The organism is Mycobacterium sp., assembly GCF_035633495.1.
In the GTDB taxonomy this organism is placed as follows: Bacteria; Actinomycetota; Actinomycetes; order Mycobacteriales; family Mycobacteriaceae; genus Mycobacterium.
Map to the genome: position 1 here is coordinate 1 of NZ_DASQEU010000131.1, position 55,417 is coordinate 55,417.

The following is a 55,417-nucleotide window of genomic DNA, read 5'->3' on the forward strand; positions in this document are numbered from 1 at the left end:
AAGACCGCGCCGCCGCCATCACCGCCGAACGCCAACACAACCACGACATGCGCACCACCGCAGCCACACCCGAGTTCCGACGCGACGAAGACATCGAATACGAGGACACCCTCACGAAGGAGCCGGAACCGCCGCCCTTCTGACTGGCTGGACACACCGGGGCTCGATACCTGACAGAGACCTGATCGCGCGCTGGACGAGTCCTGGGATCCCTACAGTCGCGTTGTGCGAAGACTGTTCGCGGCGACGGCGCTCGCCCTCGGCACGGCGCTGACCGCGACCGCCGCACCCGTCGCACCCGTCGCCGTGGCGCAACCCGCGATCGAACCCGCAGGCGCGGTCGTCGCCCCGCCGGACGGTCCGGCGGAGGCGTGGCTGGTGGCCGATCTGGACAGCGGGCGCGTCCTCGCGGCGAAGGATGCCAACGGCTCACATGCGCCCGCAAGCACCATCAAGACACTGTTGGCTCTCGTGGTCGTCGACAACCTCAACCCGAATTCCTTCGCGCGGGCGAACGAATCGCACGAACGAGTCGAATGCTCGTGCGTGGGATTGACACCCGGCCAGCCCTACACGACCCGCCAACTGCTCGAGGGACTGCTGATGGTGTCGGGCAACGACGCCGCGAACATGCTGGCCGACATGCTCGGAGGTCAACGCGTCGCCGTTGCGAGGATGAACGCCAAGGCCCAGCAACTCGGCGCGCGCAGCACCCGCGCGGGTTCGCCGTCGGGGTTGGACGGGCCCGGTTGGGAGTCCGTCACCACACCCCACGACTTGGCGGTGATCTTCCGCGCGGCGCTGGCCAACCCGCTGATCGCCTACATCCTGCGGCAGCCGTCGGCCCAGTTCCCCGGCAAGACCCTCACTGCGCAGAACGAACTGCTGTCCCGCTATCCCGGTGATCTGGGCGGCAAGACGGGCTTCACCAATCTGGCGCGCAAGACCTATGTCGGCGCCGCGCAGCGGGGCAACCGGCGCCTCGTCGTCGTGCAGATGTACGGGACGGGTGATCTCTACGATCAGGCGATCGGCCTGTTCGACTGGGGTTTCAACCAGTAGTGCCGATCGGTAGCTCCGCGAACGCGCGGACGGGAAACGTGCCGAAACCCTCGACGGCCGGCGGAGCGGCGGTGAACCGTGCCCCGCGCGGTGGCAGCGCACCCAGATTGGTGAGGTGCTCGACGACGTGCACCCCCGCGCCGAGCAGCAGGGAGTGAGCGGGCCGCTCGCCCCCGGATTCCGTGTCGTCGATGTTCACCGAGTCGATCCCGACGAGCGCTGCCCCTGCGTCGATGAGGTGGCGGGCGCCGTCGGCGGTCAGGAACGGCGCGCCGACACCGTATTCTGGCGTCCCGAAGAATCGGTCCCAGCCGGTGTGTAGCAGTACCGCGGCACCGCGGACGTCGCGGTCGGCAAGGGTCTCCGCACGGATGCCGCGCCGATTGGGGTCCCACGCGTCGGTGAGGTGAAACACCTCGGCAGGCAGCCCGACCAACGTCGCGAGGTCGAGAGCGGCGAGGTCGGCTCCGTCGGCGTAGCGGTGAAAAGGTGAGTCCAGGTAGGTGCCGGTGTTGCCGATCATCGTGATCACGTCCATCGCGAACTCGGTGCCGGGTGCGTAGATGGCCCTCGAGCGCTCCCGCGTGAGATGTGGCTCGATGACGGGAGCGGGTAGCCCGGGGTAGGTGACGAGTCCCGCCCGGATTGGGTGGCTGAGGTCGACGACGTGGGTCGATGCCGTCGGGTCGGCCGGATCGGCGACGCCTCGGCTGCCGCGGTGCGGTTCCTCGACGATTCGCAGCCCGCGCAGTTCGACGCTGTCGACGAGGGCGAGCCCCAGATGGCGCACCAGGAGCTTGCCGATCGCATCAACGTCGAGGTCTGCCGCGGGCAGGTCCAGGCGGAAGCCCGTGCCCTTCAGGTCTCCCCCGTTCGCGAATCGGATGTCGAAGTCGAAGTGGGCGCGATGATCCGGCATGGGAGTGAGCGTACGGAGGGCGGCGCGCCCGCCGGATCGGCGTCAGCGGAAGACGCGGCCGCGCAGGACGACGAGCTCCGGATGATTCAGGACGTTGCCATTGCGGGGATCGTCTGTGTAGCAGAGCAGGTCGGCCGACGCGCCATGCTGCAGCGCGGGCCTGCCCAGCCACGCCCTGGCATCCCAGCACGCCGCGCCGAGCGCGTCCGTCGGGTTCATGCCGACGGTCTTGAGCGCGTGCACCTCGTCGGCGATCCGGCCGTGGGCGATCATGCCGCCCGCGTCGGTCCCCGCATAGATGGGGACGCCGGCGTCGTGCGCGGCGCCGACCCGCTGCTTGCAGGAGGCATGGAGGTCCCGCATGTGCTTGGCGTAGGTCGGATACTTGGCCGCCGCTTCGGCGATGCCGGGGAAGTTCTCGATGTTGATCAGCGTCGGCACCAGTGCCGTTCCGTGCTCCAGCATCAGCGCGATGACGTCGTCGGTGATGCCGGTGCCGTGCTCGATGCAGTCGATCCCCGCGTTGATGAGACCGGGCAGGGCGTCCTCGCCGAACACGTGCGCAGTCACCCGGGCACCCTCGGCGTGCGCGGCGGCGATGGCCTCGACCAGGACGTCGTCAGACCACAGTGGCGTGAGATCGCCGACGCCCCTGTCGATCCAATCCCCCACCAACTTCACCCAGCCGTCACCCCAACGGGCCTGCTCGGCGACCGCGGCGGGCAGTTGCGACTCGTCCTCGACGTCGATCGGCAGCTTTGACATGTAGCGCTTGGGGCGGGCCAGGTGACGGCCGGCGCGGATGATGCGCGGCAGGTCCTCGCGATCGTCGAAGCTGCGGGTGTCGACGGGCGAACCGGCATCACGCAGCAGCAGCGCGCCGGCGTCCCGTTCGGTCTCGGCCTGCGTGATGGCTTCATCGAAGTCGGTGGGCCCGCCTGGCCCGAGGCCGACGTGACAGTGCGCGTCGACCAGGCCGGGGATGATCCAGCCGCCAGCCCCATCGGCACCGAACACGGTCTCGGCGTCGGCGACGGGTTCGGCGCTGAGTCGCCCGTCGATCACCCACCACTCGACCGGTTCACCGTCGGGCAGACCCCTGCCCCGCAGGTGCAACGTCAACTTACTTCTGGCCGGGGAACTTCAGCTTGGACAGGTCGATGTTGGCCAGGCCCGGCGGTAGTTCGTCCAGGCCCTTCGGCATGTTCGACAGGTCGGGGAATCCCGCGGGGAGCCCGCCCCCGCCCACGCCGAGCGGGTTGTTCACCTTCGGCGGCGTCGGCCCCCGACCGCCCTTCTTGTTCTTCTGCTTGTTCTTGCCCTTGACGGCCTTGCGCGAAGAACTCTTGCGGGCGAACGGCATTCCCATCTGGCCGGCCATCGACGACATCATCTTGCGGGCGTCGAAGAACCGGTCGACGAGCTGGTTGACCTCCGAGACGTTGACACCGGAACCGTTCGCGATGCGCAACCGCCGCGACGCGTTGATGATCTTCGGGTCCGCGCGCTCGGCGGGCGTCATGCCACGGATGATGGCCTGGACGCGGTCGAGTTGGGTGTCGTCGACTGCCGCCAGCGCATCCTTCATCTGGCCGGCGCCGGGCAGCATGCCGAGCAGGTTGCCGATCGGACCCATCTTCCGGATCATCAACATCTGCTCGAGGAAGTCCTCCAGCGTGAGCTCGCCGCTGCCGATCTTGGCCGCAGCCTCCTCGGCCTTCTGCGCATCGAAGACCTGCTCGGCCTGCTCGATGAGGGTGAGCACGTCGCCCATGCCGAGGATGCGGCCGGCCATCCGGTCGGGATGGAAGACGTCGAAGTCCTCGAGCTTCTCGCCGTCCGACGCGAACAGGATCGGTACGCCGGTGATCTCTCGCACCGACAGCGCGGCGCCGCCGCGGGCATCGCCGTCCAGCTTGGTCAGGACCACGCCCGTGAACCCGACACCCTCGCGGAACGCCTCCGCGGTCATCACGGCGTCCTGGCCGATCATCGAGTCGAGGACGAACAGCACCTCGTCGGGGTCGACCGCGTCCCGGATCGCGGCCGCCTGGTTCATCAACTCCTCGTCGATGCCGAGGCGGCCCGCGGTGTCGACGATCACGACGTCGAAGTGCTTGGTCTTGGCCTCCGCGAGTCCGGCGGCGGCGACCGCGACGGGATCGCCCGCCTTCATCGCCTCCAAGTCGGCGCCACTGGGAGAGACGCCCGGATGCGGCGCGAACACCTGCACGCCCGCACGCTCACCGACGATCTGCAGCTGGTTGACCGCCCCGGGTCGCTGCAGGTCGCAGGCCACCAGCAGCGGCGTATGGCCTTGGTCCCTGAACCACTTGGCGAGCTTGCCCGCCAGCGTCGTCTTACCGGAACCCTGCAGGCCCGCGAGCATGACGACCGTCGGCGGCGTCTTGGCGTACGCCAGCTGCCGGGTCTCGCCACCGAGGATGCCGACCAGCTCGTCGTTGACGATCTTGACGACCTGTTGGGCCGGGTTCAGGGCGCCGGATACCTCCGCGCCCTTGGCACGGTCCTTGACCCGGGTGATGAAGGCACGCACGACGGCCAGCGAGACGTCTGCCTCGAGCAGGGCCAGCCGGATCTCGCGCGCCGTGGCGTCGATGTCGGCGTCGGTGAGCCGACCCTTGCCGCGGAGGCCCGAGAGGGCGCCGGTCAATCGGTCGGACAGGGATTCGAACACGTGGTTAGCCTAGCCGCCCACCTACTAACTGGCCTCCGGCACCGCCTTCGCCGGTGTCGGCGTGGGAAGCACGGTGAAGAGGTCACGCTCGAGTTCCTTGCGCGCCTCCGAATGGTCCTGCGTCGCGTCGCCGGCGGCCAGCGCGGGCACCACGATGCCGAAGGCATCTACCACCGACGATCCCAGAGTGGTGACCTTCGCCCAGGCGATGTCGATCCCGTCCCGCTCGATGACGGCAGTCAGTCGTGCCAGCAGCCCCGCACGGTCCGTGCTGCGGATCTGCAGGACGAACTCGCCGGGAGACGTGCCGTCGAACCAGAGGATGCGTGGCGGCGGGGGGGCGTTGATCGGCACGGCGTCCGGGATGTCCCCCGCACGCGTCGTGTTGGTGGCGGCGGCGTCGCGGTCCCGGCGTTCGAGCGAACCGATGACGTCGAGGTCGCCCGCCAACGCCAGCACGAACTGTTCACGCAGCAGCTCGGCGGCCGGCGGCGAGCCGAAGTGTGGCGACACCACGAACGTGTTGATCGCGACGCCGTCGTGACTGTTGACCGACGCCGAATGCACCCGCAAAGAGTTCAGCGCCATCACCCCCGCCGCCTTGGACAGCAGGCCCCTACGGTCGGGGGCGATCATCGCGACGTTGAAGATGTGCGGGCTGTCGCCGGCCACCAGCTCGACGTGCACTCCACGGTCGGCAGCCAGCGAAAGATGCCGTGGCTCAATCGGATCGGGTTTCGGCAACGGATCGCCAGCCATCACCAGCCTGCAGCGGCGGACCAGATCACCGATGAGAGAGGCCTTCCAGTCACCCCACACTCCCGGCCCGGTGGCCAGGGAATCGGCCTCCGCGAGCGCATGCAGCAGTTCGAGCAGCACCGGGTCGCCGTCCAGTGCATCCACGACGGACGCGATGATCTTGGGGTCCTGCAGGTCGCGGCGCGTTGCGGTGTCGGGGAGCAGCAGGTGGTAGCGCACGATCTTGGACAGCAGTGCGACGTCCGACGGCCACAGGCCCAGCCTGGTGCCGATCTGGGTCGCCAGATCGGCGCCGATCACGCTGTGGTCACCGCCGCGTCCCTTGCCGATGTCGTGTGCCAGAGCACCGAGCACGAGCAGATCTGGTCGCGATACCCGCGTGGTGAACGCGCTTGCGCGCGAGATGGTTTCGACGAGATGCCGGTCGACGGTCCAGATGTGGACGATGTCACGGGGCGGTAGGTCTCGGACGGCACCCCATTCGGGGAAGAGCCTGCCCCACAAGCCGGTTCGGTCTAGGGCCTCGACGGTGGCCACGGTGGCGGGACCGGCGGCCAGCATCACCAACAGGTCCTTGAGCGCCTGACGAGGCCACGGCGTGCGCAGTTCCGGCGCCGTCTCGGCCAATCGACTCAGGGTCGACGCCGACATCGGTAATCCGGTCGTGGCCGACGCGGCCGCGACCCGCAGAATGAGGCCCGGATCGCGTTCGGGGCGGGCGTCGCGGGCCAGCATGACCTCGCCGCCGTACTCGATGACGCCTTCGCCGACGGGTCGGCGCACGGGCCGCCGCAGTGCGGACAATCCACGGCGCGGCAACGCATTCGACGCAGTCCGGATGCCGGCGTCCACGTAGTAGCTGATGGTGCGCGCCGCGTCACTGAGCATGCGCGCGAGATCGAAGCGGTCGCCGATGTGCAGGGCCGCGCCGATCTCGTCGGCGAACTGGGCCAACAGCATCTCCCGGCCACGGCGCGAGACCCGGTGCAGCTCGGTGCGCACGTTCAACAGGGCCAGGTGCGCATCGCCCAGCGAACCGGTGGGTGAGGCCAGCGAACGGCTCGGGTACGCGTCCGCCAATTGCGCGATGGCCAGCGCATTGAGCAGCTGCACGTCGCGCAGGCCACCCCGTCCGTTCTTCAGATCGGGTTCGGCACGGTGAGCGATCTGGCCGCTGCGAACCCAACGCGCGCGCGTGTGATCGACGAGTTCTTCGAAGCGGGGCGCGATACCGGTTCGCCACTGGCGACGGGCGCCGCCGACGAGGAGCGCCGTCAGATCGGCGTCACCCGCGATGTGCCGGGCATCGAGCATGGCGAGGCCCGCCGAGATGTCCTCGCCGGCCACCTTGAGCGCCTCCGGCACCGTGCGAACGCTGTGGTCGATGTGAATGTTGGCGTCCCACAACGGATACCAGAGCAGCTCGGCCACCTGCGACACCACGTCGCGGGGCATCTCGTCGTGGACCAGGGTCAGATCCAGATCTGAGTACGGCAGCAGTTCGCCTCGACCGAGGCCACCGGTCGCGACGATGGCGAATCCACTGGTGGACGTGATGCCGATCTCGGCAGCCTTGGTGGTGAGCCAGAATTCGTTCAGATCGAGCAGCGCTTCACGCAGCGCTGCGGAGTCGAGGCGCGACCCGCCGGTGAGCAGTTGTTCGGCGGCGGTAGCCAGATCGTTCGCCGGACGCGACGAACCCGCCGCCGGCGCCTCCCATCGAGAGGCCCCGGCGGCGGGATCTGGTGTCTGCTTTGTCATCTCGGTCCTCCCCGGACGTGCTGTTGATCTTGCCTTCGATGCGCGTCCGGGAGACGACGCTCAGATCACTCCTCCATCAAATGGCGTCGGTCCCCCGTTCACCGGTCCGCACGCGGACGACGGTGTCGACGGGGCTGACCCACACCTTGCCGTCACCGATCTTGCCGGTGCGCGCGGCTTGAACGACGACGTCCACCACCTTGTCGACGGCGGAGTCGTCCACCAGGACCTCGACCCGCACCTTCGGCACGAAGTCGACGGAGTACTCCGCACCACGGTAGACCTCGGTGTGGCCCTTCTGCCTGCCATAGCCCTGCACCTCGCTGACGGTCATCCCCAGGATGCCCGCCTGCTCGAGACCCGTCTTGACGTCCTCCAGTGTGAACGGCTTGACGATCGCAGTGATCAGCTTCATTTGGTCAGTTCCTTCCAAGTCACCGTCAATTGTTCCCGATCACGCGAGTTCATAAGCCGTTTCCGCATGTTCGGCTTCGTCGATGCCGTTGGCCTCTTCCTCTTCGTCAAGTCGCAACCCGATGGTGAACTTGACGATGAGGGCGACCACGGCGGTACCGATTGCCGAGTACAGCAGGACCGCACCGGCTCCGACTCCCTGCCTCCACAGCTGGTCGAATCCACCGCCGTAGAACAGTCCTGCCACACCGGCGCCCGCCTCGGGTGCGGCGACCAGGCCGACCAGCAGGGTGCCGATGAGGCCACCGACGAGGTGGACGCCGACGACGTCGAGCGAGTCGTCGAAGCCGAGCTTGAACTTCAGCCCGACGGCAAGGGCGCAGAGTACGCCTGCCACGACGCCGATCACCAGTGCGCCAACGACATTCACCGAGGAGCAGGACGGGGTGATGGCGACCAGACCGGCCACGATGCCCGACGCGGCGCCGAGCGACGTGGCGTGGCCGTCCCGGATCTTTTCGGTGAGCAGCCATGCCAGCATCGCGGCGGCGGTGGCGACCGTCGTGGTGAGGAAGGTCGCACCGGCCAAACCGCCTGAGCCGACGGCCGATCCGGCGTTGAACCCGTACCAGCCGAACCACAGCAGACCGGCGCCGAGCATCACGAACGGCAGGTTGTGCGGGCGCATCGGCGCTCCGGGCCAGCCACGGCGCTTGCCGAGCATGATGGCCAGCACCAGGCCCGCGGTACCGGCGTTGATGTGCACGGCGGTACCACCCGCGAAGTCGACCGCGGCGAGTTTGTTGGCGATCCAGCCGCCCGTCTCACCGGTGAAGCCGTCGAAGGCGAACACCCAGTGCGCCACCGGGAAGTAGACGACCGTGACCCACAGGCCCGAGAACAGCAGCCAGCCGCCGAACTTCAGGCGATCGGCCACCGCACCCGAGATCAGCGCCACGGTGATGATCGCGAACATGAGCTGAAAGGCCACGAACACCGACATCGGGATGGTCCCGGCAAGTGGAATGGTGATGGCGTCAGCAGCTTCCACGCCCAGGCTGGGATCTGCGACGACCGCTTCCGCGGCATTACCGCCGATGATTCCCTTGAGTCCGAAGTACTGCGTCGGGTCGCCGAAGAGGTTGAACTTGTCGTTGCCGAACGCCATCGAGTAGCCGTAGAGCACCCACAACACCGTGACGACACCCATGGAGCTGATGCTCATCATCAGCATGTTCAGGACGCCCTTGGCGCGAACCATGCCGCCGTAGAAGAAGGCCAGTCCAGGGGTCATCAGCAGCACGAGTGCGGCGCTGGCCAACATCCATGCCGTGTCGCCGGTGTCCGGCGCACCCATTATCGGAAATCCGTCCACTCCCAGTTTCCTCCTTCGCCCATGCCACGGTTAGTCACCGATGACCTAGGCCAAGACAATGCGCACTGGTTGTTTCGCCAATGAGCCGCCCGTGTTTCGCCCATGTGAACGGATCGGCCTATTGCGTTTCGACGGTGTTAATCGCCTCGTCAGGCACCGATGTTCCCCGCGCAAGCGCTCGTCAGGCACCGATGTTCCTCGCGCAAGCGCTCGTCAGCCGAGCAGGGCGTCGACGAACGCGGCGGGCTCGAACGGCGCGAGGTCGTCGGGTCCCTCCCCGAGTCCGACGAGCTTCACCGGTACGCCCAGCTCCTGCTGCACGCGGAACACGATGCCGCCCTTGGCCGTACCGTCGAGCTTCGTCAGGACGACACCGGTGATGTCGACCACCTCCGCGAAGACCCTCGCCTGTGGCAGGCTGTTCTGGCCGATCGTGGCGTCTAGCACCAGGAGGACCTCGTCGACCACGGCGCGCTTCGTCACGACCCGTTTGACCTTGCCGAGCTCGTCCATCAGGCCCGTCTTGGTGTGCAGCCGGCCCGCGGTGTCGATGACCACGACGTCGGCGCCGGTGGCGATGCCCTGATCGACGGCGTCGAACGCCACCGACGCCGGATCGGCGCCCTCCGGGCCACACACGACCTCGGCTCCGACCCTGGCCGCCCAGCTCTGCAACTGGTCGGCCGCCGCGGCGCGGAACGTGTCGGCCGCTCCGAGAACGACGCGTCGGCCGTCGGCGACGAGGACCCGGGCGAGCTTGCCGACGGTCGTCGTCTTGCCCGTTCCGTTGACGCCGACGACGAGCAATACCGAGGGCTTGTCGGCATGTGGCAGCGCCCTGATCGAGCGGTCCAGGTCAGGGCGGAGCTCGTTGATGAGGACGTCGCGGAGCACCGCTCGAGCATCGGCCTCGGACCGGACACTGGTTGCGGCCATCCGGGCTCGCAGAGCGGTGACCACGTTCTCGGTGACGACGGGACCGAGATCGGCGACGAGCAGGGTGTCCTCGATGGCCTCCCAGGAGTCCTCGTCGAGATCCCCGCCGCCGAGCAGGCCGAGCATGCTGCGGCCAAGGGCGTTCTGTGACTTCGAGAGCCGCCCGCGAAGACGTTCCAGCCTGCCATCCGGCGGGGCGATCGGCTCGATCTCCGGCGCCGCGGGAGGAGGTTCGGGTTCGGGTTCGACCTCGGGGCGTTCCGGCGCCGGCGGTTCGGGCAGTTGCACGTCGGAGATGGACCGCTTGGGCGCATCGCGCGGGATGGTGGCGTCGTCCCCGACGGCCGGAAGGCCGAGGGTGTCCAGCCTCGCCACAGGTGGTGCGGCCGTATCCGTCGCCTGGGTGAACGAGATCGTCGAGGACGCCGTGTACCCGCCGGACTTGTCCACGGGTTTCTCGAGGGAAGTGGCATCCTCCGGCGCCGACAAGCTGATCCGTCGCCGCCGGTAGCGCACCAGTCCGACGACCAGCGCTGCTACGACGAGAACGGCGATGACCGCTAGGGCGATCCAGAGACCTTCAGACACCACATCATTGTCTCAGGGTGGGTTCCGCCGGCGGGCTCAGGTGGTCGCGGTGACGAGTTCCTGGCCCCGCATCCGCTGCGAGATCACGGTGGTGATGCCGTCGTCGCGCATGGTGACGCCGTACAACGCGTCGGCCACCTCCATGGTCGGCTTCTGGTGCGTGATGACGATCAGCTGGGAGCGTTCACGGAGCTGCTCGAAGAGGCTGATCAGGCGGCGCAGGTTGACGTCGTCGAGCGCGGCCTCGACCTCGTCCATGACGTAGAAGGGTGACGGGCGGGCCCGGAAGATGGCGACGAGCATCGCGACCGCCGTCAGCGACTTCTCGCCACCGGACAGCAGGGACAGCCGCTTGATCTTCTTGCCGGGCGGTCTGGCCTCGACTTCGATGCCGGTGGTCAGCATGTCGTCGGGGTTGGTCAGAAGAAGACGACCCTCGCCGCCGGGAAACAGCGTGGCGAACACCTGAGTGAACTCGCGCTCCACGTCGGCGTACGCCTCGGCGAAGACCTGCAGGATGCGCTCGTCCACGTCGGTGATCACGTCGAGCAGATCCTTGCGCGCCGCCTTGACGTCCTCGAGCTGTGTGGACAGGAAGTTGTAGCGCTCCTCCAGCGCTGCAAACTCTTCCAGCGCAAGAGGATTCACCCGTCCGATTTCGGCGAGCTCACGGTCGGCCTTCTTTGCTCGACGTTCCTGCGTGGCCCGGTCGAACGGCATCGGCGCGGGCGCCGTGACCTGCTCTCCACGCTCCCTGGCCTGCTCGTACTCGGCCATCTCCAACTCCGACGGCGGCAGCGGCACGTGCGGGCCGTATTCCTCGATGAGGTCGTCGGTCGCCATGCCGAACTGTTCGAGCGCGTGTTGCTCGAGTTGTTCGATGCGGAGCGCCGCCTGAGCTTTCGCGACCTCGTCGCGATGCAGCGAGTCGGTGAGCGCGGTGAGCCTGGCGTTGAGTTCGTCGACCTCCTGGCGCACTCTGCTCAGCGCCTCGGCGCGGTGGCTGCGCTCGGCGGCCAGGCCATCCCTGGTGCGACCCGCCACCGCCACCGCGGTGGCCAACCGAGCGGCGACCAGACGGCCCGACTCCGCGACCGCTGCCGCCACCGTGGCGGCATGCTCGCGCGCCTCGCGAGCCCGCTGCGTGCGCAGCCGCGCCTCACGCTCGGCGGCCGCCGCACGGCGGAGCGAGTCCGCCCGTCCGCGAACGGCATTCGCACGTTCCTCCGCGGTGCGAACTGCCAGCCGCGCCTCGAACTCGGCGGCCCGCGACGCCTCGGCAGCCGCGACGGATTCCTGGCGATCGACTGGTTCCGCATCGAAGGTAGGTAGCTCCTGCGCATTACGCAGTCGTTCCTCGAGGGCTGGCAGCTCCTCGACGGTCTTCACCCGGCCCGCCTCGAGCTCGTTGCGCTGGCCGTTGAGGCGCTGCCACTCCTCCTCTGCGGCACGGGCTTCGTGCCCCAGCCTGCCGAGCTGTTCGTAGATCGCCGAGATCGCTGCATCGGATTCGTTGAGCGCCGCGAGGGCGTCCTCGGCAGCGTCCTGGCGAGATACCTGCTCGGCTAGGGCACCCGACAACGCCGCCGTCAGTTCGGAGACCTGTCGCTCGGCGGACTCCAATTCCGCACGGGCCTTGTCGATTTCGGAGGTGATCTCCAACGTGCTCGGCTTGCGATCGGAGCCGCCGGTGAGCCAGCCGGCACCCACCAGGTCTCCGTCGGTGGTGACCGCGCGCAGCCGGGGATGGGACGCGACGAGGTCCAGCGCCGCGGTCAGATCGGGGACCACCACCACACCGGCGAGCATCGCCTCGATGGCGCCGCGAAGACGCGGGGCCGGCTCGACCAGATCGACTGCCCACAGTGCACCATCGGGCAGCACCTCCCCCGAATCTCGTTGCGGCGACTCGGTTTCGGGCCAGTCACCAAGCACGATCGCGGCGCGGCCACCGTCGGCCCGCTTGAGTGCCGCGACGGCTGAGTGCGCAGCTCCGAAACTCTCGGCGGCCACTGCATCGGCCGCCGAGCCGAGTACGGCCGCGACCGCAGCTTCGTGTCCGGCGCGCACCCGCAGCATCTTGGCCACCGAACCGAAGAGTCCCGAGCCGTCGTGGTTATTCTGCAGCCAGGCGGCGCCGTCCCTGCGGTCCAACCCGACTGCCAGCGCGTCGATGCGCGCTCGCAACGACGCAACCTGGCGTTCGGCGTCACGCTCGGCAGCCTGTAGTTCCGCGACCCGCGCGTCGGCAAGACGCAGCGCGGTCACCGTCCGGTCGTGTTGATCGTCGAGACCGACCTCACCGGCGTCGAGTTCACCGACGCGCGTCTGGACGGTCTCGAAGTCGACCCTGGACTGCTGAACCCGCATCGCGGACTCTTCGATGCTGACCGTGAGACGTGCCACGCCTTCGTCGATCGACTCGACGCGGGTGCGGATGGTGTCGACCTGACCGGAGAGCCGGGCCAGCCCCTCGCGGCGGTCGGCCTCCGCCCGGGCTGCCGCGAGATGCGCGCGTTCGGCCTCGGCGGCGATGCGTTCGCGCTCACTCAGTTCCGCGCGCGCCGCCTCCTGCCGCTCTCGGCACCGTGCAAGCTCGACGAGCAGCTGCTGTTCGTGTGCGGCGACCTCGTCTGCCTGCGCCTCGAGGGCGTCCGGATCGGCGCCCTGGGACACCTCGGCGTCGGCGTCGAGAAGTTGTGTTCGCTCGCTGGCGATGCGCACGGTGGCGCTGACCCGTTCCGCGAGCGCGGACAGCCGGAACCACGTCTGTTGTGCCGCCTCCGCGCGCCCGCTCAGACCGGCCACCGCGGTTTCGTGGGTCGTCAGCTCGATGGTCGCGGTTTCCAGGCGGGTGCTGATCTCGTCGTGCTCGCGCCGCAGCGTCGTCTCGGCCTGGTTGGTGTCGTTGAACTCGGCGCGCCGGATTACGAGGTCGTCGGCAGCCAACCGCAGCCGGGCGTCGCGCAGGTCGGCCTGGATGGTCTGCGCCCGCCGCGCCATCTCGGCCTGGCGTCCCAGCGGCTTGAGCTGACGGCGCAACTCGCTCGTCAGGTCGGTGAGCCGGTTGAGGTTCGCCAACATCGAGTCGAGCTTGCGGACCGCCTTCTCCTTGCGCTTGCGGTGCTTGAGCACGCCGGCGGCTTCCTCGATGAACGCGCGACGGTCCTCCGGCCGCGACTCGAGGATCTCGGACAGCTTGCCCTGGCCGACGATGACGTGCATCTCGCGGCCGATACCCGAGTCCGACAGCAGTTCCTGAACGTCCATCAGCCGGCAGCTGGTGCCGTTGATCTCGTATTCGCCTGCACCGTCGCGGAACATCCGTCGGGTGATCGACACCTCGGAGTACTCGATCGGCAGCGCATTGTCGGAGTTGTCGATCGTCAACGTCACCTCGGCGCGGCCCAGCGGCGCCCGTGACGACGTACCGGCGAAGATGACGTCCTCCATCTTGCCGCCACGCAACGTCTTGGCGCCCTGCTCGCCCATCACCCACGTCAAGGCGTCGACCACGTTCGACTTGCCCGATCCGTTGGGTCCGACGACGCACGTGATGCCCGGCTCGAAGCGCAGAGTCGTCGGCGAAGCGAAGGACTTGAAGCCCTTCAACGTCAGACTCTTGAGATGCATGACGTGCGAGCTTACCTGCGCAGTTGCTATCGCTCGGCGAAGCCCTCGGTCGGGTCGCCGGGCCCCGACCATTCGTAGACGACGGTGTCGACGCGCCCCGGTGTGGCCCCACCCTGCAGCAGGTCGAGCAGCCGCTGACATGCAGCGCGCGATCCGCGGGCGACGACGTGCACGCGGCCGTCATCCTTGTTTGCCGCGAACCCGGTGAGCCCGAGTTCCAACGCCCTCGAGCGCGTCCACCAGCGGAACCCGACACCCTGAACGCGGCCGTGCACCCACGCGGTGAGGCGGACGTCCTCGCCTGCCGGCGGAATCACTTCTGGGTGACCTCGAACGTCACCTCGGCGCCGGTCTTGAGGGTGCGGCCGACGGTGCACACCTTGTCGATCGAACGCTCGACGATGACGAGAAGCTTCCTGATCTCCTCCTCCGACAGTGCCGACAGGTCGACCTCGAGGTTCTCCTCGATCAGCGGGTAGCGCTCCTGCTCGCGGTCGGCGGGACCGGAGACCCTGACTGTGGCCTCGTAGTCGTCACCCAGCCGACTGCGCAGTGCGTGGTCGCTGCTCATGCCGCTGCACGCCGCGAGCGCGATCTTGAGCAGCTCGCCCGGGGTGAACACGCCGTCGACGTCTTCGGAGCCGACCAGCACCTCCGCTCCCCGCGTGCTGCGACCGGTATAGCGGCGCACGCCCGTGCGCTCGACCCAGAGATCAGTCATCAGTCCTCTTTCCCCATGTCACGTAGAACCATCAACGCCTCGGCCGCGGTTGACATTTCGGGCAGTAGTACGACGACCGGTTCATGAACTTGTCGCGCTGCACGAGCGCACCGCAGCGTCGGCACGGCTCGCCCTCGCGGCCGTAGGCGTCCAGCGACCGGTCGAAGTATCCCGACTCGCCGTTGACGTTGACGTACAGCGAGTCGAACGACGTGCCGCCCTGACCGAGGGCGTCGCGCATGACGTCGGCGGTGTGGCCGAGGATCGCGGCCAGCGTCGGTTTGGTCAGCGATTCCGCGATGCGCGCCCCGTTGACCTTGGCGCGCCACAGCGACTCGTCGGCGTAGATGTTGCCGATGCCCGACACCACCGTCTGGTCCAGCAGTTGACGCTTGATCTCGGAGTGCTTGCGCCGCAACACCTTTACCACGGCCGCCCCATCGAACAACGGATCCAGCGGGTCGCGCGCCACGTGCGCGACGGGGACGGGGACCTCGGTGCCGTCGACGGTGACGAGGTCGGCCATCATCCAGCCGCCGAACGTGCGCTGATCGACGAAGCTCATCGCCGTACCGTCGTCGAGCAGGGTGGCCACGCGTAGGTGCTCGGTCTTCGCGACGGGTCCCAGTAGCATCTGGCCACTCATCCCGAGGTGGACCACCAGGGCGTCGCCGCTGCTGAGCGTCAGCCACAGGTACTTCCCGCGCCTGCCCGTCCCGGTCACCACGTTGTCGAGCAGTCGCGCCGTCAGATCGGCAGCGCCCTCCTCGTGCCGTCGGACCGCGCGGGGATGGTTCACCCGGACGGCGGTGATCGTCCTTCCGACGACGTGCGCGGCGAGCCCGCGCCGGACGACCTCGACCTCGGGAAGTTCAGGCATCCCGCTCGGGCTCGGTGTCGGTGTGGAGGTCCCCAGCCGCGCCGAGCGCCTCGAGCGCCTCGTGCGCCGCCGCGGCGGCCTGCTGTTCGGCCTCCTTCTTGGTCCGGCCCTCGCCCACGCCGTAGTCCTCGGCGTTGACGACCGCCCGCGCCGTGAAGTGCTTGTCGTGCTCGGGGCCGGTGGAGGAGACGACGTAACTTGGGACGCCCAGCCGGCGGGCCGCCGCGAGCTCCTGCAGGCTGGTCTTCCAGTCGAGACCCGCGCCCAGGTTCGCGGCGGTTTCGAGCGCGCCGGAGAACATGCGGATGACGACGTCGTGGGCCACCTCGTGTCCGTGCTGGACGTACGTCGCGCCCAGCAGTGACTCCACCGCGTCCGCAAGCAGGTTGGCCTTGTGGGCACCACCGCTCGCCACCTCGCCGCGGCCGAGCAGAAGGTACGCGCCGAGCCCGTCGTCGGTGAGGTTCCTGGCGATCCGCGCCAGCGCCTGGGTGTTGACGACGGCGGACTTCAGCTTGGCCAGTTCGCCTTCGCTGCGGTCCGGGTACTTGGCGAAGATCTCCGCGGTGATCACCAGACCCAGTACGGCGTCGCCGAGGAACTCGAGCCGCTCGTTGGTGGGCAGACCCCCCGCCTCGTAGGCGTAGCTGCGGTGGGTCAGGGCCAGGGTGAGTAGATCGTCGGGCAGGTCGACGCCGAGCGCTTCCAGCAGCGGTGTCCGGTCGACCGTCACTCGCGATCCCCCGCCGCCTGATCCGGCGGCTCCTCCTCGACGGGCTTCATGGCCGCCAGCTTGGCCCACCTCGGATCGATGACGTCGTGGTGGTGCGGGTCGGCATCGTTCTCGTAGTCGGCCAGCTGGGCACCGCACTCCGGGCAGAGGCCCGGGCAGTCGTCCCGGCACACCGGTGAGAACGGCAATTCCATCCCGACGGCGTCGATGATCGGCTGTTCGAGGTCGACGGTGTCACCCGATGAGTCGGAGGTGACGCGCCCGACCTCGTCCTCGTCGGTCGTGGCCTCGGTCGTGCTGTCCGGGTAGGCGTACAGCTCGGTGAGGGTGATCTCGACGTCGCCGGCGACGGGGGTCAGACAGCGGGCGCACTCGCCTTCGGTGGGTGCCGAAACCGTGCCGCTGACCAGCACTCCCTCGGATACCGATTCGAGGCGTAGATCGAGTTCGACGGGCGCACCCTTCGGGATGGCGATGAGCTCGATCCCGATGCGGAACGGTGCGGGCACGGTCTCCTCGACGGTCACCATCGAGCCGGGCCGACGACCTAGTCGGGAAATGTTCAGCGCGAAGGGCGATCGAGGGCCGCGGCGCGCAGCGTGCTTCGACTTCCCGGCCATCCGCTGATCCTACGACCGTGGTCCGGCCCGACCCGAATCCGTCGGACCGTGGCGTCTCTCTCTACCGTTGCGCGTAGTCGTGCGTGCCCGCGGCGGTCCGCAACTGGTGGCGACCACGCCCGACCGAGCGAAGAGTGCCGTTGAGGTAGTCCTCGAACTCGGCGAGCTTGCTGTCCACGTAGATGTCGCATTCGCCCCGCAGGCGATCCGCCTCGGCATGGGCGGTGTCGATCAGGCGGGTGGCCTCCGACGTCGCGGTCTGCACGATCTCGGTCTGCGACACCAGCCGCTGCTGTTCCTTGATCCCCTCCTGCACGGCCTTCTCGTAGGAGAGGTTGCCGTTCTCGATCAGGCGGTCGGCTTCGGCCTTGGCGCGTCCGGTGCTGGCCTCGTACTCACGCTTGGCGGTGGCCATGATGCGGTTGGCCTCCTCGCGGGCCTCGCCGACCATCCGTTCGCTGTGCTGCCGCGCCTCGGCGACCATGCGGTCGGCCTGGCTCTTGGCGTCGGCGAGAATCCGGTCCGCTTCGCCGCGGGAGTGGTTGATCAGCGAGTCGGCCTCGGCGGTCGCCGTCGAGACCATCGAATCGGCGTGATCCTTTGCCTCGCGCAGCATCCCGTCGCGAGCGTCGAGAACGTCCTGGGCGTCGTCGAGTTCGCCGGGGATGGCGTCCTTGACGTCGTCCAGCAATTCGAGCACGTCGCCGCGGGGCACCATGCAGCCGGCCGTCATCGGCACACCGCGGGCTTCCTCGACGATCGCTCCGAGCTCGTCGAGCGCCTCAAATACTCGGTACACGGCAACACCCTCCCGGCCTAGTTGGTCGTTACCAGTGTGCCTGGTGTTACCCGTGTGACTAGGCACGCCACGCCGGTTGATTCGCGGTTATCGCGTCGGTACCGACCCGTAGGGTTGCCAGGATGGGTCATCGTCCAACGTGCGACCAGGGCGACTTTCCCTCGGATTTCCCGCCATGGCCGCACACTCGGCGAGGTCGTCAGCGCTCGGCCAGCTTTGCCCGCAGACGCACGTTGACGGGCTCTGGCAGCAACTCCGAGACGTCACCACCGAGGATCGCGACCTCCATGGCGAGCGACGACGACACGAAGGAGTACCGGGGTGCCGTCGCGACGAAGAAGGTGTCCACACCCGCGACGTGCTTGTTCATCTGCGCCATCTGCAGCTCGTAGTCGAAGTCGGTGCCGCTACGCAGCCCCTTGACGATCGCGGTCAGGCCTCGGGACTTCACGAAGTCGACCACCAGGCCGCTGCCCCTCTCCACCCGCAGATTCGGCAGGTGCGCCGTCGACTCGCGGATCAACTCGATGCGCTCCTCGGCAGTGAACATGCCCGACTTGCTCGGGTTCACCAGCACAGCGACCACGACCTCGTCGAACTGTGCTGCCGCCCGTTCGAAGACGTCGACGTGGCCGAGGGTCACGGGGTCGAACGAACCTGGGCATACGGCGCCACTCATGTCCGACGACGCTACGCGATCTCCCCGAACTCGAGGCGCGTGTCACCGTAGCGGCGGTCCCGCCCCGACGCCCACCCGGCGGGCCAGGCCAGTACGGGCGCCGACGTGGGTCGCTCGACCACGGCGATCGCACCCGGACTCACCCAGCCACCATCGGTCAGGGCGCGGAGCACCGCCTCCACGTCGGCCGACGGCACCTCGTAGGGCGGGTCGGCGAACACCAGGTCTGCGGGACGGTCGGTTCCCGTCGCCAGCACCGAGGCGACGCTGCCGCAGCGCACCACCGCGCCGGCGGCGCCCAGCGTCGCAACGTTGTCTTCGATGACGGCCGCTGCGCGCCGGTCAGCCTCCACGAACACAGCCGACGCGGCGCCACGCGAAAGCGCTTCCAGCCCAAGGGCTCCCGAACCGGCGTACAGGTCGAGAACCGCGAGACCGGCCAGATCAACTCGTGCGGTCAACACGTTGAACAGCGACTCGCGGACCCGGTCCGTCGTGGGACGGGTACCCCGCCCGGAACGACCCTGCGGCACCGAGATTCGGCGGCCGCCGAACCGACCGCCGACGATCCGGGTCAGCGGATCACCGCCAGAAGGTCGCCACCCTCTACCTGCGCGGTAGCCGAGACGGCGACACGGTCGACGGTGCCCTGCTTGGGAGCCGTGATGGCCGCCTCCATCTTCATGGCCTCGATGGTGGCGATGGTCTGGCCCGCGCTGACCTGATTGCCCGCGACGACGTTGACGGTGACGACGCCGGCGAACGGCGCGGCGACGTGGTCGGCGTTGGCCCGGTCCGCCTTCTCCGAGGCGGGCACGGTGTCGGCGATGCTCTCGTCGCGCACCACCACCGGTCGAAGTTGCCCGTTCAGAATGCACATCACGGTGCGCATGCCGCGCTCGTCGGCATCGGAGATCGCCTCGAGCCCGATGATCAGGTCGACGCCACGGTCGATCTGGATGCGATGTTCGTCGCCGTGGCGCAGCCCGTACCAGAACTGGTTGGCGGACAGGCGCGAGGTGTCCCCGTACGTCTCCCGGTGGGCCTCGAATTCCTTCGTCGGCCCGGGGAACAGCAACCGGTTCAACGTCCGCTGTCGCACGGTGCCGGGCTGGCGGAGCAGCGCTTCGTCCTGCGCGTCGAGCTTCTCGGTCGGCCTGGCGGGCGGGCGTCCCGCCAGCGCCTTGGAGCGCAGCGGCTCCGGCCATCCGCCGGGCGGGTCGCCGAGTTCGCCACGCAGGAAACCGATCACGGAGTCGGGAATGTCGAAGCGGGCCGGATCGGCCGCGAAGTCGTCGGCCGTGATCCCGGCGCCGACGAGCGCAAGGGCGAGGTCTCCGACGACCTTCGAGGACGGCGTGACCTTGACCAGATGTCCGAGCACCCGGTCCGCGCCGGCATAGGCGTTCTCGACGTCCTCGAACCGATTGCCGAGACCGAGCGCAATCGCCTGCTGACGCAGATTGGACAGCTGACCGCCGGGGATCTCGTGCGAATACACCCGGCCGGTGGGGGCAGGAAGCCCGGACTCGAAGGGCGCGTACACCTTTCGCAAGGCTTCCCAGTAGGGCTCCAGATCACACACGGCGCGCAGCGACAAACCGGTGTCGTAGCGGGTGTGCATGGCCGCGGCGACGATCGAGGACAGCGACGGCTGACTGGTGGTCCCCGCCAACGGCGCGGCGGCGCCGTCTACGGCGCTTGCACCTGCCTGCCAGGCCGCGGTGTAGGTGGCCAACTGACCACCGGGCGTGTCGTGGGTGTGTACGTGCACCGGCAGATCGAACCGGCTGCGCAGCGCCGAGACCAAGGTGGTGGCCGCCGGTGCCCGCAGCAGGCCCGCCATGTCCTTGATGGCCAACACGTGTGCGCCTGCCTCGACGATCTGCTCGGCCAGCTTGAGGTAGTAGTCCAACGTGTAGAGCGTCTCGGCCGGATCCGACAGGTCGCCGGTGTAGCTCATGGCGACTTCAGCGACCGCCGAACCGGTTTCACGGACGGCATCGATCGCCGGGCGCATCGACTCGACGTTGTTGAGCGCGTCGAAGATCCGGTAGATGTCGATGCCGGTGGCCGTGGCCTCCTCGACGAAGGCCGAGGTGACGACCTCGGGGTACGGGGTGTATCCGACGGTGTTGCGGCCCCGCAGCAGCATCTGCAGACAAATGTTGGGCACCACCTCGCGCAGCGCCGCCAGCCGTTCCCACGGGTCTTCCTTCAGAAACCGAAGCGCCACATCGTAAGTCGCGCCGCCCCAGCACTCCAGCGACAACAGCTCGGGGGTCATCCTCGCGATGTACGGCGCGACGGCCACCAGACCGGAGGTCCGCACCCGGGTGGCGAGCAGCGACTGATGCGCGTCGCGGAAGGTGGTGTCGGTGACACCCACCGCAGGAGAGTCCCGCAGCCACACCGCGAAGGCCTGGGGCCCCAGCTCGATCAACCGTTGCCTGCTGCCCGGTGGCGGGGTCGCCTCGAGGTCCGCCACATTGGCGTCGGGCAGCTTGTCCTGCGGGTACACCCGCGTCCGGTCGCCGTACGGCGAGTTGACGGTGACCTCGGCGAGGTAGTTGATGATCTTGGTGCCCCGGTCGGCCGACGCGTGAGCGGTGAGCAGTTGCGGGCGTTCGTCGATGAACGAGGTCGTGACCCGGCCGGCGCGGAAGTCGGGGTCGTCGACGACCGACAGCAGGAACGGGATGTTGGTCGAGACCCCGCGGACCCGAAACTCTGCGAGCGCGCGACGGGCGCGTGCCACCGCGGTCGAGAAGTCCCGGCCCCGGCAGGTCAGCTTGACCAGCATCGAGTCGAAGTGCGCACCGATCTCCGCACCCAGCGTCGTGCCGCCGTCCAACCGGATGCCCGCACCGCCCGGCGACCGGTAACCGGTGATCCGCCCGGTGTCGGGCCGGAAGCCCTTCGCCGGGTCCTCGGTGGTGATCCGGCACTGCATCGCGGCGCCCCGCACCTGAATCGAATCCTGGCTCAGCGCAAGGTCGGCCAGCGTCTCCCCCGCGGCGATGCGTAGCTGGCTCGCCACCAGGTCTACGTCGGTGATCTCCTCGGTGACCGTGTGCTCGACCTGGATGCGCGGGTTCATCTCGATGAAGACGTGGTTGCCGCGTTCGTCGAGCAGGAACTCGACGGTGCCCGCGCAGGAGTAGCCGATCTGACGCGCGAAGGCGACGGCGTCCCCGCAGAGCTTGGCGCGCAACTCATCTGACAGGTTGGGGGCGGGGGCGAGCTCGATCACCTTCTGGTGCCGCCGCTGCAGGCTGCAGTCGCGCTCGAAGAGGTGGATGACGTTGCCCTTGCCGTCGGCGAGGATCTGCACCTCGATGTGACGCGGGTTGAGCACAGCCTGCTCGAGATACACCGTGGGATCGCCGAACGCCGCCTCGGCCTCGCGACTGGCGGCCTCGATCGCCTCGGCGAGTGCGTCGGAATCCGAGACCCGCCGCATGCCACGGCCACCGCCGCCCGACACCGCCTTGACGAACAGCGGGAAGTCCATGTCGGCCGATGCGGCGACGAGTTCGTCCACCGATGCCGACGGTCCCGAGGACGCCAGCACGGGCAGGCCCGCTTCCCGCGCCGCGGCGATCGCTCGCGCCTTGTTGCCCGTGAGCTCCAGCACCTGAGGGCCGGGGCCGACGAAGGTAACGCCCGCCTCCGCGCACGCGGCCGCGAGTTCTGGTTTCTCGGAGAGGAACCCGTATCCGGGATACACCGCGTCGGCGCCTGCGTCGCGGGCAACGCGGATGATCTCGTCGATCGACAGATAGGACCGCACGGGGTGGCCCGGCTCGCCGATCTGATACGACTCGTCGGCCTTCATCCGGTGCGGCGAGTTACGGTCTTCGTACGCGTACACCGCCACCGTCGCGATGTTCATCTCGTATGCCGCACGAAACGCCCGGATCGCTATCTCACCGCGGTTGGCCACCAACAGTTTGGAGATCACGCGCTACCCTAACTCGCCCCCGGCCCGGTCCGACCTAGATCAGCGTCGACCAGTAGTTCCAGAAGCGAGCCAGGATCAGCAGGATCAGCGCGGTGAACCAGAGCACGACGAGCGACCAGCGCCACTCGTAGACGAAGCGGGAGAGCCCCCCAGATCCCTTGCCCGCCAAGGGGCGAAGCGCGATCGACGACACCACGACCAGTAGCGGTATGGCTACCCCCCACACGACCATGCAGTACGGGCACAGGGCTCCGATGACGTACAGGCTCTGATAGATGAGCCAGTGGACGAACACCGCGCCGAGCAGGGTACCGGCCGCGAGACCTGCCCAAATCCATTGTGGCAGAGCTACTTTTGCAACGGCTAGCACGCCGATGACCACGACGACCGTGAACGCCGCGATGCCGATCAGCGGATTTGGAAAACCGAACGCCGCCGCCTGCGGGGTGACCATCACCGAGCCGCACGACAACACCGGGTTGATGCTGCAGGACGGCACGTAGGCGGGGTTCTGCAGCAGCTTGATCTTCTCGATCGACAGCGTGATGGCCGCCGTGAGACCGACGGCACCGCCGATCAGCACCCAGAGCGCGCTGGCGATCGGCACCCGTGCCGGGGAACCATCCCCCGTCGGCGCCGCAGGTGCGGTCTCGCTCGCCGCGGCGACGCTCATGGCGCCGTCGGGGCCGGTGCCGCGGGCGTGGGTGCGGGTGCGGCGGGTGCGGGGGTCAGCCCGGGAACGTCGCCCACGATCTCCTTGACCTTGGCCACCAGGGCGTCGGGCGTCGAGAACTTGTAGTCCTCGCCGTTGATCCGCACGGTCGGCGTGGCCGTCACGGAGGTCGCGGCGGCGAGACCCTTGACCACGTCCAGGTAGCGGCCGTTGTTGATGCACTCCGGCACCTTGCCGGCCACGCCGGCCTGACGCGCGGTCTCGATCAACTGCTGATTGGTGGGAAACGTCGTGCCCGTCTCGCTCGGCTGCTGCGCGTACATCGCGGCGTGGAACCGCCGGAACGCCTGCTTGTCCGGGCTGGTGTCCTCGTCGGCCACGCAGTACGCCGCCGCCCCGGCCCGGGACGAGTAGTTCTGGTTGGACGGACGGTCGAGGATCGCGACCATGTAGAAGTCGGCGGCCACCGCGCCGCTGTCGATCAGCTTGCTCAAGGTGGGGCCGAACTGCTGCTCGAAATTGCCGCAGACGGGGCAGAGGAAGTCCTCGTACAACGACAGCACGGCCTTCGGCTCGGTAGTGCCCTCCTTGGTGACCACGCTGCTCGTGGCCACGCGGATCGACTTCGCCTCGCCACCTGCGGGCTTACCGCTCCCGGACGTGACGATGTACACCACCAGAACCACCGCGAAGATGACGACGACCGCGGTCAGCCCGACCTGGATCATCACGTTGCGCCTGCGGTCCGCAGCCTTCAGGTCGTAGCGGGCGTTCTTCTTGGGTTTCGTGGCCACGGCACTAGGGTACCGGCGGCGCGCAACGCATCCCTCAGACCCGGCTCAGGTGTGCCCGCAGCGCCGAGACGACCTCCGCGCTGGCGGTGGCGCTGGCGCCCCCGAGCGGGAAGAAATTGGCGAAGACGTGCACGAGCGGACCGAACTGCCGGTGATCGACGGGGACGCCCGCAGCCGCGAGCGCGTCGGCGTACTGGTTACCCTCGTCGCGCAGCGGGTCGAAGCCACCGGTCAGCACCATCGCCGGAGGCAACCCGGAGAGATCGTCGGCCAGCAGTGGCGAGATCCGCGGGTCGCTCCTGTCGAGCCGGGAACCCGCCAGGTAGTTGTCCCGGAACCAGTCGATGTCATTCTTGGTGAGGAAGTAACCGTCGGCGAAGAGGGTCTTCGACCTGGTGTCGCCCGCGAAGTTGGTGATCGGGTATAGCAGCAGCTGCAGCGCGGGCAGCGCAAGCCCTTCGTCGCGTGCCCGCAAGGAGACCACCGCAGAGAGATTGCCACCTGCACTGTCGCCTCCCACGGCCACCCGTGCGTGGTCGGCGCCGAGTTCGGCGGCGTGCTCCAGCGCCCAGCGGTAGGCGGCATAGCAGTCCTCGATGGCGGCGGGCGCCGGGTGCTCCGGCGCGAGTCGGTAGTCGACCGCCAGGACGTGCACCGCGGCGTCGCGACACATCAACCGGCACAGGTCGTCATGGGTGTCGAGATCCCCGACGACGAATCCACCGCCGTGGAAGAACACCAGAAGCGGTTCTGAGCCCTCACCGTTGACCGGGGTGTAGTGCCGAACCGGAATCGGGCCCGCCGGACCGGGTATCGACAGGTCCCTCACCCCGACGGCGATACCGGCGTCGATCATCGACGCGAGCTTCCGAAGCTGGGCCCGGGCGACGGTGACGTCGCTGCTGGCGACCAACCCGTTGACACCCGCCGACCGCTGCGCAGCGAGCATGAACTGCAGGGTGGTGTCGAGGGTGTTGCCGTCGATCGTCACGGTGCGGCGACCGAGCAGAAGGCGCTTGACGGCGTCGGGAAGGTGCGGAAGCAGGCGCAGCATCACGCCGCTGGTGGCGTTGAGGACCGCCAACTTGGCGCGGCCTGGTTGACCCGCGTCACCGTGGGGCACCGCTGCGGGTCCGGTGGGCGGAACCTGCACTGGCAGACTTCTCGTCATGGCTTCTCCTTCGAACCCTTCGGTTGCCTCGATCACGCTGAACGACGGTAATTCGATACCAGCCATCGGGCTGGGCGTTTGGCAGACCCCCGCGGGCGATACCGAGCGGGCGGTCAGCGCCGCACTGGACGCAGGCTATCGGCACGTCGATACGGCGGCCGCATACGGCAACGAAGCAGAGGTGGGCCTGGCGCTGGCGGGTGCCGCATCCTCGGGCCTCGCCCGAGACGACGTCTACGTGGTCACCAAGCTGTGGAATGCCGAGCAGGGTTACGACAAGACGCTGCGGGCCTTCGACGAAAGCCTGGACAAGCTCGGGATCGACTACCTGGATCTCTACCTCATTCACTGGCCGCTGCCCGAAGTGAACGCGTACGTCGACACCTTCAAGGCTTTCGCGCACCTGCGCGATCAGGGCCGTATTCGCTCGATCGGCGTCAGCAACTTCGAGTCCGAACACCTGAAGATCCTGATCGACGGGACGGGGATCGTGCCCGCGGTCAATCAGATCGAGCTGCATCCCCTGCTCCCTCAGCGTGAACTGCGCGAGCTGCACGCCAGCTTGGGAATCGCCACCGAGGCTTGGAGCCCGTTGGGACAGGGCTCGCTGCTGGAGAACGCGACCGTCGTCGCCACTGCCGACGCACACGAAAAAACGCCAGCGCAGGTGCTGATTAGGTGGCACGTCCAGCTCGGTAATATCGTCATCCCGAAATCGGTGAACCCCGAGAGGATTGTGAGCAACTTCGACGTGTTCGACTTCGAGCTCGGCGAGCAGGACATGGAGTCCATCGCCTCGCTGGCGGACGGAACGCGGCTGGGTCCCGATCCACGGACCTTCAACTTCACAGGGTAGGTGACATGACCTCGGCGGCAGCAATTCCTTCAGTGGCTCTCAACGACGAGAACAGCATCCCGGCTCTCGGCATCGGCGTCGGCGAGCTGTCGGATGCCGAAACCGAACGCGCCGTGTCGACCGCGCTCGCGATCGGCATTCGATTGATCGACACGGCGGCCGCCTACGGCAACGAGGCCGCGGTGGGCCGCGCCATCGCCGCATCGAGCATTCCGCGTGCGGAGATCTTCATCACCACCAAGCTGGCTACCGAGGACCAGGGGTTGAGGGGGGCGCAGGACGCGTGCCGGGCCAGCACCGAACGGCTCGGCACGGACTACGTCGACGCCTACCTGATCCACTGGCCTGCCGGCGATCCCGGCGTCTACATGCACAGCTGGGGCGGCCTGCTCAAACTGCGCGATGACGGTTTGGCCAAGTCCATCGGCGTGTGCAACTTCTCGGCCGAGGACCTGTCCAACGTCGTCGAACTGTCCTACGTCGCGCCCGCGATCAACCAGATCGAGCTGCATCCGCTGCTCAACCAGTCCGCGATGCGTGCGGCCAACGCCGAACACGACATCGTCACCGAGGCCTACGGCCCGCTGGGCGTCGGCCGGCTGCTGGACAACCCGACCGTGACGTCGATCGCCGGTGAGTACGGCAAGTCGCCTGCCCAGGTGCTCATCCGATGGAGCCTGCAACTCGGCAACGTCGTCATCCCCCGCTCGGCCACTCCGGCGCGCATCGTCGAGAACGCAGACGTCTTCGAGTTCGAGCTGGCAGCCGAACACATGGATGCGCTCAACGGCCTCGACGAGGGCACCCGCTTCCGGCCCGACCCCGCGACCTACACCGGCACCTAGCCCGTCGGGCAGGTGCTCGCGGCGTCGCGCAGCACCACGGCGGACCGGTCGTCGACCGGCAGGGCGTAGCCCCGCAGCACGGCGGCGAACTGCACGGCGTACTGACACCAGAAGGCGTGGTTCGGCGGCATCCAGTCGGCAGGCTCGGCGTCACCCTTGTCCTGGTTGGCCTGGCCTTCGACGGCCAGGAGATTCGCCGGATCGTTGGCGAACCTGGCGCGCATCTCGTCGGTCCAGTCCCTGGCGCCGAGATCCCACGCCAGCGCCAACGGGACCAGGTGATCGATCTGCACCGCGGCCCCGATCTGATTGCCCCTGGTGAACGCGACGGTGTCATTGGTGTACGGGTCGTGCAGCGTGCCGGTGGCGACCGCCGTGGGGCAGCGCTTGATGGCCGTGAACGTCTTGTCGACCAGGTCGCGGTCGAGGATGTCGTTGCGGGTGTCGCAGCCGTTGTGTCCGCCCGGTGCGGTGGTGTCATCGGTCCAGGCGTCGCCGAAGGCCGCGCGGCGGTAGTCGTGTCCGCGCACGCGCACCGGAATCAGCGGGATCCCGGCGAGGATGTCGACCCCCGGCGCGACGGTGGGCACGTCGGCGTCGGCGACGAACCGGTTGGCACGGCCGCTGGCCATCGTGACCTGAACGGCGACCACGATGGCGAGCACCACCGCCACGATGAGCCAGACGGGCCTCTTCACGCCTTGTCCAGGTATTCGACGCGTTCGGTCTCGGCGAATGGCGCTGCCAGCATCGCGATTCCGCGGTGGTCGAGCAGTCGGGGGTCGTCGGCGTAGACGGACTCGGCGAACGCACGCGCGGCCTCGATGATCTCGCGGTGCGCGGCCAGGGACAGCAGTCGCAGCGTGATGGGTCTGCCGGACTGGCTGAGGCCGAGCACGTCGCCCTCGCGGCGCTCCTCGAGGTCGAGGTCGGCGAGCACGAAGCCGTCCTGGGTGGCTGCGACGGCCTTCAGTCGGGCTCCGGCCTTCGAGTCCTCGGGCAGGTTGGTGGCCAGCAGACAGAGGCTGGGATGCTCGCCGCGGCCGATGCGCCCGCGCAACTGGTGCAACTGGCTGATGCCGAACCGGTCGGCGTCCATGACGAACATCACCGTCGCATTGGGTACGTCGACACCGACCTCGATGACGGTGGTGCACACCAGCACGTCGATGTCACCCGCGCGGAACGCCGTCATGGCGGCGTCCTTCTCGTCCCCGGAGAGCCTGCCGTGCATCAGGCCGAGCCGCAGGCCTCGCAGCGGGCCGCTTCCGAGGTGTTCGAACAACTCGACGACGGTGGCGACGGGCGGGCCCGGCTCCTTGTTACTCGGCTTCTTCTTCCCCGAATCCTTGCCGCCCGTGTCGTTCTCGTCGATGCGGGAGGCGACGACGTAGGCCTGGCGACCCGCGCCGACCTCTTCGATGATCCGCTGCCAGGCCCGTTGCACCCACGCGGGCTTCTGTCCCATGAAGATGGCGTTGGTGGCGATCGGACGCCTGCCACGTGGCAGTTCGCGCAGAACCGACGTCTCGAGGTCGCCGTAGACGGTGAGGGCGACCGTGCGCGGTATCGGGGTGGCCGTCATCACCAGCAGATGCGGCGTGACGCCACCAACGGCCTTGGCCCGCAACCGATCCCGCTGCTCTACGCCGAAGCGGTGCTGCTCGTCGACGACGACCATGCCGAGATTGCTGAACTCGACGGCGTCCTGCAGGAGCGCGTGCGTGCCGACGACGATGCCCGCCTCGCCGCCGGCCACCTCGTCGCGAACCTGGCGCTTCTGCTGCGGGCTCATCGACCCGGTGAGCAGTGCCACCCTCGTCGCACCGTCCGGGCCGCCGAGCTGACCCGCCATCGCGAGCGGGCCGAGCACGTCGCGGATGGACCGGGCATGCTGGGCGGCAAGGACTTCCGTGGGCGCCAGCAGCGCGCACTGGTACCCGGCGTCCACCATCTGCGCCATCGCGAGCAGCGAGACGATCGTCTTTCCCGAGCCCACCTCACCCTGCAGCATCCGGTGCATCGGCTTGGTGTCGGCGAGTTCGGTCGACAGCACGTCGAGGACGTCACGCTGACCCGCCGTGAGTTCGAACGGCAACTGACGCCCCAACGCGGCTGCCAACACGTCCTCCCGTGGCGGCGCGGGCGGACCGGTCTCGCTCAGTTCACCGTGCCTGCGTTCCACCAGTGCCCATTGCAGGCCGACGGCCTCGTCGAAGGCCAGTCGCTCGCGGGCGCGCTCCCGGTCCTCCTCGCGCTCCGCCAGATGGATCGCCCGTAACGCCTCGTCTTCGGAAACCAGATTCCATTGGCGCAGAATCGATTCGGGGAGCGGATCGTCGACCGGGTCCAGGACGTCGAGGACCTGACGGACGCACGCGTAGATGTCCCAGCTCTGCACCTTGGCCGACGCCGGGTAGATGGGGAAGTAGTCCCGCTCGAACGCCGACAGCAGCAGTTCCCCGTCGGTCTTTCGCGACGTCTCGGCGATCTTGGCCAGCGACCTGCTGCCCTTGCCCTGTCCGGCCCCCTCGAGGATCAGGAACGCTGGATGCGTCAATTGCATTGTCCCCTTGAAGAATCCGACCTCCCCCGACAGCATCAGGCGGGTGCCCTCGGTCAGGATCTTCTTGGTGAACTTGGCGTTGAAGAAGGTGGCCGTGACCTTGGGTCGGCGGTTGGCGAGGGTGATGACCAGGAACTCCCGCTTGGGCTGCCGATTGGTCCAACGGACGTCTGCGCGGGCGATCTCGTCGACGAAGGTGACGTGCTCCCCCTCCTCGGGAGGTTCCCAACCCTCGTCGAGCACCGACATGCCCTGGCTGTAGCTGCGCGGGTAGTGGCGCAACAGGTCGTCGACGGTGCGGATGCCGAAGTGTTCCTCGAGCGGTCCGGCGGACTTTGCGCCGATGACCCGGTCCAGGCTGTCGGTGAGCGCGACCACGTCTACTCCACCCCGATCAGCAGCGCGTCGCCGCGGTGGCCCGTGTGGTAGGTCACCAACTCTGTGCCGAGGTGTTGCTGGTGCACGTGATCCTGGAGCGCGGCGCCCACCGCCGGATCGACACCCGCGCCCGTCAGAACCGTGACGAGCTCACCACCGGAGCTGAGCAGCAGGTCGATGAGGCCGGCGCCGGCAGCGGCCACGTCCTTCCCGACGATCAGCACCTCGTCACCGGAGATGCCAAGGCCATCACCGGGGCTGCAGGTGCCCGCCCACGTCAGCGCCTCCTCGGTGGCCACTCGCACCGACCCGCGCCGAGCACCTGCGGCCGCGCGCGCCATGGTGTACCCGTCGTCGACGGCCTGACGGGCGGCGTCGTGCACGGCCAGCGCGGCGAGGCCCTGGACCATCGAGCCCGCGGGCACCGGCACGACGTCGATGCCCCAGCCGATCGCCGCGGTGCATCCCGCGACCAGTTCCTCGGCGGCCACGTAGCCGTTGGGCAGGACCATGATCTGCGCGGCCCCCGCGTCGACGAGCGCGCGAAGCAGCTGCTTGGCGCTGATCGCGGCGTCGGCGTCCTGGCGCAGGACGTGCGCACCCTCACCCTCGAACAGTGCCTTCGCGCCATCGCCGTCGACGACCGCCAGCACCGCGCGGTCCCGGGTCCATCCACCCGATGGATGCCCGCCCGCGCCGGTCAGCGCGGTGATCTGGATCCGGCTGGGGGTTCCGACGTCCAGGCCCGCCTCGACGGCACCGCCCGCATCGTCGGTGTGGACGTGCACGGAGTAGCGGCCATCGGTTCCCGACGCGGCGATGGTCACCGACTCGCCGAGCTGCTCGAGCCGAGATCGGAGCAGCTCGAGACCCGCATGGTCGCAGTCGTCGAGGAGGTACATCACCTCGAACTGCGGCGGCGCGACGACCGAGACGTCCGCGGAACCCGCGGTGACGCCCGACGGCTCGTAGGTCACCCGGTGTGGCGCGTGCCCGGTGAGGGTGGCGGTCAACGCATCGAGCAGGACGAGCAGCCCGCGCCCGCCCGCGTCCACCACACCGGCGTCGGCCAGCACGTCGAGTTGTTGAGTCGTCTTCTCGAGCGCGATCACCGCGGCGTCCGCGGCAATCGCGACGACCTCTGCGACGTCCGCGCGGTCGACCGCGGCGTCCTCGGCGGCACCCGCGGCGGCCGCAAGCACCGAGACGATGGTTCCCGGCACGCTATCGCCGACCGAGGCGTCGGCGAGCACCACGGCATGCCTCAGTGCGGAGGCCAGGAGCGGCCCGTCGAGGTCGGCGAGCACGCCGTTGCGTTCGTCGGCCGCCCCGGCGGCGACGTCGGCCAGGCCGCGTAGGATCTGCGAGAGGATCACCCCGGAGTTGCCGCGCGCCCCCTGCAGAGCGCCCTCGGCCAGCGCGTCGGCGACGCCGGTGACGTCGGCCCCGCGCAGCGCTTCGGTCCTGGCGCCCGCAGCACGCATGGTGAACAGCATGTTGGTCCCGGTGTCCGCGTCGGCGACGGGGAACACGTTGAGCCTGTTGATCTCGTCGGTGCGGGCGATGAGGTGAGTGACGGCCGTGTGGGCCCACTCCCGAAGGGCGGTGGCGTCGAGCCGGCGTGCGGACATGCCCAAACCGCCTCTCCTCCGACCCAACGCGGCCACGTGCTGGTCAGCCTAACCACTGTGCCTGACGCCGCCGCTCGCCATTCACGACGTTTCGCGCGGGTGGACATCGTTTTGGCGATCCCCGGGGCGGCCGGTATCCTGGTCGGGTCGTCGGGTCACCCGCGTTGCGGTCGATGGCCCCCAGTACCGATCAAGGAGTTTCACATGGCTGCCGTTTGCGATGTCTGCGGGAAGGGTCCCGGCTTCGGCAAGTCGGTGTCGCACTCCCATCGTCGGACCAACCGCAGGTGGGATCCGAACATCCAGACCGTGCACGCCGTGACGCGTCCCGGTGGCAACAAGAAGCGCATCAACGCGTGCACGTCGTGCATCAAGGCGGGCAAGGTCGCGCGCGGCTAGTCTGCCGTCCCTAGGGCAGCCGCCAGTCGATCGGTTCGGCGCCCATCTGCGCGAGTAGTTCGTTGGCGCGGCTGAACGGCCTCGATCCGAAGAATCCACGCGACGCCGACAGCGGCGACGGGTGCACCGACTCGATGGTCGCGCAATGCGCACCCGTCAGCATCGGCTTCAGCGTCTGCGCGTCGCGACCCCACAGCACCGCCACCATCGGCTGCGGCCTGTCCACCAATGCGCGGATCGCGCACGCGGTCACCGTTTCCCACCCCTTGCCGCGGTGTGACGCCGGGGTCCCCGACCGGACGGTCAGCACCCTGTTGAGCATCATGACCCCGCGCTCGGCCCACGGCGTCAGGTCACCACAGCTCGGTGCGGGATGGCCCAAGTCCGTGGCGTACTCCTTGAAGATGTTGTCCAGGCTGCGCGGCAGCGGACGCACGTCGGCCGCCACGGAGAAGCTCAGCCCGACGGCGTGTCCCGGAGTCGGGTACGGATCCTGTCCGACGATGAGCACGCGCACGTGGTCGAGCGGAAAGGTGAAGGCGCGCAGTACGTTCTCACCGGCGGGCAGATAACGCTGGCCTGCCGCGATCTCGGATCGCAGGAATTCGCCCATCTGGGCGACCTGATCGGTCACCGGCGCGAGCGCACGCGCCCAGCCGTCCTCGACGAGTTCTGAGAGCGGGCGCGCAGTCACGAGTGGTCAACCTATCGTGCGAAGGCCAGCACGCACGCCGCGAGTGTGAACGTGACGACGAAATCCGGCCCAGAGCGTCGTGAAATTCACGCTCGCCGCGAGCCCTAAAACGACTGCCAGCCCGTGTTGCCGGTCCATTCGGCGCCATCGAGCAATACCCGGCCCGGCCCCTCCACTGCGCTGCCGATCCGTCGCCAGCCGGCGGGGACGGCACCGGGGAACGTCGCGACGAGGGCATGGTCCTCGCCACCGCCGAGCACCCAGGCCCACGGATCGTCCCCCGTCGCGGCGGCCGCTGCGGCGACGGCGGCATGGTCGGCCGTCAACGCATCCCGCGACAGGTCCACACAGACCGCGGAGGCCGCGGCGAGGTGGCCGACGTCGGCGAGCAGCCCGTCCGAGACGTCGGTCATCGCCGTGGCACCGGCGTCGGCCGCCTTGCGACCCTGCCCGTACGGCACCGACGGCACCAGGTGGCGGCGTCGCAGCTCGACGAAGTCATGGATGCCCTCGAGCCACAGGGCATGACCTGCGGCTGAGCGTCCCATGTCACCGATGACAGCGAGCGTGTCGCCGGGCCGCGCACCGCCGAGCAGCACGGGCGCCCTACCCCCGAGGTCGCCGAGCGCGGTCACGGAGATCACCCATTGCGGCGCGGCCACCAGGTCACCTCCGACGATGCTCGCGCCGAACGTGCCGGCCTCCTCCCACATGCCGTCAGACAGTTGCAGCGCGTCGTCGCCCGGGGTCGTGCCCGGCGCACCGAAAGCGACCACGAACGCCGTCGTCGCCGCACCCATCGCCTCGATGTCGGCGGCATTCTGGGCAATCGCCTTGCGACCGACGTCATGCGGCGTCGACCAGTCCAGGCGGAAGTGCCGTCCCTCGACCAGCATGTCGGTCGACACCACCGCGCGACCGTCCGCCGTCGCGACCACGGCCGCGTCGTCACCGGGCCCGACCAGCACGGTCGGCGGGTGCGGGCGTCCCTCGACGAGCCGGTCGATGACCGTGAACTCACCGAGATCGGCAAGCGTCTCGGCGCGCTCGTCGTCAGCCATGTCACCCCTCGGTTGCGTGTCCTGAACACCGGCGCGACCTGCGGTACGTTTGGTCCCTGCGGAGTGGAGTCTATGCAGTCGGAACGGAGGACAGCGCGAGTGGTCGAGGCATTCATGCTGATTCAGACCGAGGTTGGCCGCGCCGAGGTAGTGGCCAAGCAGTCGTCTGGGCTGCCGGGAGTGTCGTCCTCTGAGTACGTGACAGGACCATATGACGTGGTGGTTCGCGTCGAGGCCACCAGCGCATCCGAGCTAAAGTCCGTCGTCGTTCCGAGCGTCCAGCAGGTCACCGGCATCACCCGCACCCTGACCTGTCCGGTCGCCGAAGGAGCGCGCACCTAGAGTTGCGCGGGTGACCGACTCCGCCCCCGACGACGAACGCGACGGGCCGCCGCGCGCACTCCTGCTCGCAGCGATCATCGTCGCGGTGGGCGCTGTCATCGCGGTACTGGTCGTCGCGGCGACCAGGCAGGCGACGCCCGCCCAGCAGCCAGTGGCCATCGCCGCTGCTCCCGCGCCCCAGGCCGACAGCGATGCCTGCCGAGCCCTCATGGCGGTCCTTCCCAACGACCTGGACGACTATCACCGCGCGCAGGCGATGGCACCCGCGCCGGCAAGCACGGCGGCGTGGCAGTCCGAACCCGGCAGCGATCTCGTCGTCCTGCGGTGCGGGCTGGACCGGCCCGACGACTTCGTCGCGAGCTCACCCCTGCAAGGCGTGGACGACGTGCAGTGGTTCCGCATCCCCGGGGAGGGCCGCATCACCTGGGTGACCGTCGACCGGCCGGTGTACGTGGCCCTCACGCTGCCCGACGGTTCGGGGCCGACGCCGATCCAGCTGCTCTCGCGGGCGGTCTCTCAGGCGATGCCCGCGATCGTGCCCAATCCGGGGGCGGTCCGTTAGCGCAGGCCGGTCCCCCGGGCGACCGCGGTGTCGACCATGGCCGCCAGCAGCGTCGGGTAGTCCACGCCGCTGGCCGCCCACATCCGCGGATACATCGAGATCGTGGTGAACCCCGGCATCGTGTTGATCTCGTTGATCAACGGGCCGTCGTCGGTGAGGAAGAAGTCGACGCGGGCCAGGCCCTGGCAGTCGATGGCACGGAAGGCCTTGATCGCCAATTGCCTTATCTCATCGGTGATCTCATCGTCGACCTTCGCAGGGACGTCGAGTTCGGCCGCGTCTTCGAGATACTTCGTGGCGAAGTCGTAGAACCCGTCCTCGCGGCCGCGGACTCCGGCCACCCGGATCTCGCCGACTGTGCTGGCCTCGACGTGGCCGTCTGGGAACTCGAGCACGCCGCACTCCAGTTCGCGGCCTGGCACGGCGGCCTCGACGATGACCTTGGGGTCGTGTTGGCGCGCATGGGCGATCGCAGGCGCGAGCTCGTCCCAACTGTTTACGCGGCTGACTCCGATCGACGATCCGCCGCGCGCGGGCTTGACGAACACGGGCAGGCCGAGTCGCTCGCGATCCTCGGGTTCGAGGGTCTCGTCGTGTGCGCGCAGCACCACCTGGTCGCCGATGGGCAGCCCCTCCGCGGCGAGCAGCTTCTTGGTGAACTCCTTGTCCATGCCCGCCGCACTCGCCAGTACGCCGGCACCCACGTAGGGCACTCCCGCGAGTTCGAGCAGTCCCTGGATGGTGCCGTCCTCGCCGTACGGTCCGTGCAGCACCGGGAAGACCACGTCGACGGCGGCGAGGACGTCCCCGGGTCCCTTGCCGAGGGAGAGGAGTTGGCCCCGACGGCCGGGGTCGGCCGCGAGCGCGAGCGCCCTACCCGCCGTACCGGTGACCTCGGGGAGCCGACCATCGGTGATCGCAAGCGATTCGTGTTCGCCGTCGGTCAGCACCCAGGATCCCTCGGGCGTGATGCCGACGGCGACCACGTCAAAGCGATTCGGATCGAGGTTGCGCAGGATGCTGCCAGCGGAAACACAGGAGATGGCGTGCTCAGAGCTTCGCCCGCCGTAGACGACGGCAACGCGGACGCGGGGGTTCGAGCGGTCGGTCACAACCTAGAGAGGCTACCGCCCCGGCGCGAACGCGCACGGCGCAGCACTCTGAGCTGGGCTTCGGCCCGCACCGTCAGCCCAGCGCGGCCGTGATGTCGGCGACCAGGTCGTCGGTGTCCTCGATGCCCAACGACATTCGCGCGAACCCGGCGGCCACGGGGTCGCCCCACCGCGCTCGCCGATCCACCGAAGTGTGGATGCCGCCGAAGCTGGTGGCGGCGACCGCGAGCGCACTGCGCTCGACGAGGCGATGCACGGCGGCGGCGTCGGCCAGTTCGAATGCGACCAGCCCGCCGAAACGCTTCATCTGCGCACAGGCGACCCCATGGGCGGGATCGTCGGGCAGCCCGGGGTAGCGCACTGACCGGACCGCTGGGTGGTCGCGCAGCGTGAAGGCCATCGCAAGGGCGTTGTGACACTGGCGCTCGAATCGCAGCCCGGCGCTGCCGAGGCTGCGCAGCGCCAGCCAGGCCTCGAACGGGCCGAGGATGGCCCCGGCCAACAGCCGTTCGCGTTCGACGGCGGCCATCAGCTCGGCGTGGCAGCTGGCGACGTACCCGGCGATCAGGTCGCTGTGGCCCGAAAGCGCCTTGGTCGCACTCGCCACCACAAGGTCGGCGCCGAGCGAAAGAGGTTGCTGCCCAAGAGGTGTCGGTGTGGTGTTGTCGACGACGAGCGTCGCACCCCGACCCAGGCACGTCACCGCCAGCCGGTGCAGATCGACGACGTCGAGAGTCGGGTTGACCGGCGTCTCCGCCACGACGACGTCGGCGGACTCCGCCGCGGCGCACATGTCGGCGGCAGGCACCTCGCGCACGTCGACGCCCAGCGGGGCAAGGTATTCCACCGCGTACCGGCGCACCTGGTAGTACCCATCGGCGGGGACGATCAGCTTCACCCCGGGCTTGGCGAGCACGCGCAGGACCGACGTGATGGCGGCCATGCCCGATCCGAAGGACAGCGCGGAGGTGGCACCTTCGAGTTCGGCGAGCGCGGACTCCAGCTGACGCCACGTCGGATTGGAGCTTCGTCCGTACGAGTCCAGGGGTTGCGACTCGTCGGCGGACAAATGGTAGGCCGACACCGGAATCGGAGGCGACGCTACCGGTTGACCCGGGACACGTTGCGAGCCAGAGGCTTTGACACTGCGAGTCGAGTCGCCGTACTGGCCGCTCATCATCGGGTCACTCCGGCTTCGTGCTGCGTCCGAGCAGCAGCGCGACCGCCTTATCGACCGACAAACCCCTGTGGCACACCCGGTTCACGGCGTCGGTCAATGGCATCTCGACGTCGTAACTCTCCGCCAGCGCCAGCACCGACTGACACGACGTCACGCCCTCGGCGACGTGCCCGCCTGCCTCGCGCAGCGCGGACTCCACGGTTCCGCCGCGGCCGAGACGCTCACCGAAGGCCCGATTGCGGGACCGGGGCGACGTGCAGGTGGCGACCAGGTCACCGACCCCGGCCAGACCAGCGAGCGTCGCACCCTTGGCGCCCAACGCGATTCCCAGTCGCATGATCTCGGCGAGCCCGCGGGTGATGATCGCCGCCGCAGTGTTCTCCCCCAGGCCCACGCCCGCTGCCATGCCTGTGGCCAGCGCGATGACGTTCTTGCAGGCGCCGCCGATCTCCGCACCCACCACGTCGGAGTTGGTGTACGGGCGGAGGTACCCGGTGGAGAGTGCGCGCTGCAACGCCACCGCGCGACCCGAGTCGGTGCAGGCGACGACGGTCGCCGCCGGCTGCTCCTCCAGGATCTCGCTGGCGAGGTTGGGTCCGGTGACGACGGCGACCCGGGACGGATCGACCCCGGTCACCTGGACGATCACCTGGCTCATGCGCAGCAGGGTGTTCAACTCGATGCCCTTCGCGACGCTCACCAGTGTGGCGTCGCCGCCGATCGCGTCACGCCACGGCTCCAGGTTGGCGCGCAGGGTCTGCGACGGCACCGCGAACAGCACGGTGCAGGCTCCGTCGAGGGCCGACGCGGCATCACCAGTTGCGCGGATCGACGCGGGCAGCTCGACGTCACCGATGTAGCCGGCGCTGCGGTGCGTCTCGTTGATCTCGTCGGCCAGTCCGGCGCGCCGCGACCACAGCGTGACCTCGTTGCCCGCATCGGCGAGCACCTTCGCCAAAGCCGTACCCCACGCACCAGCGCCCATCACCGCAGCCTTCACCACGCCTTCAATCTAGCGCGGGTCCGGTGGGCACCCGATGACTGGCAGGATGGCACGCATGTGCGGCACCAGCGCCGGCAATCCGGCTGACGTCGGGCTGATCATCGCGGTCAAGCGTCTCGATGCCGCCAAGACTCGCCTCGCCTCGGCCTTCGCCCCCGGTACCCGCGTCGGCGTGGTCCTGGCAATGCTGATCGACACCATCAGCGCTGCGTCGGCCGTTCCCGCGGTGCGCCAGATCACCGTCGTCACGCCCGACAACGCGGCCGCAGCAGCAGTACGTCGACTCGGGGCACGGGTCATCACCGATCCCACGCCACGGGGTCACGCCGATCCCCTGAACAACGCGCTCTCCATCACCGAGGCCGCCATCCGCGCCGAGACGCCGAACATCGTTGTGCTGCAGGGCGATCTGCCGGCTCTGCAACCGTCGGAGCTCGCCCAGGCGATCGCCGACGCACGCGATCATGCCCGCAGCTTCGTCGGTGACCGGCACGGCACCGGGACGTCGGCGCTGTTGGCGTTCGGAGTGCCCCTGGACCCCCGGTTCGGCACCGAGTCGGCGCAACGCCACGCAGATTCGGGTGCAGTCGAGCTGACTACGGCCTGGCCCGGCCTACGCTGCGACATCGACACTCCCGACGACCTGGCAACGGCTTTGAGACTCGGCGTCGGCCCGACGACGGCGGCGGCCGTCGGCCGTGGCTAGCCGTGCTAACCCCGGATGGTGGATGATCGACGACGTGACCGAAGCCGAGACACGACCTGCCGACGCGGACTGGGCATCGGATGGCAGCACGCCCGAAGCCCCACCCGCGACCACCGCCGACGCAGTCGACCCCTCCCAGTCCGAGCCCCTGCCCGACGACCGGTACCTCAACCGGGAACTGAGCTGGCTGGACTTCAACGGCAGAGTGCTGGCACTGGCCGCCGATCCGTCGCTGGCGCTCCTGGAGCGGGCCAAGTTCCTCGCCATCTTCTCGTCGAATCTCGACGAGTTCTACATGGTGCGCGTCGCCGGTCTCAAACGCCGTGACGAGATGGGTCTGTCGGTGCGCTCGGCCGACGGGTTGTCACCGCGCGAACAGTTGCGCCGCATCGGCGAGCTGGCACAGCAGCTCGCCAGCCGGCACGCCCGGGAGTTCATGGAGTCGGTGCGTCCCGCGCTCGCCGACGAGGGCATCATCGTGGTCACCTGGGCTCAACTCGACGACGACGAACGGTCGCGTCTCTCCACGTACTTCCACGAGCAGGTGTTTCCCGTGCTCACTCCGCTGGCGGTCGATCCGGCGCACCCGTTCCCCTTCGTGAGCGGGCTCAGCCTGAACCTGGCGGTCACCGTGAGACAGCCCGAGGACGGCACGCAACACTTCGCCCGCGTCAAGGTGCCCGACAACGTCGACCGGTTCGTCGAATTGGGGCCGCGCGAGGGCGGCGCCGCCATTCGCTTCCTGCCGATGGAGGAGTTGATCGCGGCCTTCCTGTCGGTGTTGTTTCCCGGGCTGGAGATCGTCGAGCACCACGCCTTCCGGATCACCCGCAACGCTGACTTCGAAGTCGAGGAGGACCGCGACGAGGACCTGCTCCAAGCGCTGGAACGTGAACTCGCCCGCCGTCGCTTCGGTTCTCCCGTTCGCCTCGAGGTCGCCGATGACATGACGGAGAACATGCTCGAGCTTCTGCTACGCGAGCTCGACGTCAATCCCGGTGACGTCATCGAGGTACCGGGGCTGCTGGACCTGTCGTGCTTGTGGCAGATCTACGGCGTGGACCGTCCCGAGCTGAAGGATCCGCCCTTCGTTCCCCTCACGCCGCCCGCCTTCGGAGAGCGGGAGACACCCAAGAGCATCTTCGCGACGCTCCGGGACGGCGACGTCCTGGTCCACCATCCGTACGACTCCTTCTCGACGACGGTGCAGCGTTTCATCGAGCAGGCGGCCGCCGACCCGAACGTGCTCGCCATCAAGCAGACGCTGTACCGGACTTCGGGTGACTCGCCGATCGTCAGCGCGCTCATCGATGCCGCAGAAGCGGGCAAGCAGGTCGTTGCGCTGGTCGAGATCAAGGCGCGGTTCGACGAGCAGGCCAACATCAAGTGGGCCCGCACACTGGAACAGGCCGGCGTGCACGTGGTGTACGGGTTGATCGGACTCAAGACTCATTGCAAGACATGCCTGGTGGTGCGCCGCGAGGGGTCGACAATCCGGCGTTACTGCCACATCGGAACCGGCAACTACAACCCCAAGACCTCCCGGCTCTACGAGGACGTGGGCCTCCTGACCGCCTCACCGGACATCGGTGCAGACCTCACGGATCTGTTCAACTCGCTGACGGGCTACTCGCGCAAGGTGTCCTACCGCAACCTGCTGGTCGCTCCGTACGGTGTGCGCAGGGGCATCATCGAGCGGATCGAACGTGAGATTGCCGCGCACAAGGACGGCGCAGACGCGCGGATCCGTCTGAAGGCCAACGCGTTGGTTGACGAGCAGGTCATCGACGCGCTCTACCGGGCGTCGCAGGCAGGGGTCCCCGTCGAGGTCGTGGTGCGCGGAATCTGTGCGCTGAAGCCGGGTGCACCAGGGTTCTCCGAGAACATCACCGTGCGGTCGATTCTCGGCCGATTCCTTGAACATTCGCGCATTGTTCACTTCCGCGCCATCGATGAGTTCTGGATCGGCAGTGCCGACATGATGCATCGTAATCTGGACCGTCGCGTCGAGGTGATGGCACAGGTAAAGGATCCGCGGTTGTCAGACCAACTCAACGACATATTCACCTCGGCCATGGATCCGACCACCAGGTGCTGGGAACTCGGCCCCGAGGGTCATTGGACCGCGTCGCCCAACGAGGGTCAGACCGTGCGCGACCACCAGGTTTCGATGATGGGGCGTCACCGGCATCCGTAACGTCACGGTGCGACTGACGCATGCAGTCGTGCCCCTTGCGTACGCGCTGGCCGAACGGACGGTTGCTCCGTCCTCGAATGACCTGCAGGAGTTGAGGTGACGAAGAAGGCCCCGTCGTCGGCGGCTGCCAAGGTGATCTCCGCGGCCGGCGCCGTGCTGTGGCGCCCCGACGAACACGGTTCGGCCGCAGTCACCGAACCGTTGGTGGCGGTCGTGCACCGACCCCGCTACGACGACTGGTCGCTGCCCAAGGGCAAGGTCGACCCCGGTGAGACCGAACCGGTGACCGCGGTGCGCGAAGTCTTCGAGGAGACCGGTTACGCATCGGAGTTGGGCCGACGGCTCGCCGCCGTCAGCTATCCCCTCGAGCTCGGCGTCAAGCATGTGCGCTACTGGGCGGCTCGCGCGCTGGGCGGCGAGTTCACCCCGAACGAAGAGGTCGACCAACTGGTCTGGCTGTCCGCCGCGGATACAGTGAAACGACTGCAGTACGCCGACGACCGGAAGGTGCTGCGACAGTTCGTGAAATGGCCCGCCAACACCCGGACGGTCCTCGTCGTCCGGCACGGGACCGCAGGCAGCAAGAGCAGATACCAGGGCGATGACCGCTCGCGATCGCTGGACAAGCACGGCCGCGCCCAGGCTGAATCACTGGTGGGCCAGCTTCTGGCGTTCGGTGCCACCGAGGTTCACGCGGCCCCCAGGGTGCGGTGTCAGCAGACCGTGGAGCCACTCGCCGAGGAGCTGGGTGTGCCGATCCACGACGAGCCGACGCTCACTGAGGAGGCGTACGCCGACAGCCACGGTGCGGCCAGACGACGCCTGATCGAGATCGCCACGACCGACGGCACACCGGCGATCTGCTCTCAGGGCAAGGTGATTCCGGATCTCATCGCATGGTGGTGCGACCGCGACGGCGTGCGGCCGGACAAGTCCCGCAACCGCAAGGGCAGCACCTGGGTGCTGTCGCTCGTGGATGACAAGCTCATCGCCGCCGACCACATCGGCAGCCCGCTGGCCGCCGATCGGTAGATCTCGCGAAGACACGCCGTGGATCTGATCGATCCACGGCGTGCCTTGTACCGGAACTGATTCCGGGACTGCTGCTACTTGCGGCCGCGCTTGACGGGCGCCTTCTTGACGGGCGCCTTGGAAGCGGCCTTCTTCACTGGCGCCTTGGTGGCGGCCTTCTTCACGGGCGCCTTGGTGGCAGCCTTCTTTACTGCCTTCTTGGCCGCGGTCTTCTTGGCCGGCGCGGCGGTAGCGCCACGCTTCACGGCGGGACCTTCCGATGGGAGACGCTGTGCGCCAGACACAACCGCCTTGAATTGAGCCCCTGGACGGAATGCCGGGACGGACGTCGGCTTGACCTTGACGGTCTCACCGGTGCGCGGGTTGCGCGCAACACGGGCGGCGCGGCGGCGCTGCTCGAACACGCCGAAGCCGGTGATGGTGACGCTGTCGCCCTTGTGGACGGCACGCACGATGGTGTCGACGACGTTCTCCACGGCGGCGGTCGCCTGCCGACGATCGGTGCCCAACTTGTCCGTGAGGACGTCGATGAGCTCTGCCTTGTTCATGCAAAACCTCCGAAGCCAGTGGCCCACGTTGAGCCAACTGAAAGCTACGGTAAACCTTTACACCGCTGATTTCCAAGAGCCACGCCCAATTTCAGGGATAACTGGTATTCGAATCGGCAATCAGGTTGCCCCACAACGGCGGTGGTACGCCGGTCCCAAACCGGGCTTGCTGGGGGCGATTTCGACCCCGCCCGGCCCGCCGTCAGGCCGGCAGAATGCGCGGCTTCCAGCTCGGGCGACGCTTCTCGAATTCGGTGATCTCATCCTGTTTCCGCAGCGTAAGGCCTATGTCGTCGAGCCCTTCGAGCAGTCGCCATGCCGTGTAGTCGTCAATCGTGAACGGCAACATGACCGTTCCCGCGGTGATGCTTCGATCTTCCAGATTCACAGTGATTTCCAGTCCTGGATGCTGCTCGATCAACTTCCACAGCAGTTCCACATCATCTTGGGCGACTTCGGCGGCCAGAAGCCCGGCCTTCCCCGAATTCCCGCGAAAGATGTCGGCGAACCTGGAGGAGATCACCACCCGGAACCCGTAATCCATGAGCGCCCAGACCGCGTGCTCGCGCGATGACCCGGTGCCGAAGTCGGGCCCTGCCACCAGAACCGACCCCTTGTCGAACGGCGGGAGGTTGAGAATGAACGAGGGATCGTTGCGCCAGGCCGCGAACAGACCGTCCTCGAATCCCGTTCGGGTGACCCGCTTCAGGTACACCGCAGGGATGATCTGGTCGGTGTCGACGTTCGACCGGCGCAGCGGAACGCCGATGCCGGTGTGGGTGCGGAAGGCCTCCATGGCTGTCTCCTAGCGATTCTGGGGCAGGTCGGCGGGCGAGGACAGGGTGCCGCGCACGGCGGTCGCCGCGGCCACTGCGGGCGAGACGAGGTGGGTGCGCCCGCCCTTGCCCTGGCGTCCTTCGAAGTTTCGGTTCGACGTCGCCGCGCAGCGCTCCCCCGGCGCGAGCTGATCGGGGTTCATGCCGAGGCACATCGAGCATCCGGCCTGGCGCCACTCGGCGCCCGCCGCGGTGAAGATCTCACCGAGGCCTTCGGATTCAGCCTGAGCACGCACCCTCATGGACCCGGGCACCACCAGCATCCGCATCCCGTCGGCGATCTTCCTGCCCCGCAGGATGTCGGCGACGACCCTGAGATCCTCGATGCGCCCGTTGGTGCACGATCCGACGAACACCGTGTCGACGGCGATGTCGCGCATCGCAGTGCCGGGCTGAAGATCCATGTAGGCCAACGCCTTCTCGGCCGCCTGACGCTCCCCGTCGTCGAACATCAGTTCCGGGTCCGGGACTGCGGCACTCAGAGGCACACCCTGGCCGGGGTTGGTCCCCCACGTGACGAACGGGCTCAGCGTCGCGGCGTCGAGGTAGACCTCGGTGTCGAATTCGGCTCCCTCGTCAGTGCGCAACCGGCTCCAGGCCTCGACGGCGGCATCCCAGTCGGCGCCTGCGGGCGCGTGCGGACGGCCGCGCAGGTACTCGAAGGTCGCCTCGTCCGGCGCGACCATGCCTGCGCGCGCGCCGGCCTCGATGCTCATGTTGCAGATCGTCATCCGGCCCTCCATCGACAGCGCTTCGATGGCGCTGCCGCGGTATTCGATGACGTACCCCTGGCCGCCGCCGGTACCGATCTTCGCGATCACCGCCAGGATGAGGTCCTTGGCGCTGGTGCCCTCGGGCAGGACGCCGTCGACGTTGACCGCCATTGTCTTGAACGGGCGTAGCGGAAGCGTCTGGGTGGCGAGCACGTGCTCGACCTCCGAGGTGCCGATGCCCATCGCGAGCGCACCGAACGCACCGTGGGTCGAGGTGTGGCTGTCGCCGCAGACGACCGTCGTACCCGGTTGGGTGAGGCCCAGCTGCGGGCCGATGATGTGGACGATGCCCTGCTCGACGTCGCCCATCGGGTAGAGCCGGACGCCGAATTCCTCGCAGTTGCGGCGCAACGTCTCGACCTGGATGCGCGAAACGGGGTCGGCGATCGGCTTTTCGATGTCGATCGTCGGCACGTTGTGGTCCTCCGTGGCGATCGTCAGGTCCGGTCGGCGAACCGGGCGTCCAGCCAGTCGGAGCCCGTCGAACGCCTGCGGACTGGTGACCTCGTGGACGAGGTGCAGATCGATGTAGATGAGGTCGGGTTCGCGCGCAGCGCCTTCTCCCGAGCCGGTGACCACGACGTGGTCGGCCCATACCTTCTCTGCCATGGTGCGCGGTGTGTCGGTCATGACCGTGTTTCCTCCGGGCGAATCGCAGAGGGCGCTGCGGATATCGCGCTACGTCTCAGCATGCGGGACGCTAGTATCTCCCTATGAGACAGGATAGCGGTATCGGCGTGCTCGACAAAGCGGTGGGCGTGCTGCACGTCTTGGCCGAGTCGCCCTGCAGCCTCGCCGAACTCTGTGAGCGCACGGGTCTGCCGCGTGCCACCGCGCACCGGCTGGCGGCCGGCCTGGAAGTCCACCGACTCCTGGCCCGGGACGCCGAGGGCAGGTGGTGCCTGGGTCCCGCACTGAACGAACTGGCCGGCCAGGTCGACGATCCGCTGCTCGCCGCGAGCGCCGCAGTACTGCCCCGCCTTCGCGAAATCACCGGGGAGAGCGTGCAACTGTATCGGCGGGAGGGCATGTCGCGGGTCTGCGTGGTCGCCCTGGAACCCCCAGCCGGTCTGCGCGACACGGTGCCCGTGGGCACTCGCCTGCCGATGACCGCCGGATCGGGCGCGAAGGTGCTCCTGGCCTACAGCGACGCCGCGACCCAACACGCGGTCCTTCCCACGGCCAAGTTCACCGACCGCACGTTGGCGGAGGTGCGCAAGCGCGGCTGGGCACAGAGCGCGGCAGAACGGGAACCGGGCGTGGCGAGTGTGTCAGCACCGGTGCGCGACGCACGCGGCGCGGTGGTGGCCGCCGTCTCCGTCTCCGGACCGATCGACCGCATGGGAAGAAGACCCGGAGCGCGCTGGGCCGCCGACCTGCTCGCAGCTGCCGAGGCACTCACGCGGAGATTGTGAACGCCCCTTCGCGAGATCTGCGCTATGGCCGCGATTCGCGCGCCGGATCGCGACCGCGGCGTAGATCTCGACGGAAGTAAGCGTCCCCAAAACAGAAAAAGACGCCCGCATCGAATTCGGACGCCTTCACCGGTTGTACCCCCGATGGGATTCGAACCCACGCTACCGCCGTGAGAGGGCGGCGTCCTAGGCCGCTAGACGACGGGGGCTAGAACTCAATCCGGAGCGACAGCATATCTCAGCCCGTGAAGACTGACCTAATCGCAGAATTGGCTGGGGTACCAGGACTCGAACCTAGAATGGCGGTACCAGAAACCGCTGTGTTGCCAATTACACCATACCCCATTGGCCACCCATAACCGCTGGTCACGGGCTTCTTTCGGAGCGGACATCGGCTGGGGCGAACCAACCGTTGCAATCACCGACCGACGAGCACACTACCAAAGATTTCGGCGCCCAAATTCACGCCTCCGCGGCGCTGTGCTCGCGACCCGCTCGCAAACGGCCGATGCTGCGGTCGCGGCCGAGCAATTCCATCGACTCGAACAGCGGCGGGCTGACCGAGGCGCCGGTGACGGCGACCCGGATCGGACCGAAGGCCTTGCGCGGCTTGAGCTCGAGGTTCTCCAGCAGGGCGGCCTTCAGCGCCGCTTCGATGCCCTCGGTGGTCCACACACCCACCCCCTCCAGGGCGGCGAGCGCTGCGTCGAGGACCGGGACGGCGTCGGTGCGCAACTCCTTGGCCGCGGACTTCTCGTCCAGCACGAAGGAGGCATCGTCGAGGAACTTCAGCAAGTCCCACGCATCGCCGAGCACGACGATGCGCGTCTGCACCAGACCGGCGGCCTTGGCGAACCCGGCGTCGTCCAGGCCGGTGTCGTGACCGTGCGCCACGAAGTAGTCGCGCAGGCGCGCGGTGAAGTCGGCGCCGTCGAGCAGCCGGATGTGTTCGGCGTTGATGGCGTCGGCCTTCTTCTGGTCGAACCGGGCGGGATTGGAGTTGACGTCCTTGACGTCGAAGGCCGCCACCATCTCGTCGAGACTGAACAGATCGTGGTCGTCGGCGATGCCCCAGCCGAGCAGTGCCAGGTAGTTCAACAGCCCTTCCGGAATGAAGCCGCGGTCGCGATGCAGGAAGAGATTCGACTGCGGGTCACGCTTGGACAGCTTCTTGTTGCCGTCGCCGAGAACGCTTGGCAAGTGTGCGAATTCGGGAACCCGCTCCGCGACGCCGATGCGCATCAGCGCCCGGTAGAGCGCGATCTGTCGAGGAGTCGACGGCAGGATGTCCTCACCGCGAAGCACGTGGGTGATCTTCATGAGGGCATCGTCGACGGGGTTGACCAAGGTGTACAACGGATCCCCGCTGCTGCGCGTGATGGCGAAGTCCGGCACCGTCCCCGACGCGAACGTCGTCGGTCCGCGCACCAGGTCGTTCCACGTGAGGTCTTCGTCGGGCATCCGCAGCCGCAGTACGGGCTTGCGCCCCTCGTCGACGAATCGGGCACGCTCGGCGTCGGTCAGCGTGCGATCGTGACTGTCGTATCCCAGCTTGGGATTCCGGCCCGCCGCGACGTGACGCGCCTCGACCTCTTCGGCCGTGGAGTAGGCCTCGTAGACCTCGCCGGCGGCCAGCAAGCGCGACACGACGTCGCGGTAGATGTCACTGCGCTCGGACTGCCGGTACGGCGCGTGCGGCCCGCCGACCTCCGGACCCTCGTCCCAGTCGAGTCCCAGCCAGCGCAGCGCATCCAGGATGGCGGCGTAGCTCTCCGCGCTGTCGCGAGCGGCGTCGGTGTCCTCGATGCGAAAGACGAACGTGCCGCCCGCGTGACGGGCGTACACCCAGTTGAACAGCGCCGTCCGTACCAGCCCGACGTGGGGCGTGCCCGTCGGGGATGGACAGAAGCGGACCCTCACCGACGTATCGGTCATGACGACTTCCCCTTGCGCACTACGGGATTGGTGAGTGTTCCGATGCCCTCGATGGTGATGCTCACCGTGTCCCCGTCCTCGATGGGGCCGACGCCCTCAGGCGTCCCGGTCAGGATCAGGTCGCCGGGCAGCAGGGTCATCACCGCGGAGACCCACTCGATGATGGCGCCGATGTCGTGGATCATCAGCGACGTGTTGCTGCTCTGGCGCACCTGACCGTTGACCTCGGTGCGGAGATCGAGATCGAAGGGGTTGACGTCGGTGTCGATCCACGGACCGACCGGGCAGAAGGTGTCGTGCCCCTTGGCGCGCATCCACTGCCCGTCCTTGCGCTGCTGATCGCGCGCGGAGACGTCGTTGGCGATGGTGTAGCCGAGGATGTTCTCGGACGCCTTCGCCGCGGGCACGTCTTTGCACGGCCTGCCGATGACCGCCGCCAACTCGCCTTCGTGGTGTACGGGATGTGCGTCCGCGGGGAGCTGGATCGGCACGTTGGGGCCGATGATCGCGGTGTTGGGCTTGAGGAAGATCACCGGATCCTCGGGCGCCTCACCGCCCATCTCGGCGGCGTGGGCGGCGTAGTTCTTGCCCATGCAGACGACCTTGCTGGCCAAGATCGGCGCGAGCAGGCGGACATCGGCCAGCGGCCACGAACGACCGGTGAAGGTGGGGTTGCCGAACGGGTGCTCGGCGATCTCGCGGGCGACCGCATCGGATGCCGGGTCCCCCTCGATGCTCACGAAGGCGACCCCATCTGGGCTGGCGATTCGACCGAGGCGCATTTTGAACAGCCTAGTTTGCGCCGATCACGCGGCCCGCCGAGGCCCGTCGTCCCGCTTTGAATGCCCTTCTGTTTCTCATAATTTGGGATACCGGTTCGGCATCGTGAGATGCACGTGCCAACATGGACGCCATGAACACCTCGACGATCGGCAGCGCACGCCGGTGGTCGATGCTGGTGATCGCGCTCACCGCGACCCTGTGCGCCAACGTCTTCATCAACGGTGTCGCCTTCCTGATTCCCACCCTGCACACCGAGCGCGGCCTGGACCTCGCCGAGGCAGGACTCATCTCGGCGCTGCCTAGCTTCGGCATGGTCGTCACGCTCATCGCCTGGGGTTACGTGGTCGACAGATTCGGCGAACGCCTCGTGTTGGTCGTCGGCTCGGCGCTGACCGCGGCCGCCGCGTTCGCCGCCGCCTCGGTGGACTCCCTCGTCGCGGTCGGCGTCTTCTTGTTCCTCGGCGGCATGGCGGCCGCAAGCAGCAACTCCGCCAGCGGACGCCTGGTGGTCGGCTGGTTTCCACCACACCAGCGCGGCCTGGTGATGGGCATCCGCCAGACCGCGCAGCCCCTCGGAGTCGGCCTGGGCGCGTTGGTGATTCCGCAGCTGGCCGAGGCCAACGGCGTCACCGCAGCCCTGTTGTTCCCCGCGATCGCCTGCACTGCGGCCGCCGTCATCAGCGCCGTCGGCGTCCTCGATCCTTCGCGACCCCCGCGGGCGGAGGCGCACGCCGACGATCTCGCCAATCCCTATCGCGGATCCTCGACACTATTGCGGATCCACGCCGTCTCGGTGCTGCTCGTCGCCCCGCAGTGCGTGGTGTGGACGTTCACCCTGGTCTGGTTGATGACCGACCGCGGCTGGTCGGCGGCGTCGGCGGGTGCGATGGTGACCTTCGCCCAACTCCTCGGTGCGGCAGGCAGAATCGCCGCGGGGCGATGGTCGGACAAGGTCGGATCACGACTGCACCCGATCCGGGCCATCGCCATCGGCGCCGCGATGGCGATGGGCCTCCTCGCGGTCACGGACCTGATGCACTCGCCGCTGTCGATCGCAGTGATGGTGGTCGCATCCGTCGTCACCGTGTCCGACAACGGCCTGGCCTTCACAGCGATCGCCGAACTGGCGGGCCCGTTCTGGAGCGGTCGCGCCCTCGGCACGCAGAACACCAGCCAACTGCTGACTGCGGGCATCGTGCCGCCCGTGTTCGGCGCGCTGATCACCGCGGCCGGGTTCCCTCTCGCGTTCGCCGTGTGCGCACTGTTCCCGTTGGTGGCGCTGCCGCTGGTCCCCGTCGACGCCGACCCGCTGCGGAGTCAGCCGCCGACCGAGTGACGCCGTGGCAGCACCAGCAACGCGGCGGTGAGGAAGCACAGCGCACCGAGGAAGGTGCCCAGGTTCGCGAGCGCCTCGTCGGCGGTGCTACCCGTCTTGTAGACGAACGCTCCGACGGCGCTGGCGGCGAACGCGATGCAGCCGATCATGTTGATCCACTGCGCCCGCCAGTCACGCGACGTCGGCACCCATCGTCCGACGCTTGCGGTGACGGCGACGATGCCGAGCGCGGCGCTGACGAGGAAGGCGAGCGATCCGGTGGCGTCGGGGGCCCACACCAGCCTGCGCTCGGCCATCACGGCATGGGCCCACACCGAGGCGCCGGTACTGACGTTGAAGAGCACGGTGCCGCCGAATTGCACTGCCGCCGAGAGCCATTCGGCGCTACCCTCGGGACCCGAGCGAACCAACTGAATCCACGCAGCGCTGGTGAAGAACCAGGAGCCGACGAAGCACAGGACGTTGGCCGCGCCCGCCCCGGCGAACGACGCGAACCCGGGTGCGGTGCCCGTGGCGAACAAGGTCGATCCGATGGCGAACAGCCCGCACTGCTGTGTCAGCGTGACCGTGACCGGCAGTCTCGTCTTCAATCAACTGGACCGTTCTCGAGATTCTCCGCGCATTGGGTCAGCAGGTCGGCCAAATGTCGCCTAGCGCTCGTCGAAAGCCCCTGGATCATCGCATGTTCCACACCGATAACTACGTCGTGGCTGGCCGCCAAGCGTTTGCCGCCCGGTCGTCACGAGTCGACGACGACATCCTCGACCGGCTGCGCGCAACAGATCAGGATGTTGCCTTCTGCCGGCGGTTCCAAGGGATCCGGGTCATAACGGACGGAGCCGGACAGCAGCGCAGTCTCACAGTTGTGGCACACCCCGGTTCGACACGACCAGCGACTCGGCACGTCACAGGACTCGGCGAACTCGAGCAGGCTCGTCGCCGGCGGACCCCACGGCGCACAGATGCCGCTGCGGGCGAATTGCACACCGGGACCTGGTCCGGGCGGCCCCGCCGGTAGGTGTGGCGGCACCGAGGTCGCGGCGATCCCGGGAGTGAGAGCGGCTGCGGCGCCGAATGTCTCCATGTGGACGCGGGCGGCGTCGAGACCGTAGGCGGCGAGTCCCGCGCTCAGTTCATCCATGAAGGTCGCTGGACCACATAGGTAGGCGTCTGCATCGGCCGGCAGTCGCAACGCGGCGATCGCATCGACGGAGAGCCGACCCTCGTCGGTGTAGTCGAAGCCCCGTCGGTCGGCGGTTGCCGGGCGGCTGTAGAAGATTCGGTGTTGACAGTTCGGCAACCGGTTCAGCAGTTCGCGGCTCTCCGCGGCGAAGGGATGTTCGGCGCCGTTGCGTGCTCCGTGCAGCCACCAGACTTGGCGGGCCGAACCCGTCGTCACCAGCCGATGCAGCATGGAGAGCACGGGGGTGACACCGACCCCGGCGGACAGCAGCACGACCGGGTTGTCACCGTCGGCGAGGAAGAACGTGCCCCTTGGTGCCGCGACGTCGAGCAGATCACCGACCTTCACGTGCGTGTGAATGTGCTCGCTCGCCGTTCCGTGCGTTTCGCGCTTGACGCCGATGCGGTATTCGTCGGAGCCGGGCAGGTTGGACAGCGAGTAGTTGCGAATCACCGCCGCCGCACCTGACTCGGGCTGCAGGCGCAACGTGATCGACTGACCTGGAGGCCATTCCGGAAGGCGCGACCCGTCAGGGGCACCCTACTGGACTGAGCGCACACGGTCGGATTCATCACGCACGGCGGTCACGTGGAGTGGACGAAATCCCTTCCAGGACGGCGGTGGGCTGCTGGCCGCCGCCGTCAATCCGGTGTTGCCCTCCGAGCCTTCGGACTGCTCGACCAGGCTCCGTAGCGAGGTCTTCCAACCGGCGCTCAGCGCGGGGATTCGAAGCGCACGCACTAGCGCATCGCGAGGGTGGCCAGGCAGGTAGAGCAGTGCATCGATCTCGGCGACGGTCACCTGCTCGGGCCCGGAAGCGATCTTGACGATCTCCTGGCCCGCTTCGACTTCGCCCTCGGTCAGTACCCGGCAATAGAAGCCCGGCCGCCGGTGCGCGACCAACAATGCCGCCATGCGCGGTTCACCGATGCGGATCCCCGCGCGATAGCAGGTGACGCGGGGCTGAGTCACCTCGAACACTGCTTGTCCGATCCGGTAGCGGTCCCCGATGCACACCTCGTCGTCGGGCAACCCGTCGACGGTGAGGTTCTCCCCCAGATAGCCGGGCGCGAGGTCGTCGCGATGGAATTCGTTGGCCCAATGCCGGTAGGAGTCCACCTGGTACACCAGGACGGCACGGTTCTCCCCGCCATGACCCCCAAGGTCGCCCTGACCGTCCCCATCGATGTTCAGCCTCCGGACCATCCTCGGTCCGGCGACGGGCGTCTTCCACGAGCCGGTGTAGACGGTGCGGCCCTTCCAGGCAATGTCCTTGGGTAGGCCGACATTCACCGACATCAGTGTCGCCATCGCGTTCGTCTCCTTCGCTTCGAGAACCGTGACAGGTCGTTGCTCAGCCGAAGCCGGGCATGACGGAGAGGGCTACGACGATCATCGTCGTTGCGAGCGCCATCGAGACCACGTTGCCGATGAACGGGTGAAAGTCCGCGGGGAGCCTTCGCGCGATCGATGCCGCCACCGGCGGTCCGATCACCGCGCCGGCGACGATGGCCTGATCGCCGCGGTGAGCCACAGGTGAATTGCGGGTGCACGTTCCCGGGACACACCGGGCGCATTACTCACCAGGGGTTAGTCCTTCGCGCAGTTGGGCGTTCTCGGCCTGCAGCGCTGCGAGTTGGCGCCGCAGCGGGCCTAGGTGCGGCTCGAGTTCGGCCGCGGCGTACCGCGGGGTGATGTGTTGGGGGCAGTTCCAGTCGAACGCCTCCACGGAGACGAGCACCGCCCGTTCGACGACGGCCTGGTAGTCGGGCATGGCGAACGTGCTGACGAGAGCGGGGTCGTCCTCGATGGTGACGACGCGGGCCCTGCCGTAGATCTTGAGCCGACGTTGGTCGACGTAGTCCACGGCGATGAGCGCGACCCGGTCGTCGCCGGCGAGGTTGCCGGTGCTGATGTATTGCAGGTTGCCGCGAAAGTCGGCCCAGCCGATGGTGTGGTCGTCGACCACCCGAAGGAAGCCGGCCGGGCCGCCGCGATACTGCACGTACGGCCAACCGGTTTCGCTGGTGGTCGCGAGATAGAAGCTGTCCCGCTGGATCAGGTACTCCCCTTCGTCGTAGGTGAGCGCATCGGTACCGGGCGTCGCGTTGCCCTGTCGGCGTTTGCGGTCGTAGAAGTCCTGGCTACCGTGGTCCTGCTGAGCCTTCCGAACGGCGTCGGTGAAGGCGATGTTGCCGTAGTGCTTGCTCAACGGTGTGAACCCTTCAGAGCTAGTCGGTGAGAAACGAAAGGAGCTCGCGGTTGACTTAATTGGCGTAGGTCCATAGCAAACCATGCGGTGCGCCGACGACTTCAACGTAGCGGGCGCGCGGGAGCAACTCGTAAAGGGGCCGTGCGGTGGCGTCGATGGGGAAGATTCTGTCCTGAGTGCCATGCAGGATCGTCACCGCGATGTCGTATTCGGCGATCTTGGCGACGTCCCCGCGGAAGTCCGTCGAACAGGTGATGGCCGCCGCGACGGACGCATAGACCGACTCCGAACACGCAGCGCGGACCGAACTCTCGACCATGTCGTCGCTGACCCGACGCCCTTGGATGGCATCGGTGTTGTACAAATTCGCGCAGAAGTCCCGGAAGTAGGCATGCCGGTCCTTGACAGCGGCGCATGGGGACGCCGCCATGACGGCACCGTCCACCCCGTGCGGGTTGTCGTCAGTTCGCAACAGGAAGGGCTCGAGGCAGGCGACGAACATCGCCTTGCTGACCCGTGCCGGGCCGTAGGTTCCCAGATACCGGCCGACTTCGCCTGTGCCCATGGAGAATCCGGCCAGCGCCACATCGGTCACATCTAAGGTGATGATTCGGTAGCCCGCGTCCAGTAGCGGTTGAAGCTGTTTCTCCCACGCGTGCCCGTAAGGTGGGTAGCCGTGGACGAGGACGACCGGCTGCCGCAGCCGTGGTCCTCGTAGTACAAGTCGATGTCCGTGGCGCTCTCGCGGTCGACGGTGATGAACGGCATGGCGGTACCGCCGCTGATGGTGAACACCGACACCAATCCCGAAGGTCTGCCTAAAGGGGTGTTCAACGACCTGCAGGCGCAGCTCGCGGCGAGCCGCGCGGCGTTCTACCGCGCGCTGCCATCCGGCCCGTTCTACAAATTCAACCGTCCCGGTGTCCAGTCCTCGGAAGCCCTCATCGGGAACTGGTGGCGCGAGGGCATGATCGGCGGGGCCAAGGCACACCACGACGGCATCGTCGCGTTCTCCCAGACGGACTTTCGCGACGACCTGACGAAGATCACCATCCCGGTGCTGGTCATGCACAGCAAGGACGATCAGATCGTGCCCTACGTCGCAGCAGGCCCCAAGTCAGCAGAGCTCCTTCAGAACGGAACCCTCATCACCTATGAGGACTTCCCGCACGGAATGCCCACCACGCACGCCGACACCATCAACGCCGACCTGATGGCCTTCCTTCGGGCCTGACGAGAGATACGAATTGAGCGAATTGGACGTGTTGGGCGGTCCGACGACGGTGCTGGACATCGCCGGCCGTCGCGTCGTGATGGACCCGACCTTCGACCCGCCGGGGCCGCACGTCTACCTCACCAAGACATCGGGGCCTGCCGTGACGGCGGTCGCACTCGGCCCCGTCGACGTGGTCCTGGTCAGCCACGACGAACACCCCGACAACCTGGATGCCGAGGGCCGACGGTTCGCACTGGCCGCCCCACTTCTGATTACCCACCCCAGGGCCGCAGCACGGTTCGGCGGTCCGGCTCTTGGGCTGGAGGCGTGGCAGACCATCGAGCCCCCCGCCAAAGGTAGCGCGAAACCGTTTACAGTGCAGGCGGTTCCGGCGGTTCACGGCCCTGCCGATGGAGAGCGTGACGGGACCGGCAATGTCAACGCCGAGGTGGCCGGATTCGTATTGTCGGGCCCTAGCGTTCCCACGGTGTACCTCAGCGGCGACCACGTCTCCATCGTGGTGGTGAAGAAGATCGCGGACCGGGTCGGTCCCATCGACGTGGCGGTGCTATTCGCAGGCGGCGCGCGGATGGCAGTCAAACAAGGTGGTCGCCAACTGACACTCACCAGTCAGCGGGCGGCCGCGGCCGCCGAAGTCCTTGGCGCCCGAGTGATCATCCCGGCACACATCGACAGCTGGAGTCACATCAGCGCAGGCATCGACGATGTGATCGCGGCATTCGACGCGGCTGGAATCGGCCATCTCCTTGCACTGCGGCCCACGGGCGTTGGACCAACCTCGACGGGGCATGACTCTCAGAAGTGAAGGAGCGCACCATGGAGTGCACACCAGCCGATACCGCAGTAGTCGTCATCGACCCACAAGACGACGTCCTCAGCCCGGCGGGAAAGAACTGGGACAGCGTCGGGGCAAGCGTGACCGAGAACGACACCGTCGAGCACCTGCTGCAGATATTCGAGGCCGTACGGCAGACCGACTACCCCGTGTTCATCTCACCGCACTACTTCTATCCCACAGACGCCACCTGGCTGTTCAACGGCCCCTTGGAGTCAGATGAGTTCCGTACCAACACGTTCGCACGCAACGGCCCGCTCACCCTCGAAGGGTTCAGCGCCGTTGAGTAACGGCCCTCACCGCAGCGAGTTCTGCAGCAGGGTCGCGAACTCAGTCGCACGACGACCGTGACGCAGAACTCGGCGAGCGGACGGGAAGGTCTACGCCTAGAGCAGGCCCACGATGCGGTCGCCGACCGCCGACGTCGACAGTTTCGTATCACCCAGGGTGGCGAGGTGTTCCTCGACGGCCTTGTCGACCCGCGCCGCCGCCGCGTCGTCCCCGACGTGCGCGAGAAGCAGGGCCACCGACATGACGGCCGCGGTGGGATCGGCGATGCCCTTGCCCGCGATGTCGGGCGC

The 55,417-nt window shown here is 68.0% G+C and carries 50 protein-coding genes, 2 tRNA genes and 3 pseudogenes; 14 read left to right on the forward strand and 41 right to left on the reverse strand.

Annotated elements, in window-relative coordinates; genetic code table 11:
• Nucleotides 1-225: 225 nt before the first annotated feature.
• Nucleotides 226-1,062, forward strand: a complete 837-nt coding sequence (locus tag VET27_RS19510; protein ID WP_526521092.1) for a D-alanyl-D-alanine carboxypeptidase family protein — start codon at nt 226-228, stop codon at nt 1,060-1,062.
• Here VET27_RS19510 and VET27_RS19515 read toward each other — a convergent pair.
• The 20 genes from VET27_RS19515 to VET27_RS19610 all read right to left on the reverse strand — a co-directional run bounded on the left by VET27_RS19515 (nt 1,052) and on the right by VET27_RS19610 (nt 25,179).
• Complete coding sequence (locus VET27_RS19515) at nt 1,052-1,981, reverse strand: cyclase family protein (protein WP_526521094.1); 930 nt, start codon at nt 1,979-1,981, stop codon at nt 1,052-1,054. The genes VET27_RS19510 and VET27_RS19515 overlap by 11 nt on opposite strands.
• A gap of 42 nt (nt 1,982-2,023) precedes the next feature.
• A complete protein-coding gene (locus VET27_RS19520; RefSeq protein WP_526521096.1) occupies nt 2,024-3,103 on the reverse strand; it encodes an amidohydrolase family protein in 1,080 nt (359 codons plus the stop codon).
• A 1-nt stretch (nt 3,104) separates the two neighbouring features.
• On the reverse strand, nt 3,105-4,679 hold the full coding sequence (gene ffh / locus VET27_RS19525) for a signal recognition particle protein (RefSeq protein ID WP_526521098.1): 1,575 nt from the start codon (nt 4,677-4,679) through the stop codon (nt 3,105-3,107).
• A 24-nt stretch (nt 4,680-4,703) separates the two neighbouring features.
• A complete protein-coding gene (locus VET27_RS19530) occupies nt 4,704-7,199 on the reverse strand; it encodes a [protein-PII] uridylyltransferase (protein WP_526521101.1) in 2,496 nt (831 codons plus the stop codon).
• Between the two features lie 76 nt (nt 7,200-7,275).
• A complete protein-coding gene (locus VET27_RS19535) occupies nt 7,276-7,614 on the reverse strand; it encodes a P-II family nitrogen regulator (protein ID WP_526521103.1) in 339 nt (112 codons plus the stop codon).
• Nucleotides 7,615-7,653: 39 nt separating this feature from the next.
• Entirely contained in the window at nt 7,654-8,988 is a 1,335-nt protein-coding gene (locus VET27_RS19540; protein WP_526521105.1) for an ammonium transporter, read from the reverse strand.
• 213 nt (nt 8,989-9,201) lie between these two features.
• Complete coding sequence (gene ftsY / locus VET27_RS19545) at nt 9,202-10,512, reverse strand: signal recognition particle-docking protein FtsY (RefSeq protein WP_526521107.1); 1,311 nt, start codon at nt 10,510-10,512, stop codon at nt 9,202-9,204.
• A gap of 36 nt (nt 10,513-10,548) precedes the next feature.
• Nucleotides 10,549-14,145, reverse strand: coding sequence for a chromosome segregation protein SMC (gene smc, locus VET27_RS19550; protein ID WP_526521109.1), 3,597 nt, complete (start codon nt 14,143-14,145; stop codon nt 10,549-10,551).
• Nucleotides 14,146-14,171: 26 nt separating this feature from the next.
• Nucleotides 14,172-14,462, reverse strand: coding sequence for an acylphosphatase (locus VET27_RS19555; RefSeq protein WP_526521111.1), 291 nt, complete (start codon nt 14,460-14,462; stop codon nt 14,172-14,174).
• The gene (locus VET27_RS19560) at nt 14,459-14,866 is read right to left on the reverse strand and encodes an OsmC family protein (RefSeq protein WP_526521113.1); all 408 of its coding nucleotides are present in this window, start codon (nt 14,864-14,866) and stop codon (nt 14,459-14,461) included. Before VET27_RS19560 ends, VET27_RS19555 begins: the two co-directional genes overlap by 4 nt.
• A gap of 31 nt (nt 14,867-14,897) precedes the next feature.
• Nucleotides 14,898-15,746 (reverse strand): bifunctional DNA-formamidopyrimidine glycosylase/DNA-(apurinic or apyrimidinic site) lyase, encoded by an 849-nt coding sequence (gene mutM, locus VET27_RS19565; protein ID WP_526521115.1) that lies wholly within the window; start codon nt 15,744-15,746, stop codon nt 14,898-14,900.
• The gene (gene rnc, locus VET27_RS19570; RefSeq protein WP_526521118.1) at nt 15,739-16,479 is read right to left on the reverse strand and encodes a ribonuclease III; all 741 of its coding nucleotides are present in this window, start codon (nt 16,477-16,479) and stop codon (nt 15,739-15,741) included. The genes mutM and rnc overlap by 8 nt, the downstream gene beginning before the upstream one ends.
• On the reverse strand, nt 16,476-17,099 hold the full coding sequence (locus tag VET27_RS19575) for a YceD family protein (RefSeq protein ID WP_526521120.1): 624 nt from the start codon (nt 17,097-17,099) through the stop codon (nt 16,476-16,478). Before VET27_RS19575 ends, rnc begins: the two co-directional genes overlap by 4 nt.
• 61 nt (nt 17,100-17,160) lie before the next feature.
• The gene (gene sepIVA / locus VET27_RS19580; RefSeq protein ID WP_526521122.1) at nt 17,161-17,898 is read right to left on the reverse strand and encodes a cell division protein SepIVA; all 738 of its coding nucleotides are present in this window, start codon (nt 17,896-17,898) and stop codon (nt 17,161-17,163) included.
• Nucleotides 17,899-18,097: 199 nt separating this feature from the next.
• A complete protein-coding gene (gene coaD, locus VET27_RS19585; RefSeq protein WP_526521124.1) occupies nt 18,098-18,577 on the reverse strand; it encodes a pantetheine-phosphate adenylyltransferase in 480 nt (159 codons plus the stop codon).
• Nucleotides 18,578-18,588: 11 nt separating this feature from the next.
• Nucleotides 18,589-19,155, reverse strand: coding sequence for a 16S rRNA (guanine(966)-N(2))-methyltransferase RsmD (rsmD, locus tag VET27_RS19590; RefSeq protein WP_526521187.1), 567 nt, complete (start codon nt 19,153-19,155; stop codon nt 18,589-18,591).
• Nucleotides 19,152-22,541 carry a pyruvate carboxylase gene (locus VET27_RS19595; protein WP_526521126.1) on the reverse strand — a complete coding sequence of 1,130 codons (3,390 nt, stop codon included), beginning with the start codon at nt 22,539-22,541 and terminating at the stop codon, nt 19,152-19,154. Before VET27_RS19595 ends, rsmD begins: the two co-directional genes overlap by 4 nt.
• A gap of 34 nt (nt 22,542-22,575) precedes the next feature.
• Nucleotides 22,576-23,214, reverse strand: a complete 639-nt coding sequence (locus tag VET27_RS19600; protein WP_526521128.1) for a vitamin K epoxide reductase family protein — start codon at nt 23,212-23,214, stop codon at nt 22,576-22,578.
• Nucleotides 23,211-24,008: a DsbA family protein gene (locus tag VET27_RS19605; RefSeq protein WP_526521130.1), complete on the reverse strand. Its 798-nt coding sequence runs from the start codon at nt 24,006-24,008 to the stop codon at nt 23,211-23,213. The genes VET27_RS19600 and VET27_RS19605 overlap by 4 nt, the downstream gene beginning before the upstream one ends.
• Before the next feature lie 34 nt (nt 24,009-24,042).
• Nucleotides 24,043-25,179: an alpha/beta hydrolase gene (locus VET27_RS19610; protein WP_526521132.1), complete on the reverse strand. Its 1,137-nt coding sequence runs from the start codon at nt 25,177-25,179 to the stop codon at nt 24,043-24,045.
• On the opposite strand from VET27_RS19610, the gene VET27_RS19615 reads away from it, so the two are divergent.
• A complete protein-coding gene (locus VET27_RS19615; protein ID WP_526521134.1) occupies nt 25,178-26,035 on the forward strand; it encodes an aldo/keto reductase in 858 nt (285 codons plus the stop codon). The genes VET27_RS19610 and VET27_RS19615 overlap by 2 nt on opposite strands.
• A 5-nt stretch (nt 26,036-26,040) precedes the next feature.
• Nucleotides 26,041-26,880, forward strand: coding sequence for an aldo/keto reductase (locus VET27_RS19620; RefSeq protein WP_526521136.1), 840 nt, complete (start codon nt 26,041-26,043; stop codon nt 26,878-26,880).
• Here the strand turns inward: VET27_RS19620 and VET27_RS19625 are convergent.
• From VET27_RS19625 to fakA, 3 genes are read right to left on the reverse strand one after another with little or no spacing between them, the layout of a single operon-like run.
• Nucleotides 26,877-27,578: a GmrSD restriction endonuclease domain-containing protein gene (locus VET27_RS19625; RefSeq protein WP_526521138.1), complete on the reverse strand. Its 702-nt coding sequence runs from the start codon at nt 27,576-27,578 to the stop codon at nt 26,877-26,879. The two genes, VET27_RS19620 and VET27_RS19625, sit on opposite strands and share 4 nt — an antisense overlap.
• Nucleotides 27,575-29,824: an ATP-dependent DNA helicase RecG gene (recG, locus tag VET27_RS19630; protein ID WP_526521140.1), complete on the reverse strand. Its 2,250-nt coding sequence runs from the start codon at nt 29,822-29,824 to the stop codon at nt 27,575-27,577. The genes VET27_RS19625 and recG overlap by 4 nt, the downstream gene beginning before the upstream one ends.
• A 2-nt stretch (nt 29,825-29,826) precedes the next feature.
• Complete coding sequence (gene fakA, locus VET27_RS19635) at nt 29,827-31,455, reverse strand: fatty acid kinase ATP-binding subunit FakA (RefSeq protein ID WP_526521142.1); 1,629 nt, start codon at nt 31,453-31,455, stop codon at nt 29,827-29,829.
• Nucleotides 31,456-31,659: 204 nt separating this feature from the next.
• Here fakA and rpmB point away from each other — a divergent pair, with 204 nt between their 5' ends.
• Nucleotides 31,660-31,854 (forward strand): 50S ribosomal protein L28, encoded by a 195-nt coding sequence (gene rpmB / locus VET27_RS19640; protein ID WP_284227688.1) that lies wholly within the window; start codon nt 31,660-31,662, stop codon nt 31,852-31,854.
• 10 nt (nt 31,855-31,864) lie between these two features.
• Here rpmB and VET27_RS19645 read toward each other — a convergent pair whose 3' ends face one another.
• A complete protein-coding gene (locus VET27_RS19645) occupies nt 31,865-32,548 on the reverse strand; it encodes a uracil-DNA glycosylase (RefSeq protein WP_526521145.1) in 684 nt (227 codons plus the stop codon).
• Nucleotides 32,549-32,652: 104 nt separating this feature from the next.
• Nucleotides 32,653-33,609 carry a thiamine-phosphate kinase gene (locus VET27_RS19650; protein WP_526521147.1) on the reverse strand — a complete coding sequence of 319 codons (957 nt, stop codon included), beginning with the start codon at nt 33,607-33,609 and terminating at the stop codon, nt 32,653-32,655.
• Between the two features lie 99 nt (nt 33,610-33,708).
• Here VET27_RS19650 and VET27_RS19655 point away from each other — a divergent pair, with 99 nt between their 5' ends.
• The gene (locus VET27_RS19655) at nt 33,709-33,951 is read left to right on the forward strand and encodes an Lrp/AsnC ligand binding domain-containing protein (RefSeq protein WP_526521149.1); all 243 of its coding nucleotides are present in this window, start codon (nt 33,709-33,711) and stop codon (nt 33,949-33,951) included.
• Between the two features lie 10 nt (nt 33,952-33,961).
• Complete coding sequence (locus VET27_RS19660; protein WP_526521151.1) at nt 33,962-34,513, forward strand: DUF3515 family protein; 552 nt, start codon at nt 33,962-33,964, stop codon at nt 34,511-34,513.
• Here the strand turns inward: VET27_RS19660 and VET27_RS19665 are convergent.
• From VET27_RS19665 to VET27_RS19675, 3 genes are all read right to left on the reverse strand, one after another.
• A complete protein-coding gene (locus tag VET27_RS19665) occupies nt 34,510-35,625 on the reverse strand; it encodes a D-alanine--D-alanine ligase family protein (RefSeq protein WP_526521153.1) in 1,116 nt (371 codons plus the stop codon). The two genes, VET27_RS19660 and VET27_RS19665, sit on opposite strands and share 4 nt — an antisense overlap.
• Nucleotides 35,626-35,698: 73 nt before the next feature.
• Nucleotides 35,699-36,802 carry a cystathionine gamma-lyase gene (locus VET27_RS19670; RefSeq protein ID WP_526521155.1) on the reverse strand — a complete coding sequence of 368 codons (1,104 nt, stop codon included), beginning with the start codon at nt 36,800-36,802 and terminating at the stop codon, nt 35,699-35,701.
• Between the two features lie 7 nt (nt 36,803-36,809).
• Nucleotides 36,810-37,790, reverse strand: coding sequence for an NAD(P)H-dependent glycerol-3-phosphate dehydrogenase (locus VET27_RS19675; protein WP_526521189.1), 981 nt, complete (start codon nt 37,788-37,790; stop codon nt 36,810-36,812).
• Nucleotides 37,791-37,863: 73 nt separating this feature from the next.
• On the opposite strand from VET27_RS19675, the gene cofC reads away from it, so the two are divergent.
• From cofC to mutT1, 3 genes are all read left to right on the forward strand, one after another.
• The gene (gene cofC / locus VET27_RS19680; protein ID WP_526521157.1) at nt 37,864-38,514 is read left to right on the forward strand and encodes a 2-phospho-L-lactate guanylyltransferase; all 651 of its coding nucleotides are present in this window, start codon (nt 37,864-37,866) and stop codon (nt 38,512-38,514) included.
• Nucleotides 38,515-38,548: 34 nt separating this feature from the next.
• Nucleotides 38,549-40,711, forward strand: coding sequence for an RNA degradosome polyphosphate kinase (locus VET27_RS19685; protein WP_526521191.1), 2,163 nt, complete (start codon nt 38,549-38,551; stop codon nt 40,709-40,711).
• Between the two features lie 96 nt (nt 40,712-40,807).
• Nucleotides 40,808-41,743 (forward strand): 8-oxo-(d)GTP phosphatase MutT1, encoded by a 936-nt coding sequence (gene mutT1, locus VET27_RS19690; protein ID WP_526521159.1) that lies wholly within the window; start codon nt 40,808-40,810, stop codon nt 41,741-41,743.
• A gap of 77 nt (nt 41,744-41,820) precedes the next feature.
• On the opposite strand, the pseudogene VET27_RS19695 reads toward mutT1, so the two are convergent.
• The 3 genes and pseudogenes from VET27_RS19695 to leuC form a co-directional block, all read right to left on the reverse strand.
• Nucleotides 41,821-42,291 (reverse strand): annotated as a pseudogene (locus tag VET27_RS19695) (HU family DNA-binding protein); the annotation flags it as partial.
• Nucleotides 42,292-42,493: 202 nt separating this feature from the next.
• The gene (gene leuD / locus VET27_RS19700) at nt 42,494-43,087 is read right to left on the reverse strand and encodes a 3-isopropylmalate dehydratase small subunit (RefSeq protein WP_526521161.1); all 594 of its coding nucleotides are present in this window, start codon (nt 43,085-43,087) and stop codon (nt 42,494-42,496) included.
• Between the two features lie 9 nt (nt 43,088-43,096).
• Nucleotides 43,097-44,530: a 3-isopropylmalate dehydratase large subunit gene (gene leuC, locus VET27_RS19705; RefSeq protein ID WP_526521163.1), complete on the reverse strand. Its 1,434-nt coding sequence runs from the start codon at nt 44,528-44,530 to the stop codon at nt 43,097-43,099.
• 83 nt (nt 44,531-44,613) lie between these two features.
• Between leuC and VET27_RS19710 the strand changes: the two genes are divergently transcribed.
• Nucleotides 44,614-45,315, forward strand: a complete 702-nt coding sequence (locus VET27_RS19710; protein WP_526521165.1) for an IclR family transcriptional regulator — start codon at nt 44,614-44,616, stop codon at nt 45,313-45,315.
• A 136-nt stretch (nt 45,316-45,451) separates the two neighbouring features.
• Here VET27_RS19710 and VET27_RS19715 read toward each other — a convergent pair.
• From VET27_RS19715 to VET27_RS19730, 4 genes are all read right to left on the reverse strand, one after another.
• A tRNA-Glu gene (locus VET27_RS19715) sits at nt 45,452-45,524 on the reverse strand.
• Nucleotides 45,525-45,585: 61 nt separating this feature from the next.
• Nucleotides 45,586-45,660, reverse strand: a tRNA-Gln gene (locus tag VET27_RS19720).
• Between the two features lie 117 nt (nt 45,661-45,777).
• Complete coding sequence (gene gltX, locus VET27_RS19725; protein WP_526521167.1) at nt 45,778-47,250, reverse strand: glutamate--tRNA ligase; 1,473 nt, start codon at nt 47,248-47,250, stop codon at nt 45,778-45,780.
• Nucleotides 47,247-48,032, reverse strand: a complete 786-nt coding sequence (locus VET27_RS19730; protein ID WP_526521169.1) for a fumarylacetoacetate hydrolase family protein — start codon at nt 48,030-48,032, stop codon at nt 47,247-47,249. The genes gltX and VET27_RS19730 overlap by 4 nt, the downstream gene beginning before the upstream one ends.
• A gap of 131 nt (nt 48,033-48,163) precedes the next feature.
• Between VET27_RS19730 and VET27_RS19735 the strand changes: the two genes are divergently transcribed.
• The gene (locus VET27_RS19735) at nt 48,164-49,369 is read left to right on the forward strand and encodes an MFS transporter (protein ID WP_526521171.1); all 1,206 of its coding nucleotides are present in this window, start codon (nt 48,164-48,166) and stop codon (nt 49,367-49,369) included.
• Here the strand turns inward: VET27_RS19735 and VET27_RS19740 are convergent.
• The 5 genes and pseudogenes from VET27_RS19740 to VET27_RS19760 all read right to left on the reverse strand — a co-directional run bounded on the left by VET27_RS19740 (nt 49,351) and on the right by VET27_RS19760 (nt 53,359).
• Complete coding sequence (locus VET27_RS19740; RefSeq protein ID WP_526521173.1) at nt 49,351-49,959, reverse strand: hypothetical protein; 609 nt, start codon at nt 49,957-49,959, stop codon at nt 49,351-49,353. The genes VET27_RS19735 and VET27_RS19740 overlap by 19 nt on opposite strands.
• 149 nt (nt 49,960-50,108) lie before the next feature.
• A pseudogene (locus VET27_RS19745) lies at nt 50,109-51,863 on the reverse strand (MOSC domain-containing protein).
• Between the two features lie 43 nt (nt 51,864-51,906).
• Nucleotides 51,907-52,086, reverse strand: coding sequence for a hypothetical protein (locus VET27_RS19750; RefSeq protein ID WP_526521175.1), 180 nt, complete (start codon nt 52,084-52,086; stop codon nt 51,907-51,909).
• Between the two features lie 42 nt (nt 52,087-52,128).
• Nucleotides 52,129-52,764 carry a pyridoxamine 5'-phosphate oxidase family protein gene (locus tag VET27_RS19755; protein ID WP_526521177.1) on the reverse strand — a complete coding sequence of 212 codons (636 nt, stop codon included), beginning with the start codon at nt 52,762-52,764 and terminating at the stop codon, nt 52,129-52,131.
• A 55-nt stretch (nt 52,765-52,819) separates the two neighbouring features.
• Nucleotides 52,820-53,359: an alpha/beta fold hydrolase gene (locus VET27_RS19760; RefSeq protein WP_526521179.1), complete on the reverse strand. Its 540-nt coding sequence runs from the start codon at nt 53,357-53,359 to the stop codon at nt 52,820-52,822.
• A gap of 174 nt (nt 53,360-53,533) precedes the next feature.
• Here VET27_RS19760 and VET27_RS19765 point away from each other — a divergent pair.
• The 3 genes and pseudogenes from VET27_RS19765 to VET27_RS19775 all read left to right on the forward strand — a co-directional run.
• Nucleotides 53,534-53,998: pseudogene (locus tag VET27_RS19765) on the forward strand (alpha/beta fold hydrolase); the annotation flags it as partial.
• A gap of 13 nt (nt 53,999-54,011) precedes the next feature.
• The gene (locus tag VET27_RS19770) at nt 54,012-54,806 is read left to right on the forward strand and encodes an MBL fold metallo-hydrolase (protein WP_526521181.1); all 795 of its coding nucleotides are present in this window, start codon (nt 54,012-54,014) and stop codon (nt 54,804-54,806) included.
• 11 nt (nt 54,807-54,817) lie between these two features.
• Nucleotides 54,818-55,126, forward strand: a complete 309-nt coding sequence (locus VET27_RS19775; RefSeq protein ID WP_526521183.1) for a hypothetical protein — start codon at nt 54,818-54,820, stop codon at nt 55,124-55,126.
• Between the two features lie 96 nt (nt 55,127-55,222).
• Here the strand turns inward: VET27_RS19775 and VET27_RS19780 are convergent.
• A partial coding sequence (locus tag VET27_RS19780; RefSeq protein ID WP_526521185.1) for an isocitrate/isopropylmalate family dehydrogenase occupies nt 55,223-55,417 on the reverse strand: 195 nt, incomplete at its 5' end.

What these genes read in the sequence shown, in the direction of transcription:
- VET27_RS19515 (WP_526521094.1), bottom strand. Translation starts at nt 1,981, where the DNA reads ATGCCGGATCATCGCGCCCACTTCGACTTCGACATCCGATTCGCGAAC.
- VET27_RS19530 (WP_526521101.1), bottom strand. Translation starts at nt 7,199, where the DNA reads ATGACAAAGCAGACACCAGATCCCGCCGCCGGGGCCTCTCGATGGGAG.
- VET27_RS19535 (WP_526521103.1), bottom strand. Translation starts at nt 7,614, where the DNA reads ATGAAGCTGATCACTGCGATCGTCAAGCCGTTCACACTGGAGGACGTC.
- smc (WP_526521109.1), bottom strand. Translation starts at nt 14,145, where the DNA reads ATGCATCTCAAGAGTCTGACGTTGAAGGGCTTCAAGTCCTTCGCTTCG.
- VET27_RS19560 (WP_526521113.1), bottom strand. Translation starts at nt 14,866, where the DNA reads ATGACTGATCTCTGGGTCGAGCGCACGGGCGTGCGCCGCTATACCGGT.
- mutM (WP_526521115.1), bottom strand. Translation starts at nt 15,746, where the DNA reads ATGCCTGAACTTCCCGAGGTCGAGGTCGTCCGGCGCGGGCTCGCCGCG.
- VET27_RS19575 (WP_526521120.1), bottom strand. Translation starts at nt 17,099, where the DNA reads ATGGCCGGGAAGTCGAAGCACGCTGCGCGCCGCGGCCCTCGATCGCCC.
- coaD (WP_526521124.1), bottom strand. Translation starts at nt 18,577, where the DNA reads ATGAGTGGCGCCGTATGCCCAGGTTCGTTCGACCCCGTGACCCTCGGC.
- VET27_RS19600 (WP_526521128.1), bottom strand. Translation starts at nt 23,214, where the DNA reads ATGAGCGTCGCCGCGGCGAGCGAGACCGCACCTGCGGCGCCGACGGGG.
- VET27_RS19615 (WP_526521134.1), top strand. Translation starts at nt 25,178, where the DNA reads ATGGCTTCTCCTTCGAACCCTTCGGTTGCCTCGATCACGCTGAACGAC.
- VET27_RS19610 (WP_526521132.1), bottom strand. Translation starts at nt 25,179, where the DNA reads ATGACGAGAAGTCTGCCAGTGCAGGTTCCGCCCACCGGACCCGCAGCG.
- VET27_RS19620 (WP_526521136.1), top strand. Translation starts at nt 26,041, where the DNA reads ATGACCTCGGCGGCAGCAATTCCTTCAGTGGCTCTCAACGACGAGAAC.
- fakA (WP_526521142.1), bottom strand. Translation starts at nt 31,455, where the DNA reads ATGTCCGCACGCCGGCTCGACGCCACCGCCCTTCGGGAGTGGGCCCAC.
- rpmB (WP_284227688.1), top strand. Translation starts at nt 31,660, where the DNA reads ATGGCTGCCGTTTGCGATGTCTGCGGGAAGGGTCCCGGCTTCGGCAAG.
- VET27_RS19650 (WP_526521147.1), bottom strand. Translation starts at nt 33,609, where the DNA reads ATGGCTGACGACGAGCGCGCCGAGACGCTTGCCGATCTCGGTGAGTTC.
- VET27_RS19670 (WP_526521155.1), bottom strand. Translation starts at nt 36,802, where the DNA reads ATGAGCGGCCAGTACGGCGACTCGACTCGCAGTGTCAAAGCCTCTGGC.
- VET27_RS19675 (WP_526521189.1), bottom strand. Translation starts at nt 37,790, where the DNA reads ATGGGCGCTGGTGCGTGGGGTACGGCTTTGGCGAAGGTGCTCGCCGAT.
- cofC (WP_526521157.1), top strand. Translation starts at nt 37,864, where the DNA reads ATGTGCGGCACCAGCGCCGGCAATCCGGCTGACGTCGGGCTGATCATC.
- leuD (WP_526521161.1), bottom strand. Translation starts at nt 43,087, where the DNA reads ATGGAGGCCTTCCGCACCCACACCGGCATCGGCGTTCCGCTGCGCCGG.
- leuC (WP_526521163.1), bottom strand. Translation starts at nt 44,530, where the DNA reads ATGACCGACACACCGCGCACCATGGCAGAGAAGGTATGGGCCGACCAC.
- VET27_RS19710 (WP_526521165.1), top strand. Translation starts at nt 44,614, where the DNA reads ATGAGACAGGATAGCGGTATCGGCGTGCTCGACAAAGCGGTGGGCGTG.
- gltX (WP_526521167.1), bottom strand. Translation starts at nt 47,250, where the DNA reads ATGACCGATACGTCGGTGAGGGTCCGCTTCTGTCCATCCCCGACGGGC.
- VET27_RS19730 (WP_526521169.1), bottom strand. Translation starts at nt 48,032, where the DNA reads ATGCGCCTCGGTCGAATCGCCAGCCCAGATGGGGTCGCCTTCGTGAGC.
- VET27_RS19735 (WP_526521171.1), top strand. Translation starts at nt 48,164, where the DNA reads ATGAACACCTCGACGATCGGCAGCGCACGCCGGTGGTCGATGCTGGTG.
- VET27_RS19775 (WP_526521183.1), top strand. Translation starts at nt 54,818, where the DNA reads ATGGAGTGCACACCAGCCGATACCGCAGTAGTCGTCATCGACCCACAA.